41 protein-coding genes (1 of these 41 cut by a window edge) are annotated in these 57,671 nt (G+C 41.6%); 27 read left to right on the top strand and 14 right to left on the bottom strand.

Translation table 11 applies throughout. From position 1 onward, the window contains the following. Nucleotides 1-623: 623 nt before the first annotated feature. Nucleotides 624-1,490 (bottom strand): DNA replication terminus site-binding protein, encoded by an 867-nt coding sequence (locus tag DS891_RS05805; RefSeq protein WP_174169154.1) that lies wholly within the window; start codon nucleotides 1,488-1,490, stop codon nucleotides 624-626. Nucleotides 1,491-3,931: 2,441 nt separating this feature from the next. Between DS891_RS05805 and DS891_RS05810 the strand changes: the two genes are divergently transcribed. Next, a complete protein-coding gene (locus DS891_RS05810; protein WP_010605527.1) occupies nucleotides 3,932-5,287 on the top strand; it encodes a class II 3-deoxy-7-phosphoheptulonate synthase in 1,356 nt (451 codons plus the stop codon). Nucleotides 5,288-5,318: 31 nt separating this feature from the next. Here the strand turns inward: DS891_RS05810 and DS891_RS05815 are convergent, their stop codons facing one another. Further along, nucleotides 5,319-6,128: a pyruvate, water dikinase regulatory protein gene (locus DS891_RS05815; RefSeq protein WP_039495336.1), complete on the bottom strand. Its 810-nt coding sequence runs from the start codon at nucleotides 6,126-6,128 to the stop codon at nucleotides 5,319-5,321. A 143-nt stretch (nucleotides 6,129-6,271) separates the two neighbouring features. On the opposite strand from DS891_RS05815, the gene ppsA reads away from it, so the two are divergent. Then, on the top strand, nucleotides 6,272-8,647 hold the full coding sequence (gene ppsA / locus DS891_RS05820) for a phosphoenolpyruvate synthase (protein WP_174169155.1): 2,376 nt from the start codon (nucleotides 6,272-6,274) through the stop codon (nucleotides 8,645-8,647). A gap of 34 nt (nucleotides 8,648-8,681) precedes the next feature. Here ppsA and DS891_RS05825 read toward each other — a convergent pair whose 3' ends face one another. Then, a complete protein-coding gene (locus tag DS891_RS05825) occupies nucleotides 8,682-8,888 on the bottom strand; it encodes a PGPGW domain-containing protein (RefSeq protein WP_174169156.1) in 207 nt (68 codons plus the stop codon). 139 nt (nucleotides 8,889-9,027) lie between these two features. Between DS891_RS05825 and DS891_RS05830 the strand changes: the two genes are divergently transcribed. After that, nucleotides 9,028-12,066 (top strand): FAD-binding and (Fe-S)-binding domain-containing protein, encoded by a 3,039-nt coding sequence (locus DS891_RS05830; protein WP_174169157.1) that lies wholly within the window; start codon nucleotides 9,028-9,030, stop codon nucleotides 12,064-12,066. A gap of 271 nt (nucleotides 12,067-12,337) precedes the next feature. Here the strand turns inward: DS891_RS05830 and DS891_RS05835 are convergent, their stop codons facing one another. Further along, nucleotides 12,338-13,660, bottom strand: coding sequence for an HD domain-containing phosphohydrolase (locus tag DS891_RS05835; protein WP_174169158.1), 1,323 nt, complete (start codon nucleotides 13,658-13,660; stop codon nucleotides 12,338-12,340). A gap of 405 nt (nucleotides 13,661-14,065) precedes the next feature. Here DS891_RS05835 and DS891_RS05840 point away from each other — a divergent pair, with 405 nt between their 5' ends. The 6 genes from DS891_RS05840 to DS891_RS05865 all read left to right on the top strand — a co-directional run bounded on the left by DS891_RS05840 (nucleotide 14,066) and on the right by DS891_RS05865 (nucleotide 25,197). Next, nucleotides 14,066-17,179, top strand: a complete 3,114-nt coding sequence (locus tag DS891_RS05840) for a glycosyl hydrolase family 18 protein (RefSeq protein WP_174169159.1) — start codon at nucleotides 14,066-14,068, stop codon at nucleotides 17,177-17,179. A gap of 46 nt (nucleotides 17,180-17,225) precedes the next feature. Continuing rightward, nucleotides 17,226-18,653 (top strand): lytic polysaccharide monooxygenase, encoded by a 1,428-nt coding sequence (locus tag DS891_RS05845; RefSeq protein WP_174169160.1) that lies wholly within the window; start codon nucleotides 17,226-17,228, stop codon nucleotides 18,651-18,653. Between the two features lie 52 nt (nucleotides 18,654-18,705). Then, nucleotides 18,706-21,174 carry a glycosyl hydrolase family 18 protein gene (locus DS891_RS05850; protein ID WP_174169161.1) on the top strand — a complete coding sequence of 823 codons (2,469 nt, stop codon included), beginning with the start codon at nucleotides 18,706-18,708 and terminating at the stop codon, nucleotides 21,172-21,174. 166 nt (nucleotides 21,175-21,340) lie between these two features. Next, nucleotides 21,341-22,102, top strand: a complete 762-nt coding sequence (locus DS891_RS05855; RefSeq protein ID WP_130165565.1) for an ABC transporter substrate-binding protein — start codon at nucleotides 21,341-21,343, stop codon at nucleotides 22,100-22,102. Next, nucleotides 22,099-24,033, top strand: coding sequence for an ATP-dependent DNA helicase RecQ (locus DS891_RS05860; RefSeq protein WP_174169162.1), 1,935 nt, complete (start codon nucleotides 22,099-22,101; stop codon nucleotides 24,031-24,033). Before DS891_RS05855 ends, DS891_RS05860 begins: the two co-directional genes overlap by 4 nt. Then, entirely contained in the window at nucleotides 24,034-25,197 is a 1,164-nt protein-coding gene (locus DS891_RS05865) for an anhydro-N-acetylmuramic acid kinase (RefSeq protein ID WP_174169163.1), read from the top strand. 3 nt (nucleotides 25,198-25,200) lie between these two features. Here DS891_RS05865 and DS891_RS05870 read toward each other — a convergent pair whose 3' ends face one another. Beyond that, nucleotides 25,201-25,680: a hypothetical protein gene (locus tag DS891_RS05870; RefSeq protein ID WP_174169164.1), complete on the bottom strand. Its 480-nt coding sequence runs from the start codon at nucleotides 25,678-25,680 to the stop codon at nucleotides 25,201-25,203. Nucleotides 25,681-25,841: 161 nt separating this feature from the next. Then, complete coding sequence (locus DS891_RS05875; protein WP_069019181.1) at nucleotides 25,842-26,981, bottom strand: Na/Pi symporter; 1,140 nt, start codon at nucleotides 26,979-26,981, stop codon at nucleotides 25,842-25,844. 317 nt (nucleotides 26,982-27,298) lie between these two features. Between DS891_RS05875 and DS891_RS05880 the strand changes: the two genes are divergently transcribed. Beyond that, the gene (locus DS891_RS05880; RefSeq protein WP_254605719.1) at nucleotides 27,299-29,221 is read left to right on the top strand and encodes a sensor histidine kinase; all 1,923 of its coding nucleotides are present in this window, start codon (nucleotides 27,299-27,301) and stop codon (nucleotides 29,219-29,221) included. A 23-nt stretch (nucleotides 29,222-29,244) separates the two neighbouring features. Here the strand turns inward: DS891_RS05880 and DS891_RS05885 are convergent, their stop codons facing one another. Then, complete coding sequence (locus DS891_RS05885; protein ID WP_171040270.1) at nucleotides 29,245-29,412, bottom strand: hypothetical protein; 168 nt, start codon at nucleotides 29,410-29,412, stop codon at nucleotides 29,245-29,247. Between the two features lie 55 nt (nucleotides 29,413-29,467). Further along, nucleotides 29,468-31,204 (bottom strand): diguanylate cyclase, encoded by a 1,737-nt coding sequence (locus DS891_RS05890; RefSeq protein WP_174169166.1) that lies wholly within the window; start codon nucleotides 31,202-31,204, stop codon nucleotides 29,468-29,470. A gap of 242 nt (nucleotides 31,205-31,446) precedes the next feature. Between DS891_RS05890 and DS891_RS05895 the strand changes: the two genes are divergently transcribed. Then, nucleotides 31,447-31,941 (top strand): YcgN family cysteine cluster protein, encoded by a 495-nt coding sequence (locus DS891_RS05895; protein WP_102058122.1) that lies wholly within the window; start codon nucleotides 31,447-31,449, stop codon nucleotides 31,939-31,941. A gap of 61 nt (nucleotides 31,942-32,002) precedes the next feature. Here DS891_RS05895 and DS891_RS05900 read toward each other — a convergent pair whose 3' ends face one another. Both DS891_RS05900 and DS891_RS05905 read right to left on the bottom strand, forming a co-directional pair. Further along, nucleotides 32,003-32,956, bottom strand: a complete 954-nt coding sequence (locus DS891_RS05900) for a carbohydrate kinase (protein ID WP_174169167.1) — start codon at nucleotides 32,954-32,956, stop codon at nucleotides 32,003-32,005. 1 nt (nucleotide 32,957) lies between these two features. Continuing rightward, a complete protein-coding gene (locus tag DS891_RS05905) occupies nucleotides 32,958-34,139 on the bottom strand; it encodes an AGE family epimerase/isomerase (RefSeq protein ID WP_174169168.1) in 1,182 nt (393 codons plus the stop codon). Nucleotides 34,140-34,270: 131 nt separating this feature from the next. On the opposite strand from DS891_RS05905, the gene DS891_RS05910 reads away from it, so the two are divergent. The 13 genes from DS891_RS05910 to asd all read left to right on the top strand — a co-directional run bounded on the left by DS891_RS05910 (nucleotide 34,271) and on the right by asd (nucleotide 52,377). Continuing rightward, on the top strand, nucleotides 34,271-35,545 hold the full coding sequence (locus DS891_RS05910) for a sugar MFS transporter (RefSeq protein ID WP_039495314.1): 1,275 nt from the start codon (nucleotides 34,271-34,273) through the stop codon (nucleotides 35,543-35,545). Between the two features lie 145 nt (nucleotides 35,546-35,690). Further along, a complete protein-coding gene (locus tag DS891_RS05915) occupies nucleotides 35,691-38,045 on the top strand; it encodes a GH92 family glycosyl hydrolase (RefSeq protein WP_174169169.1) in 2,355 nt (784 codons plus the stop codon). Then, nucleotides 38,045-38,812 (top strand): basic secretory protein-like protein, encoded by a 768-nt coding sequence (locus tag DS891_RS05920; protein ID WP_102058118.1) that lies wholly within the window; start codon nucleotides 38,045-38,047, stop codon nucleotides 38,810-38,812. The genes DS891_RS05915 and DS891_RS05920 overlap by 1 nt, the downstream gene beginning before the upstream one ends. Nucleotides 38,813-39,009: 197 nt before the next feature. Further along, a complete protein-coding gene (locus DS891_RS05925; RefSeq protein WP_099029536.1) occupies nucleotides 39,010-40,899 on the top strand; it encodes a methyl-accepting chemotaxis protein in 1,890 nt (629 codons plus the stop codon). A 249-nt stretch (nucleotides 40,900-41,148) separates the two neighbouring features. Then, the gene (locus DS891_RS05930) at nucleotides 41,149-41,898 is read left to right on the top strand and encodes a DUF3450 domain-containing protein (RefSeq protein WP_174169170.1); all 750 of its coding nucleotides are present in this window, start codon (nucleotides 41,149-41,151) and stop codon (nucleotides 41,896-41,898) included. A gap of 14 nt (nucleotides 41,899-41,912) precedes the next feature. After that, nucleotides 41,913-43,280, top strand: a complete 1,368-nt coding sequence (locus DS891_RS05935; RefSeq protein WP_174169171.1) for a MotA/TolQ/ExbB proton channel family protein — start codon at nucleotides 41,913-41,915, stop codon at nucleotides 43,278-43,280. A 2-nt stretch (nucleotides 43,281-43,282) separates the two neighbouring features. Beyond that, complete coding sequence (locus DS891_RS05940) at nucleotides 43,283-43,810, top strand: MotA/TolQ/ExbB proton channel family protein (protein ID WP_010378705.1); 528 nt, start codon at nucleotides 43,283-43,285, stop codon at nucleotides 43,808-43,810. A 22-nt stretch (nucleotides 43,811-43,832) separates the two neighbouring features. Beyond that, nucleotides 43,833-44,243, top strand: coding sequence for a biopolymer transporter ExbD (locus tag DS891_RS05945; RefSeq protein ID WP_010378708.1), 411 nt, complete (start codon nucleotides 43,833-43,835; stop codon nucleotides 44,241-44,243). 9 nt (nucleotides 44,244-44,252) lie between these two features. After that, nucleotides 44,253-44,858 (top strand): energy transducer TonB, encoded by a 606-nt coding sequence (locus tag DS891_RS05950; RefSeq protein ID WP_010605501.1) that lies wholly within the window; start codon nucleotides 44,253-44,255, stop codon nucleotides 44,856-44,858. A gap of 21 nt (nucleotides 44,859-44,879) precedes the next feature. Beyond that, on the top strand, nucleotides 44,880-46,190 hold the full coding sequence (locus DS891_RS05955) for a lipopolysaccharide assembly protein LapB (RefSeq protein WP_174169172.1): 1,311 nt from the start codon (nucleotides 44,880-44,882) through the stop codon (nucleotides 46,188-46,190). Nucleotides 46,191-46,381: 191 nt separating this feature from the next. Then, nucleotides 46,382-48,052 (top strand): hypothetical protein, encoded by a 1,671-nt coding sequence (locus tag DS891_RS05960; RefSeq protein WP_174169173.1) that lies wholly within the window; start codon nucleotides 46,382-46,384, stop codon nucleotides 48,050-48,052. Between the two features lie 77 nt (nucleotides 48,053-48,129). Further along, nucleotides 48,130-50,817 carry a TonB-dependent receptor gene (locus DS891_RS05965; RefSeq protein WP_174169174.1) on the top strand — a complete coding sequence of 896 codons (2,688 nt, stop codon included), beginning with the start codon at nucleotides 48,130-48,132 and terminating at the stop codon, nucleotides 50,815-50,817. Between the two features lie 444 nt (nucleotides 50,818-51,261). Further along, nucleotides 51,262-52,377, top strand: a complete 1,116-nt coding sequence (gene asd / locus DS891_RS05970) for an aspartate-semialdehyde dehydrogenase (RefSeq protein ID WP_102058111.1) — start codon at nucleotides 51,262-51,264, stop codon at nucleotides 52,375-52,377. A gap of 33 nt (nucleotides 52,378-52,410) precedes the next feature. Here asd and DS891_RS05975 read toward each other — a convergent pair whose 3' ends face one another. Next, nucleotides 52,411-52,755, bottom strand: a complete 345-nt coding sequence (locus DS891_RS05975; RefSeq protein ID WP_174169175.1) for a hypothetical protein — start codon at nucleotides 52,753-52,755, stop codon at nucleotides 52,411-52,413. Between the two features lie 233 nt (nucleotides 52,756-52,988). Here DS891_RS05975 and DS891_RS05980 point away from each other — a divergent pair, with 233 nt between their 5' ends. The 3 genes from DS891_RS05980 to DS891_RS05990 all read left to right on the top strand — a co-directional run bounded on the left by DS891_RS05980 (nucleotide 52,989) and on the right by DS891_RS05990 (nucleotide 56,085). Beyond that, nucleotides 52,989-54,983, top strand: coding sequence for a methyl-accepting chemotaxis protein (locus DS891_RS05980; RefSeq protein WP_174169176.1), 1,995 nt, complete (start codon nucleotides 52,989-52,991; stop codon nucleotides 54,981-54,983). A 6-nt stretch (nucleotides 54,984-54,989) separates the two neighbouring features. Continuing rightward, entirely contained in the window at nucleotides 54,990-55,439 is a 450-nt protein-coding gene (locus tag DS891_RS05985) for a GNAT family N-acetyltransferase (RefSeq protein WP_174169177.1), read from the top strand. Between the two features lie 391 nt (nucleotides 55,440-55,830). After that, nucleotides 55,831-56,085 carry a hypothetical protein gene (locus tag DS891_RS05990; protein ID WP_174169178.1) on the top strand — a complete coding sequence of 85 codons (255 nt, stop codon included), beginning with the start codon at nucleotides 55,831-55,833 and terminating at the stop codon, nucleotides 56,083-56,085. Between the two features lie 372 nt (nucleotides 56,086-56,457). Here DS891_RS05990 and DS891_RS05995 read toward each other — a convergent pair whose 3' ends face one another. The 3 genes from DS891_RS05995 to DS891_RS06005 form a co-directional block, all read right to left on the bottom strand. Continuing rightward, nucleotides 56,458-56,958, bottom strand: coding sequence for a DUF4240 domain-containing protein (locus DS891_RS05995; RefSeq protein WP_010605492.1), 501 nt, complete (start codon nucleotides 56,956-56,958; stop codon nucleotides 56,458-56,460). A 154-nt stretch (nucleotides 56,959-57,112) separates the two neighbouring features. Continuing rightward, on the bottom strand, nucleotides 57,113-57,610 hold the full coding sequence (gene ilvN, locus DS891_RS06000; RefSeq protein ID WP_010377111.1) for an acetolactate synthase small subunit: 498 nt from the start codon (nucleotides 57,608-57,610) through the stop codon (nucleotides 57,113-57,115). Next, nucleotides 57,610-57,671, bottom strand: partial view of an acetolactate synthase 3 large subunit gene (locus tag DS891_RS06005; RefSeq protein ID WP_010605491.1) — the final stretch only. 1,660 nt of this gene lie beyond the right edge of the window; the window shows 62 of its 1,722 coding nt (coding positions 1,661-1,722); its start codon lies beyond the right edge, outside the window; it ends in the stop codon at nucleotides 57,610-57,612. The genes ilvN and DS891_RS06005 overlap by 1 nt, the downstream gene beginning before the upstream one ends.

Here is a 57,671-nt window from a genome sequence, read left to right on the forward strand (position 1 = left end):
AATACTGACATAAATAAATCTTGAAACTACATCAGCAGATCAAGTTAATTCTCTAATCCTTGGAAGAGGGAAGAAGTATATCAATAATTGAAATTTTCCTATTTAAAACAATTAAATAGAAAAGCATGTTAGCCAACAGAAGTTGATTTTTTGTAATTTATAGATGCGACTCCGTGGTCGATAAGCTATTTCAGAGCTTAACACGTAATGATAAATCAAAATTTAACCTGAAAAAATTTAGTACTTAATCTGTGAAGATAACGATTTCATCATAGTCTTATAATACCAATTAGCCTTGATACTTGTTCAATTTGAAGGAGCAAATCTGATGCTAACTGCGTTAAAAATTTCTTATTTAGAACAACTAAATAGCAAAAATTTTCGCCTGCCTATATGGATGTAACTTGGCGGTAGCTGGATGCGGTAATGGTGTTATCGACAAGATTTTCTTCGCCTCAGAAGAGATCACTTAATTAAGCTAATTGGTATAAGTTTTAAAATGGGTAGAACACATCATACTATAATGAGGACAAGTCAGTTAGCACTTGCATGGACTATACTAATTCAACAAGATTATGTTAAATTGCGTGCTATCGTTAGATTCCGTATGAATTACCTTACTATTACTCAAATCTTTCTAAATAAATTCTATCGACTAGAAAGTTGTACTCTCGCTTTCTTGGATGATCGTCTTTTTGTGTAAAATGACTTAACTCTCCAAGTTTAGTGTCTGGATGCGGGTTAAAGAGTATAAATGGAAGTGCGGCACTTACATGATAGCGATTTTGAGCTGTATATCTCACATTCACCTCAGGTGTTACTCTGGTTGGCCTTCTAATTCTGAGCTTTGCATTTTCTGATAGACTAGAAACTCTATATTTTTCTTGTTCTACTAGCTGTTGCCACTTTTCCTGATCTATCATCCTCGGATTTGAATATAGTGAAGAGCGATTCAACATCTCCATAGCAAGTTCTTTACTCAAAACTCTGGTTGCATGTTTTTTCATCCAGGTAAATCGAACGGAATAGGGAGCTTCGGATTCGCTATGTATTTTTCGATAGGCAGCCAAAGTCATTAAGTTAGGAACTGCACTATGAACAGCTTCGAATCTGGCATCATTGTTAGAAATTTCCAGAATAGCATTTTTAAAATTTTCTTTGGCAAGATTCACTGCATTCACCCTAGAGTTGATAACTTCTTTAGGGTCATTAACTAACAAAAGACCAGGAAACCTTTGCAACAACTTTCCGCTTTCTCGGTCGTTTAAGTAGAGGTCGCGATAAGCATCTAAACATTTAGAGAGTGCTTTTTCACCTTCTATTTTTTTAACTGTTATATTTGTTGGAGCGGTTTCTTCATCTTGTTTTTTGATATCAGGCAGTTCATAAAATGTTGCCTTTTTTATATCGGCTTCTGTCAGTTCATGGCATAGCTGGTTAATTTGTTCATTAAGAATATCGAAAGTTGAACGTATATTAAATTTATTCATTGTATGATGTGTTCTTGTTATCTCTCTCGCATTATATCAAAAATAATGAAATCTCGCTAAGCGATTTTATTATGAGTATCTAATGGAACAAACTAACTATATCACTTGCCGTTTGCTAAATTAAGCTAAGTATCGTTTTAGTCGATCGTTGTTGAGAACTTAGTTATTTGATCAATTAGCTGTGGGTATTTTGTGATGATGCATACTTTTATTGATCTTGCAAGTATGATGTGTTCCCTGAGATATATGTAAATTATATCAGAAACATTCTGTTAGCTCATATTTATCTTCACTTATTAAGCTTTTATTTGGAGCGTCTAGGTTTTAGAGAAATAAAATATCTGCTAGTGAATTTTAAAATAGGAAAGTGATTCTATGTCGTCTTGATGAAATTGCTAATTAGTTTTGTAGAGTTGAAATTGTTTTACCTCACTTTGTATGATGTGTTCCTTTCAGATAGACTAAATTATATCAAATTTTTTTGGATTTCTCCTATAAAATTAGCTTTTTGTCACTTTTGAAGGGAGTTTCTAATGGGCAATACTATCAGGCTAAAAAGCAGTGGCTAGTAACCACTCAGAACAACAACGCTACTTGTCAGTTTTTTGATTAATTTTTAAATTCAACACTGATTTTATATTTATGAAAAAACTGTATGATGTGTTCCTTTATCCTCGCGATAATACTCTTTTTTATAAATTAAAGTCAACTTTTGATACTGACAGAGTCTTCTTCTGGTTCAAGATTTTAGTGTTGAAAAACAATAGTAAGTGTTCACTTATTTTGTTTCGACCGAGCACTTTTCCATAGGCATGAAGGTTTAATAAATTCTAGTTAGGCCGAAAAGGGAAGGTGATAGATGGTTAGTAAGTGTGTACTCACTTTGCAATAAGCATCATTTGGGATCCTTTAAAGGGATTGGCTAAATTATAGAGTAGAACACTGAGTTTAATTTTGCACTTTCAAAGAGAACAATCGTACCACTTCTTTTTCTTGGCTATGAATCTTCGAGTAACATCCGCACTTTTGTAGTCGTACCTGACTAAAACACGAAGACGGTTATAGCACAAGTTTCTTTTGCTACATGCACATGTACAGTTCGAAGTTGCAATGCTAGTACTTCTTTATAATAACTACACCAGCTACTTCAGTGATTGCTTACTGTTATTCACGCTTCGCCGGAATAAATACTAATGTCAGTGTCTTACTCGATTTGTAGCGAAGTTAAAATAACGGAAAAAACGAGTAGATAGAAGACACGTCTCCTGTGCTTTTATTATTTAAATATCATATAGTTTTTACACCTGAATTCATGGTCTGATCGTCAAAGAGCAAAGTAGACAGAGATCTTTTCAAGCGTCTGAACAGCTTGTTTGCGAACGAGTCAAGCTAGATTAGCTAACTGTTCATGGAAAAATATCTCTGAAACTAACTGGCCAGAAACTAGCGAGAGTTTTGGAATTGAAAATAGCTATTAAGCGAGTAACCTTATGCCCAATTATATTATGATACTGTAAGAATAAAAGTCGTTGTGTTAGATATCAAGAAAAGAATGAGGGGCAAGAGTAAACTCAGTAGTACTACGTAATCAATATCACCTTTTTGACAGTAGAGTTTTATTTTTATCTAGTGATAGATTGTTCGGCGTTCTCGCCGTTTCAATAAGATAGCTTAATCAGGAAAATTTATTTTAATAACCCAGATCACTGAAGAGAAATCTCCCCAATTTTTCAGCATTGAGTTCTCATTGGAGGAGTTAGCTGTTGGAAGTACCTATACGTGTTAATACTTCCAAATACTATATAGCACATGTGATTAGTACTCATAGCAATCACTATAGACTCATTTTTTCTTGCTTCCTTCCTACTCATAAAATACGACGAGTCACTACAGCAATTACTAGTCTGAACTTAAATAAACATCAATTTAACATAATAATAGGCTAAAGTCAGTGTGTCGTCTTTGTATATAAATGCTCTGTAAGATGATTTTCTGAAGAGGTAGGGTGGGGTCCCGCTAGCTCACAAATTCCTGAATTGACTTCCATTCGTCAGCGCAACTAATTAAGACACTCAAAGTGAAAAAAAAGACGTCGACAAGATTATATTTGATATCGATTCCAGGGTCTTCAATTCACTCTAAATGCGTGATGATACTCATTATAGCGATTTAAAGATCAGATGATAAAAGTCTGATAGTCGCCTACTTTAAGCTCGCTTGTTTTTTGTTCGTTGGAAAAATGTATAAAAAACCTTCATATCTTAAGAAAGGCGTTACTTCGATTAATTTCTTAAAAAATTTTAGCAAATGTTTCATGTTCTAAACAGTAATTTGTATGATGTGTTCTTTACTAAAAACAAACTAAAGTTTTTCCTTGATGAATAAGGGGGCTTGGGGTACTGTTCAATGGTGGTAACACATATTGGAATGAGGAAAATACAATGGCTAATTGGAGCCCAAATAGCTGGAGAGATAAACCTATCTTGCAGCAACCTGAATACCCAAATTCAGAGAAGTTAAAATCAGTTGAAAAAGAACTAAATTCAGCACCACCACTCGTCTTTGCAGAAGAGACGCGGAGCTTGTATAAAAGCCTAGCTGATGTTTGCGAAGGTAAAGCTTTTATATTGCAAGGTGGTGATTGCGCAGAATCGTTTTCAGATTTTAGTGCCGCTAATATTCGTGATACGTTCAAGACACTTTTGCAAATGGCTGTCGTATTGACATATGGCGGTAAATGCCCGGTAGTTAAAATTGCTCGAATGGCAGGGCAGTATGCTAAGCCACGTTCTTCAGATTTTGAGACTATTGATGGTGTTTCTTTACCTTCATACCGTGGTGATATCGTTAATAGTTTTGAGTTTACGGAAGAAGCGCGTATCCCAGATCCTGATAGATTGATGAAAGCATATCATCAGTCAGCAGCAACACTTAACCTACTTCGCGCGTTTGCGCAGGGAGGTCTTGCTGATCTGCATCAGGTAAATCGCTGGAATATGAGTTTCGTAGCTGCAAATCCGTTAAAAGACAAGTTTCAACAGCTCGCAGAGCGTATTCAAGAAGCGCTTGAGTTTATGGAAGTTTGTGGCATCGATTCAACAGTAGCACCAAGCCTGAAGGAAACTCCGCTTTATACCTCACACGAAGCACTATTGTTAGGTTATGAAGAAGCGTTAACTAGACGAGACCACTTATCAGGGGACTGGTACGATTGTTCGGCTCACTTTGTTTGGATTGGTGAACGTACACGTCAATTAGATCACGCGCATATCGAATTTTTCCGTGGTATTAAAAACCCAATTGGCGTAAAAGTTGGCCCAGGGATGCAAGAAGATGAGTTAATTAAGCTTGTCGATGCGCTTAACCCAGATAACATTCCTGGTCGTCTAACACTTATCACTCGCATGGGTGCAGATGTGTTGCCGGAAAAACTCCCTAAATTAGTTCGCAGAATTCAAGAAGAAGGCCGCAAAGTTATTTGGACTTCGGATCCGATGCACGGAAACACTGAAAAAGCGACGACTGGATATAAGACACGTAGCTTTAACAATATCCTAAGAGAAATCAGTCAGTTCTTCGCAGTGCATAAAGCGGAGGGTAGCTATCCTGGCGGTGTGCACTTAGAAATGACAGGGCAACACGTCACTGAGTGTGTTGGTGGTGCCTATGGTCTATCAGACGAAGACTTATCTCAGCGTTACCGCACCCAGTGTGATCCGCGTCTAAACGCAGACCAAGTTTTAGAGCTAGGATTTTTAGTTGCTGATCTACTAAAAGACGCTCGTAAAACAGTATAAACAACAAACAAAGGGCCGCATTGCGGCCTTTTTAGTATTTATGGCGCTTTAACCCAGTTTCAGAAATAATCTTTGCTGATATTTCCTCAACGGAATAACGTGTACTGTTCAAGTAAGGCGTTCTATTCTTTTTAAATAGCATCTCGACTTCTTTGACTTCAATACGGCATTGTCTGATTGATGCGTACTTGGAGTTTGCCATTCTCTCTTGCCTTATTGCGGCTAGTCTTTCGGGATCTATGGTTAAGCCAAAGAGCTTACCTTTGTATTTATCTAGACATTTGGGTAGTTTTCCACTTTCTAAATCATCCTCTGTCATCGGGTAATTCGCGGCTTTTATCCCATATTGCAATGCTAAATATAAGCTTGTCGGCGTTTTACCGCTGCGGCTGACACCAACCAATATGATGTCTGCCTCGTCATAATCTTTAATATTTGCGCCGTCATCATTTGCAAGTGCGTAGTTAACGGCATCTATTCTAAAATCATAAGAAGATTCGTGAATGCTATGCGTGCGGTGCATTTTTGGCACCGGCTGAACTTTTAGCTCTCTTTTTACTATTTCGCTGGCATAAGATAAAAAGTCGTAACAAACCCCTTGCGACGATAAAATAATATCGGACAATTCTGGATTAACGAATGTAAAAAACACCAATGGTTTTTCACCTGATGTCTCAGCAACCGAGTCTATTAATTTTTTGATTTCATTTGCTTTTTTTACTGTTTCTACAAATGGTATCGTTTGGTGATTAAATTCTACAGGGAACATTGAAAGCGTTGCGTGACCAAACACTTCAGAGGTGATAGCGGTACCATCGGAAATATAAAATGCTGTTCTCATTTTGCTATTATTCATTCAGAAATTGTTGAAAATAAGCCATCGCGGTTTACGAAGACTGCCTTACCGTTGTAGAATGCCCTTGACCAAGTGGAAAGGTCAATTAATCTCTCACATTTAATACAATTTGTTTTGGAGACAGTTCCGTGCAAGACTACGTTCTCTGGTATCAAGAGTTGGGTATGCAAGATGTACCTCGAGTTGGTGGTAAAAACGCTTCTCTAGGTGAAATGATATCTAACCTTGCTAACGCTGGTGTACAAGTACCTGGTGGATTCGCAACAACTGCTGATGCGTTTAATGAATTTCTTGAGCAATCAGGCCTCAATGAAAAAATCCACTCAATCCTAGATACTCTCGATGTTGACGACGTCAACGAATTAGCCAAAGTCGGCACCCAGATTAGACAATGGGTTATCGATACACCATTCCAACCAGAATTAGATAAAGCAATCCGTGAGGCGTATAGCCAGTTACACGGTGACGCAAGCCAAGATGTCTCCTTTGCTGTTCGTTCATCAGCAACAGCAGAAGATATGCCAGACGCCTCCTTCGCTGGCCAACAAGAAACTTTCCTAAATGTTCGTGGCATTGATGCCGTAATGGTCGCTATCAAGCATGTTTTTGCTTCGCTATTCAATGACCGTGCAATTTCTTATCGTGTACACCAAGGCTATGATCACAGAGGCGTGGCGCTTTCTGCTGGTATTCAGCGTATGGTGCGTTCAGACAAAGCGTCGTCTGGTGTTATGTTCTCAATCGATACCGAATCAGGCTTCGAAGACGTTGTCTTCGTTACTTCTAGCTATGGTTTGGGCGAGATGGTAGTTCAGGGCGCAGTAAACCCAGATGAATTTTATGTTCATAAGCAAACGCTTGCAAAAGCAAAGCCTGCTGTACTTAAGAGAAATATTGGCTCAAAAGCAATCCAAATGATCTACTCAAGTGATGAGTCTCACGGAAAGCAAGTTGAGATTGTTGATGTAGACTCAGCACTATCTAACCAATTCTCGATTACAGACGCAGAAGTAGAAGAATTAGCAAAGCAAGCTGTTATTATCGAAAAGCATTACGGTCGTCCAATGGATATCGAATGGGCAAAAGATGGTAACGACGGTAAGCTTTATATCGTTCAAGCCCGTCCAGAAACTGTCCGTTCAAACGAAGATGCGAACGTAATGGAACGCTTCCAGCTAAAATCAAAGTCTGAAGTTATTGTTGAAGGTCGTGCAATCGGTCATAAGATTGGCTCAGGCGTAGTTAAAGTCCTGTCTTCAATTGATCAAATGGACTCGGTAAAGCAAGGCGATGTACTTGTTACTGACATGACGGATCCTGATTGGGAACCTATCATGAAGCGTGCCTCTGCTATCGTAACGAATCGTGGTGGACGTACTTGTCACGCTGCAATCATTGCTCGTGAGCTGGGGATCCCAGCGGTGGTTGGATGTGGTAATGCAACCGATTTGATCACCAATGGCGACACGGTAACAGTTTCATGTGCTGAAGGCGACACAGGTTATATCTACAAAGGTGAACTTGAATTCGATGTTATTTCTTCTCGCATCGATGCAATGCCAGCTATTCCGATGAAGATAATGATGAACGTAGGTAACCCAGATCGCGCGTTTGATTTTGCGAAGTTACCACATGCAGGTATCGGTCTTGCGCGTCTTGAATTTATCATCAACCGTATGATTGGTATTCACCCTAAAGCACTACTTCATTTTGATAAGCAAGATGCAGAGCTACAGGCTGAAATTAAAGAGCTAATCGCAGGATATGAGTCACCAGTAGAGTTCTATATCAGCAAGCTAGTTGAAGGTATTTCTACGCTAGGTGCGGCATTTGCTCCAGAGCGTGTAATCGTTCGTATGTCTGACTTTAAGTCAAATGAGTATGCAAACTTGGTTGGCGGTCAGCAGTATGAGCCCGAAGAAGAAAACCCAATGATTGGTTTCCGCGGCGCATCTCGTTACATTTCTGAAGACTTTAGAGAGTGCTTTGCATTAGAGTGTGAAGCCATTAAACGTGTTCGCAACGAGATGGATTTAACCAACGTTGAAATCATGATCCCATTCGTTCGTACCCTAGAAGAAGCAGCTCAAGTTATTGAAATTCTTGAAGCTCATGGTCTAAAACGTGGCGAGAACGGTCTAAAAGTCATTATGATGTGTGAACTTCCATCAAACTGCCTGCTTGCTGATGAGTTTTTAGAATATTTCGACGGCTTCTCGATTGGTTCAAATGACCTTACCCAGTTAACACTTGGTCTAGACCGCGATTCTGGTCTTATTGCGCATCTGTTTGATGAGCGAAACCCAGCTATCAAGAAACTACTTTCAATGGCAATTCAAACTGCTAAAGCGAAAGGCAAATATGTAGGTATTTGTGGCCAAGGTCCATCGGATCATGAAGATTTTGCAGCTTGGTTAGTTGAAGAGGGGATTGACTCTGTTTCACTTAACCCAGATACAGTACTTGAAACTTGGCTTTATCTAGCTGAAAAGTTTACTAAATAATTTAATAGCCCCAATGTAACACATTGGGGCTATTTCATTTCTGAAATGTCCTATCTAACTTTTCGCAGCCAAGCCTAAACAAACGCTGCACATTTTTTAAGTGCTTCTTAGCGCCTTCATGATTCATCGAGAAACACACCAGAGCCGCCAGTAAAAAGATAACCGATGGACCGGGCACAACAAAGAAGATCAATGCTAGAATACAAAATACAATACCAACAAGGTCGTAAATAATTTTCATGTTATTTCCTCCTATACAATATGAGTATAAGGTATGTGGTGAAATAAACTATTTCCAATTGTAACAAACCATAAAATTCTCAAGTTGATCATTAATCCTTCGTGATACAATTAATTCAAAGCAAGTAAAATATACCGTCATGATCGCAAATATTAGTCAGCAGGATTCTGCAAACGAACTTATCAACCTCTATCAAAGTAAACTAACTGATGCAGGTTTTAGTGGGGACATTGATACGAGTTATGCAACTCGTCTTGTTACGTCAACCGACAATAGTATCTATCAGGAAATCCCTCAAGCAGTATTATTTCCTAGAACAAATCGAGACGTACAACTTGCACTTGAAATCGCTCAACAAGACCCATTTTTGTCTCTCACTTTTGGTCCTAGAGGCGGAGGAACTGGTACGAATGGTCAATCACTTACACCCGGTATTGTGATTGACCTCTCGAGACACATGAGAGAAATTCTTGAGATCAATGAACAAGAAGGCTGGGTTCGAGTTCAGGCGGGTGTGATCAAAGATCAGCTTAATGACTTTCTAAGACCTTACGGCTATTTCTTTTCGCCAGATCTCTCCACCAGTAACCGAGCAACAATAGGTGGTATGGTAAATACTGATGCGTCGGGCCAAGGTTCACTCGTTTATGGCAAAACAAGCGATCATGTTCTTGGGCTTAAAACCTTTTTAGTGGATGGAACAGAGTTAAATACCTCGAAGTTAGCGATCGATAAAGCGGAGCTACTAGCTGAGCAAAACTCAAAGACTTCTCACATTTATGCGAATGTCATCGAGATCTGTCGAAACAATCGAGCACTTATACTTGAAAAATTTCCGAGACTAAATCGCTTTTTAACCGGTTATGACCTCGAAAATGTATTCGACGATTCACTAACTACTTTTGATTTGTCTCGAATTATTACGGGTTCTGAAGGTTCACTTGGTGTTGTAACCGAAGCAAAACTTAATTTAACGCCAATTCAGCCATATAAAACCCTAATCAATATCAAATATGACTCATTTGAATCAGCGCTTAGAAACAGCCCTTTCTTGGTTTCCGCTAATGCTACATCGGTCGAAACTGTAGATAGTAAAGTTCTAGGTCTTGCCAAAGAAGACATCATTTGGCATTCAGTATCGGACTTAATTCAAGATGTCCCAGGTGTTGAGATGCAAGGTCTTAACATGGTTGAGTTTAATGGTGAATCCGAAGATGAAATTTCGTCTAAAGTCGATAGTTTATGTCAACGATTAGATCAGCTTATTGCGAACAAAGAAGCGGGGGTTATTGGTTATCAACTTACTAATGATAAAGCGGATATCCTTAAGATCTATGCGATGCGTAAAAAATCAGTTGGCTTGTTGGGTAACGCAAAGGGTAATAAAAAGCCACTTGCTTTTGCTGAAGATACAGCCGTTCCACCTGAAAACCTTGCTGATTTTATCATTGAATTTAGAGAGTTGCTTGATAGTTACCAATTAGATTATGGCATGTTTGGTCATGTTGACGCCGGTGTTTTACACGTGCGCCCTGCGCTTGATATGTGCGACCCCAAACAGGAAAGACTACTACGTGTGATCTCAGATAAAGTAGTAGCGTTAACTGCAAAATACCGAGGACTAATGTGGGGTGAGCATGGAAAAGGTTACCGAAGTGAATATGGACCAGAGTTTTTCGGTGAGCAACTATTTAATGAACTTCGTAAAATTAAAAGTTTGTTTGATAAAAACAATCGCCTAAATCCTGGAAAAATTTGTACACCACTGGATTCAAGCGATCAATTAGTGTCAGTCGATGCACAGAAAAGAGCTTGGTTTGACCGTACAATACCAACTGAAGTAAAAGTAAACTACGAAGCGCCAATCAATTGTAATGGTAACGGACTTTGCTTCAACTATGATGACAACTCACCAATGTGTCCATCGTACAAGGTAACCAAAGATCGTAGAAACTCTCCAAAAGGACGCGCTGGGTTATTTAAAGAGTGGTTAAGACTCCAAAACAATAAAGGGGTAGATTTGATTGCTGCAGAAAAGCAATTAATCAATCATGAAAATGATACTACTTGGTGGGAGCGCTTTCTCAATACCCGAAAGAAAAACGAATATGACTTTTCCCATGAAGTTAAAGCATCAATGGATGAATGTTTAGCCTGTAAAGCATGCACAACGGCTTGCCCAATAAAAGTGGATGTTCCTACGTTTCGAGCTAAGTTTTTAAACTTTTACTACAGCCGTTACAATCGTCCATTTAAAGACTACTTAGTTGCGAATATTGAGCGAGCACTGCCTACCATGGCTAAGTTTCCAAATTTAGTTAACGCTCTACAAAGTAATCGCATATCCAACTTTTTTGTTGAACGGCTGATTGGGTATATTGACTCCCCATCGCTAAGTAAGGTGCAACTTAGCAAATTAGTTTCAAGCAAACACTTTTATTCAGAACACAGTTTTGAAATGTTAAGCGATGAAGAACAACAAAGCGTGGTATTTGTTGTTCAAGACCCGTTTACTAGTTTCTATGAAGCAGAACTAGTATCGGACTTTGTGCAAGTTATATCAAAGCTTGGGTTTTATCCGCTCGTGTTACCATTCAAACCGAACGGTAAGCCACAACACGTTAAAGGCTTTTTAAAGGAATTTAAATCGACCGCGAAGACTGCCGCAGAGTTTTTAAATACTGTCAGTGAGTATAACAGACCTTTAGTTGGGCTGGATGCCTCTTTGGTGATGTGCTATCGCGATGAATATAATGATATCCTAAAAGAGAGCAGGGGAGACTTTAAGGTACAATTAGCACATGAATGGCTTGCAACAGTCGATATCCCAACGGCTGCGACAATCAGTCCATCAAAATTTACATTGATAAGTCACTGTACAGAAACAACAGCGATGCCTGAATCTAAAAATGTTTGGCAAGGTATTTTTAATAAGTTGAACTCTAATTTAGAAGCGGTTAATACAGGATGTTGTGGCATGGCGGGAACTTATGGCCACGAAGCGCAAAATCAAGAAAACTCAAAAGCGCTCTACGAATCCTCATGGCAGCATCATATTGATAACGCAGCTCAAGATGAAATATTAGTGACTGGCTTCTCTTGTCGGTGTCAGGTTAAACGCTTTAGTGGAGAAAAACCAAAACACCCGCTTCAAGCACTTAATAAACTACTAGATTAGTTTAGTAGTTAGTTGAACGAGCCCAGTTTACTGGGCTTTTTTTATTAATAGTTTTAGTAGAAAGTAAGCTGAGCGAGTTTACAAATTTGTATGATGTGTTCTTATAGGCGTACTGCTCTAATACAAGTCCGTTATTCTCGAGCCAGTATAATTTGACGGCTCAATAACATTGACCCAATTAACGGTTCAAAAGCTATATTTACCATTATCTACACAACACCAGCAAACGAGTATTCGATAGTGCAGTCGCCGATAAGTCGATAAGTTATTATTATCGCTTGACCATAATTCGAAAGGGGATTGGGCGTTGTGTTTCCAGCTGCTTAAGTTTATCTATCGACTTATCAGTAAAGATATGGCCTTTTGGTAGCAATAAAATTCCTTGATTACTGTGAAGCGCTAAACCTAATATCATGCCAGGCTTGAGTTTTTCAGTTGTCAATATATCAACCGAACCGACTTGCTCTTGGCCTAGCTCGTTGTTACTCACTGCTGTCTCTAAAATATCAACGACTTCTGGGGAGTAGAAATTTCCTCTATAGGTTCGGATAAGATCTAGCGCTAAATCGGCTTTCTCTTTATCAGAACCGTTAGCGCTGTATAAGTTGTCATAATAATCTCGGGCGACCGCAAGTATCTGTGAGCCCAAAGGAATTTCTTTGCCTTTAAGACCTTTAGGGATCCCTTGACCATTAAATTTTTCAAACTGATGATAAATCGCCTCGGATACGTCAGATAGGTGCTGCGCTGGCATCAACATAAGCTGTGCAATGGAAGGATGCGTATAATAAATTTTCTTTTGGGCTTCGCTTAGTTTTCTTGGTGGCGATTTATAAATTTCTGGGTCCATAGCAAGTAAACCTACTTCTGCTAAATACCCTGACATCATAGCCGTTTCAGCTAATTCACTAGAGAGTTCTAGCTTCTTAGCTATAATTTTACATAATTTGGCTATACTCTTCGCTTTTTTACCATCGATAAATGGATTTGCATTCAGAAAATTATAAAGTAACTCGACGGTAGCCCGATGTTCTTTACGTTCTTTTTGATTAGCTTGCTCTAGTTGGCTTAACACTTTGCGGATCTGCACAGTGCGTTTTTGTACAAGTCCTTCAAGGTTTTCATTTAACTCAGTGAGTTGCGCATTTTTTTGTACTATCTCTTCATTTAGTCTCTTATTGACGCTTTTTAACCTGTATTTCTCTGAACATTCTCTCACAGTATGTACGAGTATATCGTTATCCCAAGGCTTTTGAATATATGCATGGATCCCACTTTCATTAATGGCTTTAATTGTTGAAGCAAGATCAGAGTATCCTGTGAGTAATATCCGTTGTGTATCTGGGCAAATACGCTTTACTTCATGCAAAAATGTAGCGCCATCCATTTCAGGCATCCGCATATCACTAATAACAACTTCAAAAGAGGAATCTCGGATCAGCGCCAAGGCTTGCTGTGGATCACTACAGAGCTCTGCGTGTATTCCATTTTGACGGAATAAGCGATTTAATGACCGTATCACATTCGTCTCATCATCGAGACAAAGCACTCGTATCGCTTCATTTGAAGTCGTTGATAGCTCGCCAAATTCCAAAGTTCAATCTCCTAAATGAATTAATTTAAACTTAGTTCAAAAAGGAAGCCACGACAAGAAACCGTTAAAATACGCCTTAAGTCTAATATTACCCTTCAACCTTATTAATAACTTTTTAATATATGCTTAAGAAACAATCCGGTAACTGTATAAACTTTAAAGAAGTAGGCTAGTAACTATCGCTTAATATTAAATAATTACAGTTTTATTTATATGTATCCACAAACTAAAACTAAGCATATTAATCAATTGTTTAGTGTTACATTTTGATGAAAAGCAAGCTCCAATTTACGCTTACGTTAACGTCATCAGCTAGAGAAAAATGTTGTTGCCATATTGAATTTATGTGTTAGGTTTATGTTGTTATTGTTAACCAAATACAATAAATGGTTGGAGAACCAAACTATGAAACAACATGTAAAGACCCTTAAATTATCGCAAATGGCTTCGATCCTCGGAGCCATTTTATGCGCTAACTCATATGCTTATAATTGTGATGGCTTACCTGAATGGTCACAAAATTCGGCATATAATGGCGGCGCTCAAGTACAAAAATCGCAACAAGCTTTTGAAGCGAAATGGTGGACTCAGGCTGATCCAGTTACCCATTCGGGTCAGTGGGATGATTGGAAAAAATTGGGGGATTGTGACAGCGTTGTCACCAACACACCACCGACAGTACAGAGCTTACTTCCAGCTGATGGCAGCGCTTTTAACGAAAATGACAGCGTTGCCATTTCTGTGAATGCAACAGATAGTGATGGCCAAGTAGCACAGGTAGAGTTTTTTGTAGATGGCACGTCAGTTGGTATTGATACCACAGCGACAGGTGATAATTTTTCATTTAACTGGTCAGCTACCGCTGGAACACACGCAATTTCAGTAGTTGCAACAGATGACAAGCAAGCTGTGTCCAACACATTAATAACCAATGTCATCGTTAATACGGCAGGAAATCAGTTACCTACAGCAAACCTTTCATTAGGCGGAGGTAATAATCTGGTTATTAATCAGCCTGTAGACATCGTTCTTGATGGTTCAGATCCCGACGGCTCAATAGCAAAACTAACACTGCTTATTAACGACCAAGTCGCATTTGAAAGTGCAACAGCACCAGCTCAGCATACTTGGACACCAACGCAACTGGGCGCCGTAACTTTAAAACTTATTGTTGAAGACAATACCGGTGCCACAGCAGAGAGCGTACTCAGTGCGAATGTCGTTGAAACGCCACCAGTTGTAAACAACTGTGTTCCACATGGCCTATATCAGACCCCTAACACATCGCCTAATTACTGTGATATTTACGACGAGAATGGCCGCGAGAAAATGGGCACTGATCACCCTAGACGTGTCATCGGTTACTTTACTAGTTGGAGAACGGGTAAGAATGGTCAACCGAGCTATCTAGTTGATGATATTCCTTGGGATAAGATCACCCACATCAATTACGCTTTCGCGCACGTTGATGCCAATAACAAGGTGTCAATAGGCAATCCAACAGCTCCTAACAATGCAGCGACGAACATGACTTGGCCGGGGGTTGCTGGTGCAGAGATGGATCCGTCTCTTCCTTATACCGGTCACTTTAACTTGCTGAACAAATTTAAGAAACAGCATCCTGATGTTAAAACCTTGATCTCAGTCGGCGGTTGGGCAGAAACTGGTGGCTACTTTGACGAAACAGGTAAGCGAGTTGCCAGCGGCGGCTTCTATACGATGACGACTAATGCAGATGGCAGCGTGAATCACGCAGGTATTGATGCGTTTGTAGCAAGTTCAGTTGAATTTATCCGTAAATACAACTTTGATGGTGTCGATATCGACTATGAATATCCATCTTCTATGAATGACTCTGGTCACCCAGATGATTTTGCGATATCAAACCCGCGTCGAGCAGCATTGAATGCTTCTTATCAAGTGTTGATGAAAAAGCTAAGAGAAGCATTAGACCAAGCTGGCCAACAAGACAATACACACTATCTATTGACGATCGCATCACCATCTTCTGGTTACCTTCTACGTGGTATGGAGACATTCCAAGTCACCAAGTATCTAGATTACGTCAATATCATGTCTTATGACTTACACGGAGCGTGGAACCAGCACGTTGGTCATAACGCATCGCTATTCGACACTGGCGAAGATTCAGAGCTTAAACAATGGAATGTATATGGCACCAAAGAGTTTGAAGGAATTGGTTACCTCAATACCGATTGGGCGGTCAAATATTTCAGAGGCTCGGTCTCCGCAGGACGCATCAACATTGGTATTCCTTATTATACTCGCGGTTTTAGAGATGTAACAGGCGGTACAAATGGCCTTTGGGGGCAGGCTGCATTACCTAACCAAGCAGATTGTCCTCCGGGAACTGGTAGCGGTGAAAAGAATAAATGTGGTAATGGTGCTGTAGGTATTGATAACTTGTGGCACGACAAGAACGACGTTGGCTTAGAAGTACCGGCAGGTTCGAACCCACTTTGGCATGTTAAAAACCTTCAAAATGGCGTGTTAGGTAGTTACCTAAGTGATTATGGACTAGATCCAGTTAACAACCCTGAGCATCAAATTAATGGCAGCTACACGCGCCATTATGATTCGGTAGCGGTTGCTCCTTGGCTTTGGAATGCCACTAAGAATGTGTTCCTATCCATAGAAGATGAAGAGTCAATGGCCGCCAAAGTCGACTATGTCATCAACCAAGAACTAGGCGGTATCATGTTCTGGGAGCTTGCAGGCGATTTCGATTATGATGTGAGCAAGAATGAATATTTCATGGGTTCATCGCTAACAAGCTTAGCCTACAACAAGTTTAACCAAAGTGGCACACCATACTCGGTTAAACAAGGAAATAAGACTTTTGTAAAACCAGCTTCAGCAGTTGATGTTACGTTTGTTGCCAAAGATTTTCCAGCTGGAGATGCTAACTATCCAATAGCACCAACTTTTGCCTTTACCAATAACTCAGCGATAGATTTGAGTGGCGCGAAAATTTCATTTGATGTTCCTGTTGCGACTTCGGCCATTTTCAAATCTAACTGGAATGCGCAAGAAAAACTTGGCATGGCAGTTGACGTAAATGGCTCAAATGCTGCGGGAAATAATATTGGCGGCTTCGAAAACGAATTCCATCGATTCTCAATCACGCTTGTGAACGAGTGGGGTGGAACGCCTAAGTCTTTTGCTCCTGGTGAAACCATCAATGCCCAAGTCATGTACTACATGCCGATTTCTGGCCCTGTTAACTTTGTGGTTGAGAAAGACGGTAATCGCTATGCATTTACCAGTGAATATAACGACCTACCAATCGCAACACCTGGCACAGGGCCTACAGATCCGGTAACTAGCTGTAAAGGTACACCTATCAGTCAAATTGTGGTTTACCCGGACTTGCCACAGGGCACACATGCAGCTCAAGGTGATTTAATTGTTGAAGGAAACGCGGTATATGAAGCGAAATGGTGGAGCAATAAGCAACCATCAGTCAGTAGCGACTATACCAAGGTTTGCAACTTGTAAATAATAAATGGGGAGCTTTGCTCCCCTTTATAAAAGGCGAATAAGCATGAATAGTTTACACCGTAAATATGCGCTTGGTCTTTTGGGCGCAACCTCAGTTTTGCTTTCAAGCGCAGTTTCAGCTCATGGTTTTATGGACTTTCCCAAAGCAAGACAAGCGATCTGCCAAGCGCAAGGAGGTTATTGGTGGCCGGATGATGGCTCAAATATCCCAAATTTAGCGTGTCGAGCAGCTTTTCTAGACTCAGGCCATTTTCAGTTTGTGCAAGAGCATGAATTTTCGACCAATACCGCTGACTACAATAACTTAGAGGCAGTAAAAGCGAATATCCCCAATGGTACGCTTTGCTCAGCTGGTGACCCAAACAAAAGTGGCATGAGTGTTGTCTCACCACACTGGCAGCGTACAGTTGTAGAGCCAAACGCTCAAAATAAACTTGCCATTAGCTTTAGGGCGACAACACCTCATAATCCCAGTTTTTGGCAGTTTTTCCTGTCAAAGCCAAACTACGATGGCGATACATCTCCTCTGACTTGGAATGATTTAGAGCTTATTAATGAATTTGGCAATATTGATTTCGTTGTGGATCCAGAAGGTAAACGCTTCTATAAAATGGAAATAGATATACCGCAAGGCCGTGAGGGCGATGCAGTTTTATATACCCGTTGGCAGCGGTTTGATGTAGCAGGAGAGGGATTTTACAATTGCTCTGATATCACAATAACCTCAACAGGCACGCCACCAGAATGGGTGAGCAGCGGCTATTTCTTAAAGCAAGGGCAAGATGCTAAAGCCGGTGATAGCGTGTGGTTTAGGACGTTTGACCAATCTGGGAATGAATTAATTAGCCATAACTTGAATGTAACCTCCACTAATGCATCAACATGGCAAGCTGAGTTGGCTCTTTATCTTAATAGCAATTACGGAAATCAGGTCAACATTGGTGTTAAGCAACCGGATGGTTCAATTGCGTTTGATGCAAACGCCTTATTAGCAAACGAAGTCTTTTTGCCACATGCCGCTTACACCAGCAATCTTAGCGTTGTAAAAGGGGGTGACAACACCGCTCCTACGGTGAATCCAATTTCTAACCAAAGCATCGCAGAAAATAGCCAAGCGACAGTGCATGCTCATGCGTTTGACGACCAAAATGACCCACTGACATTCATTTGGAGTATTCCTGCACCGCTTAGCTTTAGTGGCGAAGGTGACACGATTTCCATCTCAACACCAGAAGTGACGGCTGATCAAACCTTTCAGGCTGAACTTAATGTCACCGATGGCAAAGCAAGCACTACCGTAAGTTTCTCAATTACCGTTCAAGATAGCACCAATAACCAATACCCAGCTTGGAATAGTACAACTACCTATGTTGCAGGCGACAGAGTTACGCATCAACAGAAAGTGTATGAAGCCAAGTGGTGGACTCAGGGAGAAGAGCCCGGCGCATCCGATGTTTGGAAAGCAATTTAAAGAAAACCCAAATTAATTGGGTACAACATGTAACTACAATAAGGTTGAAGATATGAAACTTAATAAAATAACCAGTTATATAGGACTTGCCTTACTGAGTGGCGGAGCACTTGCAGCCCCTTCTACACCAACATTAGATTGGCAGCCACAACAGTATTCGTTCGTAGAAGTTAACGTGGATGGACTTGGCTCATACAAGCAACTGGTAAAAGCCAAAGATGTTGTCGATATTAGCATCAAATGGAATGCTTGGAGTGGCTCTGGCGGTGATAACTATAAAGTATATTTTGATGATCTACTCGTAAACCAAGGTACGCTTGCAGCTGGTACTAAAAGCGGAGTAGTACAATTCCCCTACACTAAATCGGGTCGCCATCAGCTTTATTTAGAACTGTGTGAAGGTACCGTATGTGCAAGAAGCGCAGGGAAAGAAATCGTCATTGCCGACACTGACGGTGCACATCTAGCGCCACTTCCTATGAATGTAGATCCGAACAACCGTAATAACGGTACAATACCAGGCCGTGTAACGGGTGCTTATTTCGTTGAATGGGGCATTTATGGCCGTAATTACGACGTAACTAAGATCCCGGCTCATAACCTATCGCACATTTTATATGGCTTTATTCCGATTTGTGGTCCTAACGAGTCGCTAAAATCCATCGAAAATGGTAATAGTTGGAGAGCGCTTCAAACTGCATGTGCTGACTCTCAAGATTACGAAGTCGTCATTCACGACCCTTGGGCTGCAGTGCAAAAATCTATGCCAGGGGTGGATGCAAAGGATCCTATTCGCGGTGTTTATTCTCAATTAATGGCGCTAAAACAACGTTATCCGGACCTTAAAATTCTGCCTTCAGTAGGTGGTTGGACGCTATCTGATCCATTCCATGGCTTTACAAATAAAGCAAACCGCGACACTTTCGTCGCGTCTGTAAAACAATTCCTTAAAACGTGGAAATTTTATGACGGTGTAGATATCGACTGGGAATTCCCAGGTGGTGATGGTCCAAACCCAGATTTAGGCGATCCAATTAACGACGGTCCAGCCTATGTGGCGCTAATGCAAGAGCTGCGTGCAATGCTAGATGAGTTAGAAGCTGAAACCGGCCGTCAATATGAACTCACTTCTGCAATAGGTGCTGGTTATGACAAGATTGAAGATGTAGATTACCAAGCTGCTCAGCAGTATATGGATTATATCTTTGCGATGACCTATGACTTCTATGGCGCTTGGAACAATGAAACGGGTCATCAAACCGGTATCTACTGTGGTTCTCATCTCAGCACTGATGAATGTAACGGTACAGGCGTTGACGACAATGGAGTGCCACGCAAAGGCCCTGCATATACTGGCGACCATGCAATTCAATTGTTACTTCAACAAGGTGTGCAGCCCTCTAAGCTCGTTATGGGCGTTGCAATGTACGGCCGCGGCTGGGAAGGTGTGCTAGATGCAAATGCCACAATCCCAGGTAATCCGATGACGGCGCCGGGCAATGGCCCGTTGACTGGCTCTACCACTGAAGGCGTTTGGGAGCCTGGCATTATGGATTACAAGGCTATTGCAGCGAACGCTGTAGGCCAAGGTGGTTCAGGTGTTAATGGTTATGAAGTAGGCTACGATGAGCAAGCACAAGCAGCATATGTTTGGAACAGAAGTAACGGTAAACTCATCACTTACGATAGCCCACGCAGCGTTATCGCAAAAGGTCAGTATGCAAACACTCATCAACTGGCTGGTTTATTTGGTTGGGAAATTGACGCTGATAATGGCGACATTCTAAATGCAATGTATGATGGCCTTACAGCAGGTGAGATCCCTAATCGTGCACCTTCTATCGGAGTTTCTGGACCAATCAATGTGACCTCAGGTCAGGTTGTGAATGTCGATGCGCAAGCAAGCGATTTAGACAATGATCCATTAACCTATTCATGGGTTGCTGCGCCTGGTTTGGCTTTATCTGCTAATAACACCGCAGCTGTCGCTGTAACCGCTCCTTCAGTCAATCAACAGACAAGCTACGACTTGACTGTAACGGTCAATGATGGCGCGTTATCAACAACCAAAACAATCGTTGTTGTTGTAAACCCAGAAGGTGCAAATGCAGCGCCTGTCGTTACACCGGTTTCAGATATTTCGGTTAATGAAGGGGCCTCGGCTACTGTCAATGTGTCAGCAACTGACCCTGAAGGCGCAGCGCTTAGCTATAGCTGGAGTGCACCAGCCGAGCTGAGCATAGTAGCAAATGGTAGCTCAGCGACTATTACTGCTGCAAATGTCACTGCCGACACAACCGTCCCAGTAACTGTTACCGTATCAGACGGGGTGAACGCTGTTGATACAACATTTAATGTTACGATTAAAGACGGTGGCGCCCAATACCCGACTTGGGATCGCTCTACAGTATATGTCGGTGGCGACCGAGTAATTCATAACGGCAATGTCTTTGAAGCAAAATGGTGGACTCAAGGTGAAGAACCTGGAACCGCTGATGTATGGAAGGCAGTAACTAACTAATCTAACCATCCCCAATTAATGAGCTTGCCAGTCAAGCTCATTTTTTAATCACATAAACATAAAGTTACCCATTATCTGGCTTTTATCACCAATTTCTTCTTTCTTTTTCTGCTTGGTCTTTCATAATGACATAATGAACTTCATAAAAGAGTCATAAGTTCTGGCAGTGCTTATTCGTCTATCCGTTTTATTATTCGTTTTAGTTTTTCCAAAAAGCTACGCGTCCGACTGCGCGGATCAGTCATCCCTAAAAATCGGCATTGGCTCTAGCTGGCCGCCTTTTGTTATGTATGGCACTCGTCCTTACGGCATAGACGTAGATATCACTAGAGCAGTTTTTGAACGAGCAGGGTTTTGTATTGAGTTCATTCAGCTTCCTTCATCGGCTCGTGGGATCACTGAGCTTGAAAAGGGCTTAATTGATGTCCTGCCATCCGCAAGTTTTAGCGTCGATAGAGCAAAAATTGCTTACTTCTCCTCGCCATATCGGCGTGAAAAAATGCGCTTGTTCGCTAACAAGGAAATAGATCTCGATAGCAACTTAATCGAGTTGTTTTCTGCAGGCTATACATTCACGGCCAATCCTGGAGCCTACTACGGTGAGGAAGTGAAACAAATAAAAAAAATCGATTGGTACGACAGGCGGTTGTTTGAAATCGCGAGCTTAGACCGGCGAATAGAGATGGTGGCTAAAAACCGCGTCGATTTTCTGATTGAAGATGAAGACGCAGGCTACTACTATATCAACAAGCTAGGCTACCAAAGCATTCAGCTACACCCTTATGTAGTTAACGATAACGCTATACATTTTATGCTTGGACGTCATGCATTTAAGCGTAGTGACATTGAGCGCGTCAATGAAGCAATCACCAATTTAAATGGCACAATAGCGAATATCTCAGAAAAATATAGAAAAGATTCAGGATGACTCAACAGCAGCAACTCTTTCAAACACTACAAAGTACATTTGGACATACAACACTTCGCCCGGGGCAATCGGAAGTCATTGAATCTATACTTCAAGGCCAAAGTGCAATCGCTATTTTTGCAACTGGTGCAGGCAAGTCGTTGTGTTATCAGTTACCAGCAATATTGAAGCAAGGGATGTGCTTAGTCGTTTCACCACTATTGGCACTAATGCACGAGCAACGAGATTACCTACAAAGTAAAGGCGTTGCGACTGCGTGTCTTGACAGTACTCAAAGCAAAGAGGAAACGTTGCGCATAGAAAATGCGGTGCGAGACAATGCACTTAAAGTCCTCTTTATATCAGTCGAGCGGCTTAATAGCCAAAAAGCACGTACCTTGTTATCACAAAGCAATATCTCTTTTCTTGTCATTGATGAGGCGCATTGTATTTCTGAATGGGGACATAATTTCAGGCCAGATTACCTAAAAGTGGCCAAATATCGCCATGAACTTGGTATCAACCAAGTGCTATTACTCACCGCGACAGCAACAAATAAAGTTGCACGCGATATGGCGGGTAAATTCGATGTATCCGATCAAAATATCATTAGAACGGGCTTTTACAGGAAGAATCTATTCTTAAGTGCGGCGCATATTAGCGAATCTCAAAAAGACGAATATTTACTCGCCTTTTTAAAAAAGGCAAAAGGCGCTGGTATCGTTTATGTCACGCAGCAAAAGCAAGCAGAAGAAGTAGCAAAAATGATAACTGCTTGTGGCTTTCCTGCAGAAGCTTTTCACGCATCATTGCAGAGCGAAAAAAAGGCGCAAATTCAAGCAGATTTTCTAGCGAAAGAAAATCTTATCGTTGTAGCTACCATTGCATTTGGTATGGGTGTAGACAAACCCGATGTTCGCTGGGTACTACATTATGATATGCCAAAATCTATTGAGGGATATAGCCAAGAAGTGGGTAGGGCAGGCAGAGATGGCGAGAATGCACATTGCGTTGCTTTAATTAATAATGAAAAAATTGCCACATTAGAGAACTTCGTTTACGCCAGTGCATTAGAGCGAGAGTCGTTAACGCTGCTTTTTGATGAACTTTTCGGTGATCCAGCTACAGATTATCACCTCAATGAATACGATCTTGCCTATAAAACCAATATTAATCAATTGGTGCTAAAAACACTTATTGTCCAGCTCGAACTGCAAGGATACTTACAAGTAAACTACAGCTATTTTGCGGAGCTAAGCATCGCATTCAGCCAAGACAAAGATAAAATATTAGCCAAGTACTCGCCTGAGCGGCAACTGTTTTTGACTCAGCTATTCTCGTGTTTTGAATTCAAAAAGAAGTGGGGATTACTTTCACATCAAGCATTAAGCGAGCAAAACATCCCACAGGCTAAAGCCCAAGAAGTCGTTGAGTATTTGCAAAACCAACAACTGATTGACGTAAAAGTCGCTAAATATACGTCGGTTTATTCAAAGCCTATCCAACAAGTTAACATTAATGAACTGGTTGAGTCTTTCTACCAGCAATCACAAATTAAAGAGCAAGGCGAACTTGCACGGCTAAGACATTTACTCAAATTTTTCCAGCTAACTTCATGCTATCACAAAGCGCTTGCCAGCTACTTCGGCGATATGCACGCACCAGAACAATGCGGTCACTGCGGGGTCTGCAGCGGTAAGCATTTGATCGTCAATGCACAAGAGAGCCGGGAATTAGATATTGAAACAACACGAAATATTTTAAGAGACGCTTCGCAATTTGCATCGCAACGCGGCGTAAATTTTTCTACTCACCTCAAAACGTTATTTTTACTAGGCTTAAATTGCCCCTATTTTACTATATATAAATTCAGACAACTTGAAGGATTTGGCAGCTTGTCCGGCGTAAAGTATGAACAGGCAAAAGCATTGATCATGGAGCGCGCATTATAAATGAAAACAGATATTATTAAACTCGCCACGATCGCGGAAAAAAAGACCAAATATATACTCGGACTTATGAGCGGTACCTCATTGGATGGATTAGATATTGCGTTATGTAAAATTGAAGGTGCCGGGAAAAGAACACAGCTAACAGTCGAACAATTTACCACGATAGAATACGACTCTTCGCAAAAGCAGCTTCTCAGTGATCATGCGTCTAAATCACAGGTAAGTCTTAAGACGTTATGTCAATTAAATGCGTGGCTCGGCGAGTTGTACGCAAGTCTAATCAATAATGCTTTGAAAGAATGGCAAGTCGCAGCCGACACTGTTGATTTAATAGCGAGTCATGGACAAACACTTTACCATTGTCCAAAACAAGCCTTTGCAGACGTTGAAAAATTAAATAGCACATTGCAGATCGTTGACGGCGATATTATTGCGGCAAAAACGAACATCATCACCATCTCAGACTTTAGACAAAAGCATATCGCCAAAGGATATGAGGGAGCCCCTCTCGTGCAATATGGTGACTATTTGTTATATTCGGACACAAGTATCGATAGGGTTTTGCTCAATATTGGCGGTATTTCAAACCTTACTTATTTACCAAAAAATTGTGCACTAGCGCAGAGTATGAGTAGTGACATCGGTCCAGGAAACACATTAGTAGACCAATATTGTCGCCACGTATTAGGGCTACCATTCGATGAAAATGGTGAGATTGCGTCTAGTGGAAAAATTCAATTGCCTTTTCTCGAAGCATTACTGTCACACCAATTCTTTGATAAGCCACTTCCAAAATCAACTGGACAAGAGTTATTTAATCAAGCCTTCGTGCATCATGCGTTGGATGGAAAAGATTATAATCATGAAGATATCATCACGACACTGACCGAATTCACAGCTATCGCTGTCGCAAATGCGGTGAACGAGCTTGGTGCAACTGAATTAGAGCTATATGTTAGCGGAGGTGGAATTCATAATGTGTTTTTAATGGCGCGAATTGAAAGCCACTTGAATAACCGTGTTTTAATCAAGGATTTCTCACAACTGGGTATCAACCCTGATGCCAAAGAGGCCGCTTTATTTGCGCTACTTGCGAATGAAACCGTATCAGGTGGTAGCGATGTGCTGCCTTTTTCTATGGGTAAGATTTCATTACCAACATAGTCGCTAAAAAACGGATAATACAGCGCTGACCGCCGAGTTAAAAATACGTTTGAAGCCAGTAGTCTGAGTTGTAATCGCTTCAGATACTGGTTCGCTTACGATAATTCGCTCATTCAAAATGATATCAAACTCAGCCGCGTTCTTTAGGTAATCGTGGAGTCCCACTAGGTTCAATTGCATAAAGTAAGGACCTGCATCAAGCGATTGCTTTACTTTAATTTCGACAATCTTAGTGAGATACGACTCCGGATCAACCACCAAAGAGACCTCGCACTTCGCATTTCGCTCGCCGTGCTTTGTTAGTACAACGTTAACTCGGTCATCAATACGCGCATCCATTGGCAACTCTATCACCAAAGAAAGTCCTTGCTCACCTGGTTGCAGACTAAGTTTCTCATAGGGTTGAACAGCACGGTACTGTCCCCTCATAGAACTTGCGATCTGTGCTGCATTAAAACTAAAAATACCAGGTTTGCTACTCATTACTTTCTTTCGTTATTTACAAGACAATGTTAATTATCTCAAAGCTAGATTACAGAATTATGACTTACCAACCAAAGGCTAAAAAAGTCAAAGCTCGGCAATACCGAGCTTTAAATGCATTCTTTGTTCGTTTTATTTATCGTACTGCGAGCATGTTTTATTTATCGTACTGCGAGCATAATGAGTCCCGGAAATACAAAGAACGAACCTAATACGTAAGCCAAAGCTGCTGGTTTATTCTGCGCACCAATCTCAGCTAACTTCTCAGCTAGACGAAGCGGGATTTCTCTCAGCAGTGGTAACCCGTAAATAAGTGCTACCGCAAAAACGTTAAACATAACATGTACAAGTGCAATCGTTAATGCGACTTCTGCAGCAGGACCTGTAATAGATGTTGCAGCTAACAAAGCGGTAATTGTAGTGCCTATATTTGCACCTAAAGTGAACGGATATATCTGACGAGTGGTAAATACACCGCTGCCAGCAAGTGGGATCATCAAGCTTGTTGTTGTCGAAGACGATTGTACCATTACCGTAACTAAAGCGCCTGAGCTTATACCTACAACAGGGCCTCTGCCTATCGCACTATGTAATAACTCTTTCGCTTTACCTACCAACGCCTTTTTGAGTAATTTACCTAAGTAAGTCACAGCGAACAGGATCATCATGATACCGATAACAACCATGGCAATACCTGCTGCTGTAGAATCTAAAAAGCTAACACCATCTTTTACCACGCTAACCGCTGGTTTCACTAGTGGTTTGATAAAGTTGTAACTTTTTAACGATAAGTCAGCATCACCAACAAATACATGGGCAAGTCCTGACGCAAGTTTTTCTAACATGCCAAACATGATTTCCAAAGGCAGGAAAATAGCAACGGCTAATAAATTAAAGAAGTCATGTACGGTGGATGCGGCAAACGCTCTTCTAAACTCTTCTTTACTACGAATGTGGCCGATAGAAACGAGCGTGTTGGTAATAGTCGTACCAATATTTGCGCCCATCACCATAGGAATTGCGATACTAATAGGTAATCCGCCAGCAACGAGGCCAACAATAACAGAAGTCACCGTTGATGAGGACTGCACCAATGCAGTTGCCAAAGCCCCTAAGAGTAGGGCGACGATTGGATTGGTTGCGAATGCGAAGATTTCCTTCGCCCCTTCACTTCCACCTGAGGCCAACTTAAAACCGCCACTCACAGTGCCAACTGCGACTAAGACTAAGTAAACAAGTAATACGATTGACAGCCAGTTAAAAAGTTTAGCTGATGCTGAAGTCTGAGATTGATTAACCATAGTTTCGCTCTTAGAGTAAGTAATGTTCATTCATTACACTTTTATTTCAGCCGCGCATTTAACCACCCAATTGTTACAGTTATATTTCAGTTTTATGTAACTCGACACGTATGCTCATTTTCTCATCGCATTTTTTGAAACAGTGGTAACTAATAGTAGTAATATGCTGTTTTTACTGATTATTAGTTATGTGATTGCATTTACATTTGTTTACTTCTCCAAATTTGATCCACATTTGCTTCACTATTTAAAAGTAGGATTTAGCTATAATTATTGTGCCTTATATCACTATGTTAAGACTTTTCTCGTTAATTTTTATGCTTTTTTCTATGGCGGCTGGTGCAGTTGACTTTACGCCTAGTGCCGAGCATAGAGTAAGTGAACCATTAACAATCCACTTTGGAGAAGTCGATGCTGCGCAATTATCTTCAGTGCTCGGCATAGATGAGCGCGACAGCCAATCTATTGTTGAGGTACTTTCAAGCCAAGTGCCTGAGCTAAAGAATGAGCCTTATCAGTGGGCGTTGATCACCCCAAATATGCTTATATCCGAGGACAGAAATTACATCGCATTTGGCTTTGCCAGATTGCCTTGGCTAAGTGTTGCTTTGATTAACAACGGCGAGGTCTCATTTTTAACGCAGCACACCCTGAATACCGCGTTTAATATTAGGGAAGTAGAAGCACCGCAATTATATCTACCAATATCAAGAGAACACTTAGCAGGGGCAAGTCTTATTGTCCGCTATCAGACTTTTGCGAATGCCCCCGCTGACCTTAGGTTAATAAATGATAATGAGCTAAACAGTAATGTTCTTACCAGTACGGTTACCAATGCTGCACTAAGCGGGATCATAGCAGCCGTGTTTGTTATTGTATTGGTTAACTTCTACTTTAATGCCAATGCGACCAACGCTTACTATTGTCTTTGGACGCTATTGTTTTTGCTTATTGTGTTGGATATGTCAGGGTTCACATTTCAATATTTTTGGCCTTTACAAGGCAAATTTGCCGCCTTATTTTCAGCTTGTTTGATGACTTTTGTACCAGTGTTTCACCTTCTTTTCATCAAACAATTTCTGCAATTAAAGCATCGAAACGAAACCTTACATCTTTTATATAATGGATTTTTAGCGGCTTACCTACTACTTATCCCAGTGGCAATCTATTCAAAATCGGTTCACTACAATCTAGTATTAAGCTTGAGTATCATCCCGCTATTTCTTTATACCAGCTATTGGTCTTTGAAACAGAGTGCTCCTGGTTCTGTTACTTTTTCCCTCAGCCTGCTAAACCATGTCATTTTTGTAAATTTCATTGCTATTGGTGGGACTATGTATGCGGGTTTTATCAACGTTCATCATATATCAAGCGCGATTAAATTTGGCTACTTAATTGAGGTCATGTTATTTACGCTGGCACTTGCGCAACAAAATAAGTCAGCCCAAAATAATCTGCTATCAACGCTACAAACTCAGGTGAATGCACTCTCGAATACAGTACAAACAGAAAAGCAGTTCAACCGTCAAAATCAGCAGGCGTTAGAAAAGAAAGAACAACGTTTATTTACCGATCTCTCTCATGAGCTGCGTACACCACTTACCGTTATGAAGGTACAGGTTGAATCTCTACAATACAATATCGTTGAGAATGTTCAGGAGAGCTACGGCAAGCTCATGGATAAAATTGACGAGCTAAATCACTTTATTAATCAATTGATGCTAGTCACTGACAATGAAAAGTTAGCAACTATGCTTAATCTAAGAGACTTCACGATCTGCAAGCTGGTAAATCAAGTACATACTCAGGCCGCGGGCTTATTTAAGGATAATAAGGAGCAATTAGAGGTTAACTATCAAATATCTGGTACAGAAAAGATAACCATCGACCTAGATGCGATAACTAACTGCGTCCTTGAGATCTTAGGTAATGCGATTAAGCATGGTGGAGATAAGGTCCAAGTAAAGATGAGCTTCTTTAGCGTCGACAGCAATCTAATCATTCGCATTGAAGACTCTGGCACTCCGCTATCCTATGAGGCGCACCAACAGCTATTTGACCCGCTTTACAAATCACAATCAGCAAGAACCAATTCGGGAAAATCCAAGGGTATGGGCCTTGCGATGTGCAAAAAAGTGGTAGAAGCTCACAGTGGACAAATTGAATCCTTTAATAGCCTATTAGGCGGGTTGAACATGGAGATCAAGCTTCCGTTAACTAAAGTGCCTGCTTTTAGTTGATATACAACAGTATGTTTTCGCGCTTACGTTTTAATTTTTCGTCGCGGTATTAACTTAAGCCAAAATGCAATTTCAAGTGCCACACCCAATATCACAAAAATGAACATCCCAGTTTGGCTGCTATAGCTATAAGCTGCTATTGCACCAATGAGGAGCGCCAATAAAATAGCGATTCTGTAAAGTGTCTTCATTTTATATCCTTTTCTATGGTGACTTAGCTAATTCATTTACAGCCGAATACCAAATTTACAGCGCACCTGAGATTGCCACTTGATTACGACCATTACGCTTAGCAAAATAAAGTGCCTGATCTGCCGAGGCGAGCAATTCTTTACCGCTGTATGGTGGCTTAGTCTGAGTATGTAATCCTGCACTTAATGTCATCTCTATACAATAGCTTTCGCTTATCAATGGGCTAGTCTCACATGTCATTCTGATCTTCTCTGCAAGGTCAAAAGCCTGCGAGCTATCGGTTTGTGCAAGTACAATACAAAACTCTTCGCCGCCATACCGTGCGACAAAGTCTCCCGCTCTCGTAGCACAATTGGAAAGTATACGTCCGATGTGAATCAGACAATCGTCTCCCGCTTCGTGACCATAGGTATCGTTAACCTGCTTAAAAAAATCGATATCGATCATAATAACACTAAGAGCGTGTTCAAAACGCTTTGCTCTTAAGCATTCACTATGCAAGGCTTCGTCTAGCGCTCGCCTATTGGCAACACCGGTAAGCGCATCGGTGCGATTCGCAAGCTCCAGTCTATCGTTAGCTTCCTGTAGCGCTTGAGTTCGGATGGCGACAGTCTTCTCTAATTGAGAGTTTACTTTTTGGATTTCATTGAATGCCGTTAATTGCGCTTGAAAGCGCTTGTTTTTCTCGGTATTGAGTTTTTCACCTATTGCTATCGATAAACAGGCCACCTCAATGGCAGTACCTATTAATAGCGCATTTTCGGTAAACCAAGTTTGGCTGATTAAATCTAATTTATTTAGCGCAAGAATGATCCCGCCAATGAGCACTGAGCTCCAAGCAATCGAATAGTATGTCGCTAAGCGGCTTTTCCCAGCCAAACGTAAAATACGACAGAAAACGCCCCAGATACAAGCTGATACGGCATACGMTATGGTAAGTTTTATCATCACTGCATAGTCAAAAAACACAGAAGAAAATAAGAGTACCAACCCTAATCCCAAAATTAAGCGACAACCTAGATAAAGCCACTTGTCCGAAATACCAATCTCGAGCAATGTCATAACAAAGTAAGTGCCGGTTAACACCGAACTGATAAGAAAGAACAAGATTGCTTGATCGTTCCACCAAAGACTATTTGGCCAAAGATATCGAAAGGCAAAACCTGACAAACAAGCAGAAAATAGCGCTAAACAAATAACGTATAAAACATAGTAAAATAATGTGGATTCGCGAATGGTAAAATAGAGGAGCACATTATAAGCTGCCATTATCCCCATCAAACCAAAGTAGATCCCCATCACGATACGAAAAACTTGGTCGTTTATCAAAAAGTCATGGTTTGTCCAAAGTACCACGGGAAGTTGCAGCGTACTGGATGAGCGTACTTTAATGTATAGTGCTACCTTACCATGCGTGCCGTTTGGGAGTGGTATAATAAAATGTTCATGCGCAAAAGGGCGGTCAACGAAAGGTTGTTTATCTCCTAATTGCTGATGAACAAATATATTGCCTTCTTGTAGCATGTAAACATCAAGTTGATCCAGCACCGGATAGGCTATCTCAAGTAAATAAGGCCCTTCTTTTTCGTCAATATTTAACGACGTACGTACCCAGTAACTTAGGTTGGAATAACCTAAGTTCAACACTTTATCATCGGTAGTTTGCCAATGGATACTTGAGTTATTTATGACGTCGACAATTTTAGCATTTGAAGCCACGTACTCTAGTTGCAACGTCTCTTTGCCAGCAGCTGCCACTTGACTACACAGAGACAACAGGAGTACAAACAATAAAAAGACGTACCTTTGCCTCAATCAACCACCCTCGCTACGTTCCATAATCGCAGACAAATAGCGCTCTCGCCAAAGATTATGAAATAAAAATAGTACTTTAATCATAGTCAGCCATAAATAGTTCGCCAATTTTGAATTACGTTCAACTATCCTATAGAATGCGCCGCTTGTTTGATGTGATCGATTCCAACATCACAAATCAAATATGATGCAAAAAAGCGTAATGAAGGGGCAAAGTAATGAGCTTTTGGCAAGAAAAAACACTCGAAGAAATGACTAGAGATGAGTGGGAAGCGATTTGTGATGGCTGTGGCAAATGCTGTTTACACTCTTTTATCGACAGCGATGAGGAAGATGAATCATTTGAAAGCACCGACTTTTTACGCGAAGGTGAAGAGTTACTCTACACTGATGTTGTTTGCCAATATAACGATAAAAATAGCTGTGGTTGTAGCCGCTACAGCGAAAGGCAAGTTCTAGTTCCGTCTTGCGTACAGCTAACCAAAGAAAACCTCAAAGATATCTTTTTTATGCCAAACAGTTGTAGTTATCGACGACTTCATGAGGGCAGGGGACTGGCAAGCTGGCATCCTCTTAGAAATAATGGTTCCAAACAAGCCATGATAGATGCGGGGATCAGTATTTTTGGTAAGGCAACCTCAGAACTGGAAGTAGATTTAGAATCTGATTTTGAAGCGCATATAGTAGAGTGGCCCCACAAAGACTGCGAGTAAAAAACAGGGACTAGGATAAATGCTTTGCGGTAGGGCATGCATCTATCCTAGAAAAAGTATTCTATTCGCCAATATCAGCCTTAGACGGCAAAGCGGCAAATGCACCGTAGCGTTGAACGGCGAACGCACCACATTTCGCAGCATACGCGACTAAGTCTTTTGCCTCATCCAGTGAGATGACAAACTCAGTATCTTGGGTAGGTTTAAACTTTCGAATGATCTCAGCAAGTAACCCCCCGACAAACGCATCTCCCGCAGCCGTGGTATCCACAGCAACAACAATTGGCGCAGCGACTTTAGCACTATCATTTTGTAGATAAATCTCAACGGGGTTTGCGCCGTCGGTTATTAATAACAATTGAGTTTGCTTATCCATAATTGCGGCTATGGTTTGCGCTTCGGTTTTACCCGCATGACTATTCGCGTTCAGGTATTCCAATTCTTCGCGTGAGAGTTTAACGACATTACTTAGTGCGATACAATGCCAAATTCTATCAAGAATATGCGCTGTCGAACTCCATAGGTTCAACCTCAGGTTCATATCAAAACTAACAAGCATGTTGTTTGCTCGTGCACGCTCAAGCGCATAAACCGTGGTTTTATAGATATTCTCTTCAGTAAGACTGTTACTGCATATATGTAATACAGAATGCTCTGTAAACATATCCTCAGAAAAATGTGTTTGCCTGAACAACAAATCCGCCGCTGGTGGCCGATAAAAACTAAAGCTTCTTTCACCTTGTTTATCTAAAGAGACAAATGCCAATGCCGTTTTGGCTTTATCTGTATACTCAAGGTAACGGGTATTTACGCCATTAGCCTGTAGCTCTTCAGCTAAAAACTGGCCGAACATGTCATTGCCTAACATGCCGCAAAAATACGCATCAACGCCTTGCTTTGCCGCAGCTACTGCCACGTTTGCAGGCGCGCCGCCTGCATATTTAGTAAATGATTCTGGTGTTTTGCCATCCGATAAAAAATCAATCAACGCCTCACCAAAACAAACAAGTGCCATGTTATTCGCCTTTTAACTTCATTGAACGCAGGACTTCGTAACACGCGCCCATAGTGTGATAATCGGTCTTGCCCGCCGGGCTTTTTTCATCGCTGTACTTTTCGTTCTTGTTATTCAAAATACGATACCAAGCACCGTATTCATGGTCGACGAAGTTATCCCAAGCATATTGCCAAATTCTGTCGTACCACTGCCAATATTTTTCATCACCGGTTTCAAGTGCTAGTAGCGCAGCCGCAGCGAATGACTCAGCTTGAACCCAAAAGTACTTGTCATCATCACAAATCGACTTATCCGGCGCAAAGCCGTAGCAAATCCCCCCAAATTCACTATCCCAAGCTGCTTTTAATGACTCATCAAACAAGTGCTCGGCTTTTTCCACAAGCCATGACTTTGGCATGTAGCGGTTAATCAATAATAATAATTTTGACCACTCAGTTTGATGACCGGGCTGAAATCCCCAAGGTCTGAATAAGTGTTTGGGATCGTCTTTGTTATACTCAAGGTCGATTTGCCATAGACTATCATAGTGCTCCCAAATCAGCCCTTCTGCCTTAGCCGCTTGACGATTTACCATATTGTCGGCGAGCAAATATGCACGCTGTAAAAACTTTTCATCCTGCGTCGCTTCAAAGCAAGCAATTAGCGCTTCGCAGGTATGCATATTGGCATTTTGACCACGGTACTTATCTGCCTGATTAAAGTCCGCATCGAATTCGTCTTTATAGAGTCCAAAATCAGGCTCAAAGTATTTCTCTTCTAACAGCTGCCATACTCGCTCAATTGCAGACTTGCTGTCCGACAAACCAACCTTCAACGCACAGGCATGAGCCAATAAAACAAAGGCGAGCCCGTAACAATGGTTAGTGCCATCTACAACATTTTCGCCTTCAAGCAACCACGCATAGCCGCCATTTTCCTGCCTATGGACAGTTTCTAAATATTCGATACCATGCTTAACCTTATCTAAGTCAGCTGGCTCTTTAAAATAGTCATAAGCCATAGCATAGTTAAAGACAAAACGGGTACTTGATACTAAGTGACGCGTGTTCGCATCATAAATCTCGCCATTATCCTTGAAGAAGTGATTAAAGCCACCACGCTCATCCACGCAATTTGGTGCGTAAAAGCTGAGCGTCTTTTTAATGTGTGCTTCTAAAAATTGCGTTGTTCTAAAATTCATCTAACTTTTAACCTACTGCTGAACATTTCCGTTACTTTAGCAGATAAAACATGGAACGATCCAACAAAACATTTGTGATTTTCATGTAACAGTGTGTAGAATCAAGGTGAAAACAGATTGGAGTATCACTTGTGAGCGAAATAAATACAAATCAAACCTTCGTCACAAGCGGGAATACCGAGAATAATAATTATCGACTTCCGCTTATTGCAATGACAACGCTTTTTTTCCTTTGGGGATTTATTACCGTTTTAAACGATGTCCTCATCCCACGTCTAAAAGGCGTATTTGACCTTAACTACACCGAAGCAATGCTGATCCAGTTTTGCTTTTTTAGTGCCTACTTTATTATTTCTTTACCTGCTGGGTATTTAGTTAAACGCTTTGGCTATAAAAATGGCGTACTAACGGGCTTAATCGTGGCATCCATTGGCTGCATCATGTTTTATCCCGCCGTTGTTGTTCACGAATATTGGATTTTTCTCTCAGCGCTTTTTGTGCTTGCATCTGGCATCACTGTTTTGCAAGTATCAGCGAATCCTTATGTAGCAGCACTCGGGCATCCTCGCACTGCGTCAAGTCGTTTAAACCTTGCGCAAGCGCTTAATTCACTGGGTACCACTATTGGTCCTATCGTGGGCGGCTTTTTATTGTTTGGTTCAGCCGGTACGCTAACCGTTGAAGCTGCGGCAAGCGCAGAGGGGGTAAAGGTACCTTATCTTATTTTGGCAGCTGCGCTACTAACAATCGCCGTTGTATTCGCGTTTTTAAAGTTACCCGTGATTGCTGAGCATACTGAAGCCGTCGATTGTAAAGCGAAACACCATAACCTAATTGAAGCCCCACACTTAGTAATGGGTGTAGTAGCTATTTTCTGCTATGTCGGTGCAGAAGTTGCGATTGGGAGTTTCCTTGTAAATTACTTTGCAGAACCTGAAATCGCAGGACTTGAAGAGCACGCTGCAGCAAAACTTATCGGATACTACTGGGGTGGTGCTATGGTAGGGCGCTTTATCGGCTCTGCTGCCTTAAAGACCATTGCACCTTCAAAAGCAGTGGCTTTCAACGCTGTCGTTATTATTTTATTACTGGCATTGACCATGAGTACCAGTGGCAACATTGCGATGATTGCCGTACTCGCGATTGGCTTGTTTAACTCCATTATGTTTCCGACAATCTTCTCAATGGCAATTGAAGGCTTGAGCTCACTAACCAGTAAAGGTTCTGGCTGGCTGTGTTTAGCCATTGTCGGTGGTGCTATTGTGCCGCTCATTCAAGGTGTGGTTGCGGATAAATTCCATATTCAGATCAGCTTTATTGTGCCATTGCTTTGTTATGTCTACATCGCATGGTACGGATTAAACGTGGTTAAGCTGTCGCAAAAGTGGCAAGCAAAACTGAATTAAGTTAACGAAAGTTTACAAGGCGAGCATAGCTCGCCTTTTTTATTGCATAATTTTTTCGTCGCAGAGTATTGAATACGTATTCATAAAGGGTATTATAAAATAAAATTGGAACGCTCCAATTCAAAACAAAAACTAGGAGAGAGTAATGCGAGCTAAAACTTGGGCGTTGGCAATCACACAAAGTGTGTTGTTAAGCGCAACAGTTCACGCCACTGAATCAAATACACAGTGGGTCGATACCTTCATTGGTACTGGCGGTGATGGCCACACCTTCCCTGGCGCAGTCGTGCCATTTGGTATGGTGCAATTAAGCCCAGATACAGATAACCCCATGCGCGGTGTTTCCCCTCAATCAGAAATCTATAAGCGCTGCGCAGGTTATCACTATGATGACCATACTATTGTTGGTTTCTCCCACACGCATTTCTCTGGTACTGGTCACTCAGATCTTGGCGACTTGCTGGTCATGCCAATGACAGGCGAAGTAAAACTCGATGCTGGTACCGCTGAAAATCCAGACATAGGGTATCGCTCGCGCTTTTCTCACGACAAAGAATGGTCTGAACCTGGCTATTACGGTGTTGACTTACTCGACTATGGTGTGAAAGCCGAAGTCACCGCAACCACGCGAGTGGGTATGCATAAATACAGCTTCAACAAAGCAAAACAGGGTCATGTATTGCTTGATTTGACCTCAGCAATCTATAACTTTGAGAATAAAGTGATTTGGAGCGACATCCGCAAAATAAACGACACCACATTGGTTGCTTACCGCGCAACTAATGGCTGGGCGCGTAACCGCCAAATGTATTTTGCCATCGAGTTCTCAAAACCTATCGCTGACTATCAGTTTTATAATCTAGACAACAACCGTTATCGTTGTATGAATTGCTTAGGCAAAGACAGCAAACACTCTACGATTGAGAATACCGCAGTAAAAATGACAGCAGGTAAAGCCGTTAAGTTTGTTGCAAGCTTTGATAGTTTAGACGAAACGCCACTGTTGGTGAAAGTCGGACTTTCTGCAGTTAGTCGCAAAAACGCATTAGAGAATCTTAAAACTGAAGTACCAAGTTGGGATTTTGATACCGTTCGCGCTAATGCCAAGTCTCAGTGGGCAAATTATTTAGATAAAGTCGACGTGGAAGGCACCAAAGCGCAAAAACGTCAGTTCTACACTGCGCTCTACCATGCGCTACAAGCGCCTAATATCTACCAAGATGTAAATGGACAGTATCGAGGCGTTGACGGTGAAATTCATGACGGCAAAGGTTTCGAGCACTATACCTTATTCTCGTTGTGGGATACCTATCGTGCATTACATCCATTGCTCACTTATATCGACCCAGACCGCGTATCCGGCATGATCCAATCTATGCTGGTACATTATCAGCAAAGCTATGAAAAAATGTTACCTATTTGGTCGTTCCACGCCCACGAGACATGGACCATGATTGGTTATCATGCGGTTTCAGTCATTGCTGATGCATATCTAAAAGGGCTCAGAGATTACGATATTGATTTAGCAGTAGAAGCAATTGAAAACACGGCTAACAACCCAGTGTACGATGCCATCCCTGAATACAAGAAATTTGGCTATGTACCAATGGACGTACTTCCTGAGTCTATTTCTATCACTCTTGAATATGCTTACGATGATTTTGCCATCGCAAGAATGTATGAAGCGATGGGCAATACCAGTAAAGCGAAAGACTATTACCAACGTGCGATGAGCTATAAAAATGTGTTCAATAAAGAAACCGGTTACATGCAAGGGTTAGATTCAAAAGGAAACTGGGATCCCGAATTTGACCCTTTTGAAGCAAAATACATGGGCCCATACACCGAAGGTAACGCGAAGCAATATAGCTTCTATGTACCGCATGATGTAGCTGGCCTGATTGAATTAATGGGTGGTGATGATGCATTTGAAGCGCGTCTAGATGCACTGTTTGATACCCACCTTTCTGAAGAGATGATCAAAGAGCACGAAGATATTGCAGGCCTGATTGGTAACTATGCCCATGGTAATGAGCCTAGCCATCATATTGCCTATTTATATAACTACGCGGGTAAACCGTGGAGAACCCAAGAGCGTATTCGTCAGATCATGGATACCTTAAGCTCAGACAAACCGGATGGCCTTGCAGGTAATGACGATGTAGGTCAGATGTCTGCTTGGTATATATTTTCAGCGATGGGCTTTTATCCTGTTGCGCCAGGCGACCTAAGCTACGCGATTGGTGCGCCTCAGGTGCCAGAAGTTACCTTGAAACTTGCAAACGGCAAAGCATTTAGAACCGTTGCGAAAGGTTTCAGTGACAAAAACAAATATATCAAGTCCATTAAATTAAATGGTAAACCGCTTAAGCGCAGCTACATCACACATAACGACATCATGAATGGCGGTACATTGGAGTATCAAATGTCTAGCAAGCCGAATAAAGCATGGGGTCAATCCAAGACGCAGAGACCGCCTTCATTGTCGGAGTATAAGTAATGGTTAAAGCAGGAATATTTCTTGCGGCTATGACCACATTTGCAAGTGCGCCGTTCGCACTTGCAAATGACATCGATAATGCCGCAGCGCGATTAAAACCGATCGCGTTTCAGTCAGACTTAGCATGGCGTCAATTTCCTCTACCAGCCGTCTCGCTCAGCAAAACGACTAAAATTAACCATTTCGCATGGCAAGAAATTGATAACAAAGTAATAGAGCAGATAAGTTATAACGTGGCTAGATTACTTTATAAAGATATGACTAGCGCGCCTAAGCTACCAACCCTCCATATCGTCTTTGAAGACCTAAAAGGGGTTGCATATAAAGAGGGCGATTTTAACGGCGCAACAATCCATATCAGCGCAAACTACATGGAAAACTTTTCTACATCGCACAGTGAAACAGAATCAGTCGACGAACTTATCGGTATTCTCTATCATGAAATTGCCCATGCTTATCAGCTAGATGATCATAACTACAAGGAAATAGGGCCAATCATTGAGGGAATAGCAGATGTTGTTAGACTAAAAGCTGGGTATATTCCTGATGATACCCAAAAGCCTGGTGGCAACTATAAAGACGGCTATAAAAATACAGCATTCTTTATCGATTGGTTATCGAAGCAAAGTAACCGAGACCTACTTCAGGAGATCAATGCTCAATTGGACCCACATGACGACATAAAGTGGGACTGGCAATACTTTGAGCAATCAGCAGGTGTTAAATTAGATACTGCTTGGCGACATTATCAAGCGTCGTTACTGTAACGCAAGGTGAGCGAAGTCTCACCTTTATTTAACATTCACTCTAAACCTCTCTCATTTCCTGCCGATAATCAAAGACAAACCTTTGAGTTTTTGATAAAAATAGTTACAAAGGAATCCAATTCCTAAATCTATTAATAATAATCGGCCAACAAGTGTATTGTTTGGCTGAAGAAAAGAACAAGTTCAACAGGATCATGATGTTTAAAGCGCTAAAGTTCACCACCAAAGTAACCGTAGCAGCCTCCCTTGTGTTAGTGATTGTGCTCGGCTTATTTACCGTAAACAACTTTCTTGTTATGCGAGACCAAACTCAAGCTCGACTTACCTTGGTTTTACAAGAGATTTCAAGCTCGGTTTCACAGAATATCGCCAATTGGCTCAATGACAGACTTGAAATCGTGGTCTCGATTGCTGATGGACATAGAGCTGATGACTCCACTGAACAGATAAGAAGACGGTTAAAAACCGCAGACACTGCGGGGGATTTCAAAAACGTTTTTATTGGCACGCCAGATGGAACATTTGTGTTGGACGATCCAAGTATCCAACTTCCTGCTGATTTTGATGCGACTAGCCGCCCTTGGTACAAGCTCGCTGAGCAAAAACAAGATACCGCATTTACCGCACCTTATATTGACGTTACCACCAACGAATTCACTATCTCAGCCGTTGTACCTGTAAAACAAGGAGGCCGTTTCGCAGGTGTGGCAGGGGGGGACATCGACATGTCAACCATCACAGAAATTATCAATGAAATTGACTTCTTAGGGTTTGGTTACGGTTTCTTACTTGATGAAAGCGGTAAAATACTCAGTCATCCAGATACTAAACTGAATGACAAGCCGATGTCAGCGCTGTTTGGTAAACGCCTGTCATTAAATCGGGATTTCACGGAGCTTGAAATTGATGGCACAGAAAAGCTCGTTTCATTTGTAAAAATGAAAGGCATTAAAAATGTCGACTGGTATCTTGGCGTTGTCATTAATAAAGAAATTGCCTATTCGTCCGTATCTTCTTTTAGAAATATGGCAGCTATCTATATGCTACTTGGCGTGATTGCGATTGTGGTGATGCTACAACTATTGCTCAAGTATCTGATGCGCCCGATGTACAATCTCAATGCAGCCATCAAAGACATCGCCCAAGGTGAAGGTGACCTTACTCGTAGATTAGTCGTAGAAAATCAAGATGAATTTGGCGAGTTATCCGATTATTTCAACCAATTTATCGATAAAATTCATGCTTCTATTACGCAGGTAAAAAATACTACAGTAACACTTGAAAACGTCGTGAATAGTTTGGTTGCGCAAACGCAAGATACCTTATCTATGTATACAGATCAGTCAAAGCGCACCGATAGCGTCGCGACAGCGATCAACGAGCTTTCTTCAAGTGCACAAGAGATCTCAAACAATGCAACCCATGCTTCAGAACTTGCCAGTAACGCCAACAAGCTTTCCGTTGAAAGCCAACATTCACTCACTCAAAATATCGAAGAAATCGCTTCACTGACACAAAAAATGTCTCAGGCACAAGACACGCTGGATGGATTGGATAAACTCTCAGGCAGCATAGGGCAAGTGCTTGAAGTGATCAAAGGAGTTAGCGAGCAGACCAATTTACTGGCGTTAAATGCTGCCATTGAAGCGGCTAGGGCAGGTGAGGCCGGACGTGGATTCGCCGTCGTTGCCGATGAAGTAAGGCAATTAGCACAGCGCACGCAAGAGTCAACGCAAGAAATCGAAAGCACTATTGCACAACTACAACAAGGTTCTGCTTCAGCTGTGGCCGTAATGAAAGCGAGTTTAGAAGACTCAGCAAGAAGCGCCGATAGAGCCAATGCTTCAGGTACTAAAATGCAAGAAGTGAGCAATTCGATTGATGCCATAGACGGCGTTAACCATGCAGTTGCCAGCGCCACCCACCAGCAAAACACCGTTATCCAAACATTAGATAGCGACATTCATCATATTAGTGACCTCAGCCTGCAAGGCAGCAATAACCTAACCGCAACCCTTGAAGAGTGTAAGTCATTGAAACTACAGTTCGACGAATTAGAACAAATGGTGCTCAAGTTTAGAGTCTAACGCCATCTCACTAGAGCTTAAAAGCCGCTTAACAAAAGCGGCTTTTTTGTGATCCTTTTATGACACGAAACACCTGCAACATCTCATTAACCAACAAAATTCTCTTAAAAACAATAAGTTAATTGATTAATGTAATTTCAATGACAGCTGTCACATTTGTGTATTAGTTGCGCAACATGGTTGTCATTTTTCGTAATTAGACTGCACCCAGTTTTTTAGCAACTAGCAATAATTTATAAGGTGTATGCGATGAAGTGCGTTAACCACTTGCTTATAGCAGGTATGCTAGCAACGGCCTCTGCCGGAGCAACAGAATTAAATCAAGCGATGGACAAAAGTGCAGCTATCAATGAATCTGCATTAAAGTCTCAAGGGAAAATCGATGGTATTGCAGACGATATGCAGTCTCGTTTGCAAAAGTTCAAGACGTTGAACAAAGAAATCGACGGCCTATCTGTTTACAACGCTCAATTAGAAAAACAAATCAAAAACCAACTTGAAGAAATGGCGGCAATTAACACCTCTATGGACCAAGTTTCGGTGATCGAGCGTCAAATCACACCTCTCATGATGCGCATGATCACAGGCCTGAAACTGTTCGTTGAATTAGACGTGCCTTTCCTTCCTAAAGAGCGTGCTGAGCGTATTACTCAGTTAACTAACTTGATGGACCGTGCTGATATTTCATCAAGCGAAAAGTTCCGCCGCGTACTTGAAGCTTACCAAGTTGAAGTGGACTACGGACGTACTATCGAAGCTTACACCTCATTACTTGACGTGAATGGACAAGAACGTGAAGTAGATTTCCTACGAATTGGTCGTCTTGAGCTGCTTTATGTCACAAAAGATGGCAGCCAAGCTGGTTTTTGGAACAAAGACAGTAACGCTTTTGACGCATTACCAGATACCAACATCAGCCAAATCAATAAAGGCATTCGCATCGCACGTAAGCAGTTAGCACCTGACATGTTAACGCTTCCAGTTCAGGCTGCAGAGTAATAGGTGAGACCACTATGAAATTCGTACAAAAATTCACTACACACGCTATTTTCGCAACAACACTTGCGTTAACCGCATCTGCGCATGCTGAACAAGCATTAGATTTAGATTCACTACTTAAAACCTTAGAACAAGGGCAAACCGCACAAACAGCGCAAAACAAACAACGTGAAGCCGAGTTCAAAGCGCAGCAAAACAACCAAATCCAAATGTTGAATGCGTTAACGGGTGAACGTAACCAAGCGTTGGCTAAATCTGAACGTCTAGAAACTAATTTCGAAGAAAATGAAATTAAACTGGCCAACCTAAGTGACACGCTTAGCAAGCGTATGGGTACATTAAAAGAGCTATTCGGTGTGCTTCAACAAGTAGCTGGCGATAGTTCAAATAAGTTCGCAACGTCAGTTGTATCAGCTGAAATTAAAGGTCGTGATGATTACATGACTGAGCTTGCGAAAAAGATGGGCTCAACATCGCGTCTAGCATCAATCGAAGACATTGAAAAAGTCTGGTTTGAGATGCAACGTGAAATGACGGAACAAGGTAAAGTGTCACGCTTTAATACCGAAGTTATCGTAGCCGGTGGTGCCAAGCAAAACAAAGAAGTGCTTCGCGTCGGTGCGTTTAACTTAATCGCTGATGGTAAATACCTGACTTACAACAATGATACACAAACGCTTTCTGAACTGACTCGTCAGCCAGCGTCTCGTTTCACCTCAACAGCGGGTGAATTACAAAATGCGAAGACCGGTTCTGTCGATTTTGCCCTTGACCCAACAGGCGGCTCAATTCTCGGTCTACTAGTACAAGCGCCAAATACCGAAGAACAAGTACACCAAGGTGGCGCGGTAGGTTATGTGATCCTAGGTGTTGGTTTACTGGCACTACTTATTGCAATTGAGCGTTTTGTATCACTCATGTTGATGGGTTCTAAAATCAACCGTCAGCTTAAAGATAGTGTTGCCCGTGACGACAACCCGCTAGGTCGAGTGATGAAAGTGAAAGAGCAATACCCAGATGTGGCTTACGATACGCTAGAACTTAAGTTAAGCGAAGCAATCCTTCGTGAGATGCCAAAGATCACTCGTAACCTGACTTTAATCAAAATTATTTCAGTCGTAGCACCGCTACTTGGTCTACTTGGTACAGTGACCGGTATGATCAACACCTTCCAAGCAATTACTTTGTTTGGTACGGGAGACCCTAAACTGATGGCTGGTGGTATTTCTCAGGCCCTCGTAACCACCGTACTTGGTCTGGTTGTCGCTATCCCAACCGTATTCCTTTACACACTACTAAACACACGTTCTCGTAACTTGCTCCTTATTCTTCAAGAGCAGAGCGCGGGGATCATTGCTGAGCGTAGCGAGAAAGGAGCGTAATCGTGGTTTTATTGCTTGATGCAATTAACGCTTTACGTGAATTCCTTGATACAGGTGGCCAGGTTCTCCTGGTCATCGGCTTCGTAACCTTCGCCATGTGGCTACTTATTCTCGAGCGCTTCATGTTTGTGTTCGGTAAATACAGAGGCTACAAAAACGAAGTCCTACAAGCTTGGAACTCGCGAAATGAGCGTAACAGTTGGAACGCAGAGCAGATAAGACAAGCAACTATCTCTCGCGTGGGGATCAAACTCAACGCCAACTTACCATATATCAATGTCATGGTGGCACTGTGTCCTTTACTAGGACTCCTAGGCACGGTAACTGGCATGATTGAAGTATTTGATGTAATGGCGATCACCGGATCAGGCAGTGCACGCTCTATGGCATCTGGGGTATCAAAAGCAACTATCCCGACAATGGCAGGCATGGTTGGCGCGCTTTCGGGTGTATTTGCATCGACCTACCTTCAGCGTAAAGCCAAGCGTGAAGTTGAGTTGTTAGAAGATAAAATGCTACTAGACCATTAAGCGGTCGTGTGAGGAAAGAATTATGAGAGCACCACTTGCAAAAGTATTCCAAGAAGAAGAAGCAGAAGAAATCAACATGACGCCAATGCTGGACGTTGTATTTATCATGCTTATCTTCTTTATTGTAACGGCCTCTTTCGTTAAAGAAGCGGGTATTGATGTTAACCGCCCAGAAGCGGCCACTGCAGTTAAAAAGCAAAGAGCCAATATCCTGGTTGCAATTTCAGATACTGGTGAAATTTGGATTAACAAACGCCAAGTAGACATCCGTGCAGTTCAAGCAAATATTGAGCGTCTTAAAGCGGAGAATCCGCAGGGTAGTGTGGTTATTCAGGCTGATAAAAAGGCAACTACTGACACGCTAATTAAAGTAATGGATGCATCACGCGCAGCTGGCGCATTTGATGTTTCGATTGCAGCACAGGAGTCATAGGAACATACCATGCGTTACTTAATTGCTTTAGTAATTGCAGGCATAGTTACCTTTTTCCTTTTCTTGGGTATGCAAGCGCTTATCCAAGGAGGGGAAGGAGCAATGACAGATCCTGTAAAAGGACAAGTACTAGATTTCGTCCGTCTTAAAAAAGAAGAGACGGTGGAGAAAAAAGAGCGTAAGCCACAAAAGCCACCAACACCTAAAGAGCCGCCTCCACCAATGGATGCACCACAAACCCAGAACAACAATCTTGACGCAACAGGCGGCAACTTTGATTTTAGTGCCAATGTGGACGCTGACGTAGATTTGGCGAGTGGTTTAGCACTTGAGTCCAGTGATGGTGAATATCTGCCAATCGTTAAAGTTGCGCCGGTATATCCAAGACGTGCGTTATCACGCGGAATTGAGGGGTATGTGATTGTTGAGTTCATTGTAACTAAACAAGGCACTGTGAGAAACCCTGTTGTAGTTAGCGCCGAACCGGAATCAATCTTTGACCAAGCAGCGCTTGATGCGGCATTGAAATTTAAATACAAACCTCGCGTAGTAAACGGTGAACCGGTTGAAGTTGCGGGTGTTCAAAATAAGATTTCATTTCAAATTAATGGCTAACTGCCATTAAGGATTGCGATTATGAAAATGTTTAAAAAAATTACGTTAGTAAGTGCGTTATTTAGCACAGGTTTAATAGCGCCGAGTCTCATTTCAGTCATACCAAATGTTAATTTGGCAACGGCTTATGCAGACTCAGAAACTAAAACCAAGCGTGTGCCCGCGCTACGCGAAAAAGTGTATAGTCAACTGGCCCGCGCGCAAAAACTTGCAGACGACGGGCAAGTTGCAGAAGGCCTCGCCGCATTAGATTCGGTGAAAGAACGCGTTTCGAGTATGAATAGCTACGAAGTGGCAATGATGTATAACTTCTATGGCTTTATTTATTACAACGAAAACAAGCTCGACAAGGCCATCGAATCTTTCAAAGCAGTTATTGCGGAAGAATCTATTCCTGAGTCCCTGCGTCTTTCTACGACATTTAGCTTGGCTCAATTGGCCATGGCAAACAATGATTTTGAAAGTACATTATCATTCCTTGATCAGTGGAAAGAAGCTAATACCCAGGCCCCAAAAAGCAACTTTTATATTTTAAAAGCGCAAGCACAATATCAACTAAAAAAATATAATGATGCGATAAGCAATATAAATACTGCGATTGATTTAGTTGAATCCGACGGTGAACTACCAAAAGAAAACTGGTTAGTTCTTCAGCGAGCGATATATTACTCATTAAATCAGCCAAAAAAAGTAGCAGATGTTTTAGAGAAAATGGTTACCCTCTATGACAAACCACAATACTGGATCCAGCTTGGCGGCATGTACGGTGAAATAGGTGCCGAGAAAAAACAGCTCGCAACATTTGAAACTGCAAAGCAAAGGGGCTTTATAAAATCGAAATCTGATTATATGCAACTTGCTCAAGTCTATTTAATGAACGCCTTGCCTTTTAAAGCAGCGGAAGCACTCGATAACGGAATAAAAGCAGGTGTCGTTGAAGACAGCGCCAAAAACCTAACTTTTATCGCAGAAGCATTCGTTCAAGCAAGAGAAGATAAAAAGTCACTACCTTTCTTCCTAGCAGCAACTGAAAAAGTTGAACATGGCAATTTAGATCAGAGACTTGCAGAGATCTACTTAAATCTTGAACAATATGATGAAGCCGCAGATCACGCCCGACTTGCTCTCAATAAAGGCGATTTAACGTTTGAGTCTAACGCCTATGTCGCACTTGGAATGGCACAGTTTAACCTGCAAAACTTTGATGCTTCTATATTGGCCTTCGAACAAGCTGAAAAGCACAAAAAATCAGCAAACCTCGCTAAGCAATGGATTAAATATGTGAAGCGGGAAAAAGTTCATGCTGAAACATTAAAACAAGCTTTATTATAATATTTTATAATCGCAACACCAAAGCCGCCTTCGGGCGGTTTTTTTATTTTTAAAAGTTCCAATTTTTATTATGAAGATTTAATTACAATTATTTTGTGTAATCTTCGTGTAATAAAACCCCATTAATTTAGTCACATCATTTAAACACAGTAAAAAAATAATTTTTTAAAAGTCTACTATTGGAGTTAGCAATGGAACTAAAAAACCTCTTCAGAGTCTCTGCAATCGTCGCTGCTATGGCACTTACTGGTTGTGGTGGTGACATCGAAGTTACACCTACTGTAAACGATAACAGCACTAACAATTCAAACAATACAACAAACAATGGCGATTCAGGCGGTGATACAGGTGGCGATACTGGCACAACTAACCCTTGTACAACTCGCGCAGTAGGAAGCACTGAAGTTCAAGGTACGTTCCAAGCACCACACTGTGTATACGGCACTGACTTTGCTTCTAAATCGCTAGAAGTACAAGGTGATGTTACATTCAAAAAGCTTGAGAATGGCGGCGCTCACGTATTCAAAGGTGCACTTTTAATCGGTAAAGATTGTAACACATCAACAGGTTGTACAATCGAGGCGAACGGTCCAACACTAACTGTAGAGCCAGGTGCTGTAATGGCATTCACTTCTGGTGAGTCAGTGGTTCGTATCGCGCGTGGCGCGAAGATCAACGCAGTTGGTACTGCAGCCGAGCCAATTCGTTTCACTTCAGCAGCAGAATTTGACGCATTTAACCTAGCAGGTATCGGTCCACAGTTTGCTGACTGGGGTGGTATCATGGTTAACGGTTTTGGTATCACAAACGAATGTACCGATGCAGAGCGTGATGGCGACCTATGTAATGCAGATTCTGAAGGTGTAACAAGCTACTATGGCGGTAAAAACAACGCAGATAGCAGCGGTCAAATCAAATATGCGCACATTTGGTATGCAGGTTCTGGTCCTCGTGATGGCGGCCCTGGGGACGACTTAAATTCACTAACACTGAATGCTGTGGGTTCTGGTTCAAGCTTCGAATTCCTTCACATTCACCAAGGTTTTGACGATGGTATCGAATTCTTCGGTGGTGCTGCAAACATCAAAAATATCGTAGTAACGGATACTCAAGATGATGCTGTTGACGTTGATGCAGGATGGCAAGGTAAAGGCCAGTTTATCCTTGTTAAGCACGGTACAATTCAAACTAAGCGTGACGTTACTTATGCTGATGACAACGGCGACGCGGTACTAATTCCTGCGGGCACAGAAGGCTTCATGGGTAACAATGGTTTTGAAACCGATGGTGAAAAAGCAGCAGGCCCTGATTACAGCCAAGCACCAGCATCTACGCTTAATTTTGCAAACGTAACTGTGTTAACGACTGATGGTAACTCAATTCGTGATGATGACGAATCACAAGGTATGAAGTTTGACGATGCAATCCGTGGTATGTATTACAACGCATTAGTAGTTAAATCATCAGCTGCGAATGGCACTGAATGTTTAGAATTTAAAGATGATAAGGCTGCTGCAAACGCTGAAGCTGATACGCTTAACTATGTAAGCTCTGTACTTGCTTGTGCTGCAAACTTTAAAAATGGTTCTGACCCATTACCTGCAGGTGAAGGTAAAGAAGACTGGTTTGTTAACGCAGGCTCTAACCAAATTCTAAACGGTGCAGCTGACGTAATTGCAGCAGACGGCTTCTCAACAAATTCAAGCTCTACCGCTATCACTATTGAAGCAAACGACCTAAGCAGCCTAAATGATAACTTCTTCACGACCGTTGATTACATTGGTGCGGTATCTGATAAAGATACGTCTTCTGAATGGTATCAGTGGGTTAAGAAAGCAATTGAGGCTTCAAACGCTGACTAATTATCCGTAATGACCTTAGTTATTACAATTAAGGCGCAGTCATTGCGCCTTTTTTATGATTTTTGGCAGGATTGCATATGGATACTCAAATGAAATTTAAAAAAGTTGCTTTAGCCATCAGTACGGCACTCACAGTCGCAACTTCTCTACCAAGCGTTGCAGAAGAAGAACAGGCAATCGAAGAAGTTGTTGCGGTAGGTACTCGTTTGCAAGGTAGTGCTGCAGCGGTAATTGAAGAACGTAAAAACCAAGCCTTCGTTGCGGATATCTTAGGCGCAGAGCAGCTATCTAGAACAGGTGATAGTGATGCAGCATCAGCGCTACGTCGTGTTACCGGTCTCACGTTAGTTGACGGCAAGTTTATCTATGTTCGTGGCCTAGGTGAGCGTTACTCAAGTGCTCGCCTGAATGGTGCCGCAGTACCGAGCCCGGACTTAACTAGAAACGTTATTCCACTCGATATTTTTCCAGCAAGCATTATTGAAAGTCTAGCGGTACAAAAAGCTTATTCTCCATCAATGCCTGCTGCATTCGGTGGTGGTAACATCGATATCCGTACTAAGTCTGTACCATCGGAGTTCACCGCAGGTATTGAGGTAGGTATTGGCCAAAACTTTAATTCTGATAAAGGCTTTACCTACAGCGGTACCACGGAAGGTATACCTCAAGTACTACAAGATGCAGTTGTAAGATATCGTGGTAACTTTGACATCGGCGAAGTTGTAGACAAAAACGGTTTCAAAGATAAAGACGGGCTAACACGTGCGGATCAAGCAATTGACGTGATCAAAGGTTTTGTGTCATCACTTCCTCGCGATATTCAAGTCAAAGAAGAGTCCCTAGATCCAAACTTTGATGTAAAAGCCAACATTGGCAATAGTTTCCAAGAAGATTGGTTAGGCGGCACGGTAGGCTTTATGCTTGCGGGTTCCTATGACAACGATTGGAATTATAGCGACCGCACAACAGGTGTTATTGACGACACATTAGGTGAAAACTGTACTTCAAAACTAGAAACCGCAGAAGACACAGCCAATTCCTGTTATGTGACACTTAAAGAATCTAAAGTAACGACTGAAACTGAACGCCTAAATGGTGTATTCAATATCGGTTACCGCTTAGATCAGCATAGCATTACTTATTCTAAGATTTATCTCGAAGATAACGAAACCGAATCAGAGTTTTCCGTGTTACAAAGCCCTAACGGCAGTACCGTTAGAACAATTGCGGGAACGGGCGCGGCACAGCGTTCACATCAGTTTGATTACGAAGAACGCACGTTGGATATCGACCAAGTGATTGGTCAACACACGTTCCTCGATTACTGGGGGGTAGGCTTTGACTGGCAGTATACAGAGTCAAAAGCGCAAACCGATATTCCAACAGAAATCGACTTTAAGTTTATTGATAACTATAACGAAGACGGCTCTTATAAAAACTCCATCGTTACCGGTGATGATAACCGTATAACGTACGCCTTTACCGACATGGAAGACAACGTAAAGTCTTACAGCGGCAATGTCACCTTACCGTTAACCTTCGAGGGCATAGAAATTACCCTCAAAGGTGGTTATGACTTTATGGACAGAGCGCGTGTTTACAATACCAGTAACTTCGTTGTAAACAACAAAAGTGGTATATCCATCCCAGTAAACTTTGATGAGTCTGAGATCTATGGATTATCGGGTTATCTTGACGATGAGTTTTTGAACAACAACACTTTCTTGTTGACCTTCAACGAACCTCAGGCTCCAGCGGCGGACGATTATATCGCAGCTCAAAAGATTGATGCGGGCTATGGTGAATTTGATATCTTCTTCGACAATACCTGGCGTATTAGTGGTGGTATTCGTTACGAAGACTTTAAACAAGTGTCACTTGCAACATCGAGTCTGATCTTCGACCGCATAACGATGGAAACGATTTACGATGAAGAGCGTATTTTAGCCGGTACAGTTAACGAAGATAACTTCTTTAACGCACTATCGCTAACGTATCTTTCAGACGGTAACTATCAAGTACGTTTTGGTTATGGTGAAACCACAGTACGCCCTGACTTACGTGAGTTAGTACCGGTTGCCTACTATGATCCACTAACCGATATCCGCACCTTCGGTGTAGCTGGCCTAAAGAGTAGCGACCTGAAAAACTATGACGCGCGCTTTGAGTACTATATGGATAATGGCGACAACTTCTCAGTTGCGGCATTCTATAAAGACATCACGGCACCAATAGAAACCATCTTACGGGTTGGTGATGAAGACTATACAGCAACCTTCGTAAATGGTGAGGAAGGCGAAGTATACGGTATCGAAGCCGAGTGGTTATATGACTTATCGAGTCTTGCGAGTGGCTTCTTTACGTCAGGTAACATCACCTTAAGTGATTCCGAAGTATCGATAGATCCTGCTCGTGCAGGTAACTTAACCAATCCAACAAAGCGTATGACGGGTCACTCAGAGTACGTAGTTAATATGCAATTAAACTATGATTCGGCTGATGGTCAACACAGTGGTTCATTAGTGTATAACGTCTTTGGAGAGCGTATTTTGGCTTCTGGGATTGGTGGTAGAGATGATGCTTATGAGCAACCATTTCATTCGCTTGACCTAGTATATACTTGGTATCCAGACTTTAACTCTAAAGTTAAATTTAAAGTCAAGAACTTGCTAAATGAAGATCAAGAAGTAACTCAATCTGACGTGGTAGTAAGACAAAAAGATGTTGGCACCTCAGTTAGCCTGAGCTACAGCTACGAGTTCTAAGGAACAACTAAGCTTAAACCAAAGCCAAGGCCCGCCTTGGCTTTTTTGATCTTTATCAATCTTTCTAAATTTTTTTATTTGTTATTCGTTATTTCATAGACTAAGTTCTGTAACTTTGTGTATAGTTGGTCTATATATAAAAATATATCTAAATACTTCAGTAAGTTACTAGCTTGTTAATATACTTGTCATATTTAACTAGTAACATTATTTAAGAGCTTTAAAAACAAAACCATAGCTCGTTTCGTACCGAGTTCTTGTTGACGCAAATGCGTTAAATTAGGACAACCTTTACATGTTGTATCCAAACCCCGCCATGCGGGGTTTTTTATTTTTTAAAATCCTGATTTCTAGCTAGTCCACTGCGTATTCTTTTGCTATGGTAGCCATCTAGACATACGACTCACGCAATGATCCGTATAATCAAGAATTAAGGCACATAACATGAAAAAAGTAGGACTCGTCGGCTGGCGTGGAATGGTTGGCTCCGTGCTGATGGAGCGTATGCAACAAGAAAATGACTTTGAGGTCATTGATGCACACTTCTTTACTACCTCGCAAGCGGGCCAACTTGGCCCCGTTGTGAAAGGCGGTGGAGAGCCAAAGCCGCTAAAAGATGCAAGCGAAATTCTATCGCTTAGCGAAATGGATATTATCATCTCTTGCCAAGGCGGAGATTACACCAAATCTGTATATCCTTCATTGCGTGAACAGGGCTGGGAAGGCTATTGGATAGATGCAGCTTCAGCACTGAGAATGGAAAAAGACAGTATTATTGTGCTTGATCCGGTCAACAAAGATGTCATCCAACAAGGTCTTGAGCAAGGTGTAAAAACCTTTGTTGGTGGTAACTGCACGGTTTCTCTTATGCTACTAGCGCTTGGTGGTTTATTCGAGCAAGACTTAATAGAGTGGGTGAGCCCAATGACCTATCAAGCGGCATCAGGTGCAGGCGCAAGAAATATGCGTGAACTCATCACTCAAATGGGTGAGATCCACAGCTCGGTTAAAGCACAACTCAACGACCCAAGTTCAGCCATCTTAGAAATCGATAAGCTAGTGGCAGAAAAAATCAAAGATGAATCTTTACCACAAGATCAATTTGGTGTGCCGTTAGCCGGCAGCTTAATTCCATGGATTGACGTTCCAATGCCGTCTGGGCAAAGTAAAGAAGAGTGGAAAGCACAAGTAGAAGCAAACAAAATCCTTGGCTCGTCAAAGCAGCCCATTCCTATTGACGGATTGTGTGTACGAATTGGCGCGATGCGCTGTCATTCACAAGCGCTCACCATCAAGTTACGTGAAAATCGAAGTGTCGAAGAAATAGAAGCGATTCTCGCTGCACATAATGAATGGGTTCGCGTCATTCCAAATGAGCGTGATATTACCGCAAAAGAGCTAACTCCGGTTAATGTTACCGGCACACTGAATATTCCGATAGGCAGGATAAGAAAGCTCACTATGGGTGAAAAATATATCAGTGCATTTACTGTTGGTGATCAACTTTTATGGGGGGCGGCAGAACCACTTCGTAGAATGTTAAGGATCATTACAGGTTAGTTTCTAAAGGCGCCGTCGGCGCCTTTTGTTTTTTTAATCGATGACTTTAGTAAGACCGATTAAGGCGTTTTCACTCTCACCATCGTGGCATCGAGTATCAGCACTATCTCTATTTTCAATGACTAAGCGATATACAGTGCGGTATTTTTCACCTTCACGGATAGCATCCAGTACAGGCCCTAACAGATAGTGCTGTTCTGGATAAATGATAACAGGCTCAAGGTCAACTCCGGACTCACGCTCAAACCTAACTTCGTAGCTATTATTACCATTTGAATAAAGGTCGTACACGATACCTTTACACGTAAATACAACCGCATATGACTTCAAAGAGATAAGCGCAAGGCTCACTAACATTAGTTTGATAAATCCTTTCATACATTCCTCTATTTAATTTTGACGCCAATACCATTATTAGCAACAAGAAGGTAGCAACACTGCATTACCATTTGTTTTCAGAAAAATTACTTTAAGTAACATTTATCATATCCTTACAGCCTCGAAACGCTAATTCAATTACGATGTTTGTTACAAAATATCTCACCTTAATTTTGTTGGGCTATAGTTACCTTGATTAAACAATAATCTACGCTCGCGCTACGGAGAGACGAATGGGTATTTTGAAAAAATTTTCGATTATGCAGCTCACGATGATAAGTTCTTTCTCACTGCTTGCATTTTTACTATTTTTAGTTGGCAAAAACGTTTTGAATAACTGGAGACAGTACAATGCGGCCGATCAAAATATCAACTATGTCGTTTTGCTCGACGCCATTGAGAAAGTAGCGCATCATCATGCGGTAGAGCGCGGCTTAACGGCTGGGTTCCTTGGTAATCCAAGTAGTGATAACAAACGAAAGGTCGACGCGCAACGTGAAATTGCCGACCAAACAATATCAACGCTTAAGAGTATTCACTCTTCACTGTTTCTTAAAGATAAAAATGTGCAAAAATGGTTACCTTATATTTTTGAAGTGGAAGCCAATAAGAACCGCGTAAGAGGTGAGGTCGACAGGAAAAATGGCAGTAATGCTTTTGCTTACTACAGCAAACTTAATCAAGTTTCATTAAACACAGCAGCAAAAATTCAAGCCTACGTATCAGATAGAACCTTGTCTTCTGAACTTTCTATTGCTTTCCTTATTGCCCAAAGCAAAGAGCGCCTTGGACAGATCCGTGGCAAAGTGAATGGTGTGCTTGCGAAAAAAGCAATGTCAGACACCCTCAAAGACGATATCAAGTACTATCGCCAACAGCTAGAGATGTCATTACATCAATTAGAAACCGCACTCGAAGGTACGGGCCAAAGCAACGTACAAACTATTTTATCTTCAAGCGAGGCAAAAGCATTCAATCAAATTCTTGATACTCTTGAAAGCCAAGGGCAAGTTGACTTTAGTCGCTTACCTTCAAGTGCCGAGTGGTTTTCTGCGGCGACAAGTCTAATAGGTAAGTTCAAGACCAAACTCGATTCAGTGTGGGAAATGACAATTAAAGATAGCCAAAAGCACAAATCAGATATCGCATTTGAAAGTATCTTAATGTTTGTGCTTTTTGTCGTCGTTCTCAGCTTTATCGCGCTCGTCAACTTTCATCTGATTCGCTCGTTACGCTCGGAGCTTTCACAATTAACGAGTATATTAAAACGCGTAGCTGAAGAGGGCGACTTAACTTTAGATATGCGCTTAAACACGCGCGATGAGCTTGGGCAAATCTCCGAGTCAATTTACAATACGATTTATGCGTTTAAAGACCTAATGGTTGGCTTAGCTAAGTCCGTTCAGGTAGGTACGAAACTAGGCGAAAAAATGCATTTAGCAGCCTCTAACGTCAATGAGGATGCACAAAAAACCCAAGGCATGGCATCTTCCATTGCGGTTGCAATAGAAGAAATGGCCGCAACCAGCCAAGAAATTGCAAAACTCGCGCAAGATACGCTGGATGCCAGCGACCAACTTAACATCGAATCACAGCAGTTACTTGCAGACAACCAAAAAAACTTAGACACCATGAAAACCCTCTCGAAGAGTATGAACGCCGTCGACGAGATGGCCGCGAGTATGGAAAAGCAGGTATCTGAAATAAACACTATCTTGGATTCAATTCGCAGTGTTGCCGAACAAACTAACCTGCTAGCACTCAATGCCGCAATTGAAGCAGCCCGTGCAGGCGAGCATGGCCGCGGCTTTGCTGTTGTAGCCGACGAAGTGCGAGGACTTGCAAACAACAGTAAACAATCTTCAGAGCAAATTTCCACGCTGTTACTTAGCCTGTCAGAGATAAGCCAAAGCGTTGTGAAATCAATCAGAGAAAACACACTGCTCACACAAAATACCATGAACGAAGTAGAAGAAACGCGTAAAGTATCGCTCAGAGTAAACGAACACAGTTCGAATGTTGAAAAACTCACGACTTCGGTTGCCACAGCAGCTTGCGAACAGTCTGAAGTGGCCGCCGATATATCACAAAATACCGCTGCTGTACTTGACGCTGCAAACCATGAATTAGATACATCGAAAGCGTTAAATGAATTGTTTAAAGATATGAAACTAAATAGCGATACGCTACAACGCACAATGGATATATTTAAAATTGATAAGAGCTAGCACCCTATGAATATTCGAGAGTTCAGCGAGAACGATTATCCAAGAGTTTTGGAGATCTATTCAAAATCTAAGCTGGATGAGCTTCGTTTTGAGAAAAAGACATTTAAGCTCTTACCTCTAGAAGATGATGAAAAGAGACTATCTGCACTAAAGGAATCAAAGATATACGTTTTTGATGATGGGAATGTTCTTGGTTTTGGAGCAATATTTGGGTCAGAGATTAGAGCACTATTTGTTTGCCCTAGTGCTAGAGGAAACGGAATCGGAAGAAAAATACTTGAATTCCTTTTGTCACAAATATGCGGCAAGGCGAACCTTTTTGTCGCCAAGACAAATGAGCCTGCTAAGGAGTTATACAAGGCATACGGATTCGAAGTGTCTGATGAATTTCTCACTGAATATAATGGCGAGTCAGTGTATGCGAATGAAATGGTTCGTATAAAAGGGCAGTACTAGCAAGACGAAGTAATATGAACTTCAGATAGCTAGAACGTGTACTTTGGCGTTTTTATCTGCCAAAGAATACCTGAGCCTATAGCTGTAATTTCATTCAGCCGTTAACGGGAATTGGTGACGCCTACCACCATTTGCATCAATGCTGGGGGACTTTTGAAAGTGCGAATTATTGGTGTAAATATTTGATCTGTTTTTTGCGTGATTACCAAGGGATACTGACGGTATAAGTATCAGCTAATTTTTACCAGCGCATAAATGAGCTTACGATCAGTATTACTTATTAGGTTTAGAATTCACCTGCCAGACAGTTATAAGAGGACGGTGACGGTTTCAGCATTACAAGGTATATTAGTACTAATAACCTATGATACTCCAATAGAGAGCGGAAAATATGAAAACTTTAATCTACGTCGTAGGGTTAGCATTATTCTCATTTTTCACTGACTTTTCTTCTTCATCAGGGTTTGAAGGGATCTTTAGTCCCATTTTATCAGGCCTATTGCTAATCTTGTTGGTTGGTAAAGTTACTTCTTCCTTTGGAGGCTCTGGCAACTATACGGGCAAAACGAATGGTGATGGCGGAGGCTTTTTCGGCAATTCAGGAGGGGATGGTGGCTGCAATGGTGGAGATGGCGGAAGTTGTTAATGCCAGCAATCATATATGGCTATCAGCCAAAGAATTCATGTATAAGCTTTTTATTAATCGAAATACGGGCATAAAATCGCAACTTCAACTTAGGTGTTTTTCACTCAAAAAAATTAAGAAATGGACAGAGAGGCAGAAAAGAATCAATGTTTAAGTTCACTTTTCTTTTTATTCCCGAAATGGGTAATAAGCATAGTATTCCACTGCTTAAGGCTTAACAAGAGGTTGTGTTTTTAGCAAAGTCATTTTGGTTGGTTAGCGGGAAGGATTGGTAGGCATCTGGAGCGGCGACATCTTGCGATGGTAATAGTGAGTCTCAGCGTCTAACTCTAGAACAACTAAAACCCATCACATAAAACAATAAACTAAACCTTATCCAAGCCAATATTGACCAAAAAGTTGAGGTAGTTCAGCCTTTAACTGTTTTGGTTTATTTTTAAACTTTTTGCCTTGCGGCGGAAAGTTCACGACACTGTGATACGGGAGTTCGTCTTGATTTTTTTCTTCAAAAAGCAACCCTGCAACTAAATCTAATTCGTCAATAAATGGGTAGGGCAAGTCGTCTTTATTCGGAATAGCAAACTTATTAGCTAATTCGTCTGGTTCCGCTGTAAGTACACTTACCGCTTCAGGGCCGCGACTGATGATCCAATTACAAAAATCTAAGAAGTCATATTCGCTATTACAGCCTGCAATCACGTAGGCCACTTTCCAGTTATCCCAATGCCACAGTGCTCTTAGTTCTTTGGTATATAATGCATCGAACTGAGCAATTTCTTCTGAACTTAGCGGTGATAAACGCGTTTTTAAATAGTCATTATCGTTTGAATGATCGGGGGCGGTGACAAGCTGCCAGAAGCGTTCGAGTTCCATGTGCATAATCTAACTTGATAAAAACGAGATTATAGCCAGTAACCTAATGAGAGTAAATCGAAGCCGCCATGCAAATAACTGAAGCGGGTTGTACGTAATACTACGTGCTTACCCGCGCAAAAAGATAACAGTGACAGCTAAAAGGTAGGTGGTTTTATCCTTTCAGTGCTTTGTCACCTCGGCCAATACCTACCGCGCCAGAACGCACAAGTTCAATTATGTCGCTTTCGTGACGTAATAGATCCAAGAAAGACTCAAGACGGTCGGCTGAGCTTACCATCTGTAATATATAACTTTGCTTGCCCATATCTATAATGCTGGCTTGGAACACCTCAGCAACACGATTGATAGCAGCTCGTGTTACTTCATCTCTGGCATAGACTTTTACCAGTAGCAGCTCTCTTTCAATGTGCTGCATATCAGTTAGATCAATAACCTTAAGCACATCCACCAACTTATTAACTTGCTTGGTGATTTGTTCAACAATGCGGTCATCGCCTTGGGTCGTGATGGTAATACGAGATAGCGTTTTGTCTGCGGTTGTACCCACTGTTAAGCTGTCAATGTTGTACGCACGTTGAGAAAATAAACCCACAATACGAGAAAGAGAGCCAGGTTCATTCTCTAATAAAATCGATAGTATTCTTCTCATTATGCTTTTACTCCTTTTTTCAACCACATCTCGTCTATCGCACCTTGCTTAATTTGCATTG

Source organism: Pseudoalteromonas sp. JC28 (assembly GCF_013319255.1).
In the GTDB taxonomy this organism is placed as follows: domain Bacteria; phylum Pseudomonadota; class Gammaproteobacteria; order Enterobacterales; family Alteromonadaceae; genus Pseudoalteromonas.

Coding starts and splice junctions, on each gene's coding strand:
- DS891_RS05805 (WP_174169154.1), bottom strand. CDS start 1,490: ATGAATAAATTTAATATACGTTCAACTTTCGATATTCTTAATGAACAA.
- DS891_RS05810 (WP_010605527.1), top strand. CDS start 3,932: ATGGCTAATTGGAGCCCAAATAGCTGGAGAGATAAACCTATCTTGCAG.
- DS891_RS05815 (WP_039495336.1), bottom strand. CDS start 6,128: ATGAGAACAGCATTTTATATTTCCGATGGTACCGCTATCACCTCTGAA.
- DS891_RS05825 (WP_174169156.1), bottom strand. CDS start 8,888: ATGAAAATTATTTACGACCTTGTTGGTATTGTATTTTGTATTCTAGCA.
- DS891_RS05830 (WP_174169157.1), top strand. CDS start 9,028: ATGATCGCAAATATTAGTCAGCAGGATTCTGCAAACGAACTTATCAAC.
- DS891_RS05840 (WP_174169159.1), top strand. CDS start 14,066: ATGAAACAACATGTAAAGACCCTTAAATTATCGCAAATGGCTTCGATC.
- DS891_RS05845 (WP_174169160.1), top strand. CDS start 17,226: ATGAATAGTTTACACCGTAAATATGCGCTTGGTCTTTTGGGCGCAACC.
- DS891_RS05850 (WP_174169161.1), top strand. CDS start 18,706: ATGAAACTTAATAAAATAACCAGTTATATAGGACTTGCCTTACTGAGT.
- DS891_RS05860 (WP_174169162.1), top strand. CDS start 22,099: ATGACTCAACAGCAGCAACTCTTTCAAACACTACAAAGTACATTTGGA.
- DS891_RS05865 (WP_174169163.1), top strand. CDS start 24,034: ATGAAAACAGATATTATTAAACTCGCCACGATCGCGGAAAAAAAGACC.
- DS891_RS05870 (WP_174169164.1), bottom strand. CDS start 25,680: ATGAGTAGCAAACCTGGTATTTTTAGTTTTAATGCAGCACAGATCGCA.
- DS891_RS05875 (WP_069019181.1), bottom strand. CDS start 26,981: ATGGTTAATCAATCTCAGACTTCAGCATCAGCTAAACTTTTTAACTGG.
- DS891_RS05880 (WP_254605719.1), top strand. CDS start 27,299: ATGCTTTTTTCTATGGCGGCTGGTGCAGTTGACTTTACGCCTAGTGCC.
- DS891_RS05885 (WP_171040270.1), bottom strand. CDS start 29,412: ATGAAGACACTTTACAGAATCGCTATTTTATTGGCGCTCCTCATTGGT.
- DS891_RS05895 (WP_102058122.1), top strand. CDS start 31,447: ATGAGCTTTTGGCAAGAAAAAACACTCGAAGAAATGACTAGAGATGAG.
- DS891_RS05900 (WP_174169167.1), bottom strand. CDS start 32,956: ATGGCACTTGTTTGTTTTGGTGAGGCGTTGATTGATTTTTTATCGGAT.
- DS891_RS05905 (WP_174169168.1), bottom strand. CDS start 34,139: ATGAATTTTAGAACAACGCAATTTTTAGAAGCACACATTAAAAAGACG.
- DS891_RS05915 (WP_174169169.1), top strand. CDS start 35,691: ATGCGAGCTAAAACTTGGGCGTTGGCAATCACACAAAGTGTGTTGTTA.
- DS891_RS05920 (WP_102058118.1), top strand. CDS start 38,045: ATGGTTAAAGCAGGAATATTTCTTGCGGCTATGACCACATTTGCAAGT.
- DS891_RS05925 (WP_099029536.1), top strand. CDS start 39,010: ATGTTTAAAGCGCTAAAGTTCACCACCAAAGTAACCGTAGCAGCCTCC.
- DS891_RS05930 (WP_174169170.1), top strand. CDS start 41,149: ATGAAGTGCGTTAACCACTTGCTTATAGCAGGTATGCTAGCAACGGCC.
- DS891_RS05935 (WP_174169171.1), top strand. CDS start 41,913: ATGAAATTCGTACAAAAATTCACTACACACGCTATTTTCGCAACAACA.
- DS891_RS05945 (WP_010378708.1), top strand. CDS start 43,833: ATGAGAGCACCACTTGCAAAAGTATTCCAAGAAGAAGAAGCAGAAGAA.
- DS891_RS05950 (WP_010605501.1), top strand. CDS start 44,253: ATGCGTTACTTAATTGCTTTAGTAATTGCAGGCATAGTTACCTTTTTC.
- DS891_RS05955 (WP_174169172.1), top strand. CDS start 44,880: ATGAAAATGTTTAAAAAAATTACGTTAGTAAGTGCGTTATTTAGCACA.
- DS891_RS05960 (WP_174169173.1), top strand. CDS start 46,382: ATGGAACTAAAAAACCTCTTCAGAGTCTCTGCAATCGTCGCTGCTATG.
- DS891_RS05965 (WP_174169174.1), top strand. CDS start 48,130: ATGGATACTCAAATGAAATTTAAAAAAGTTGCTTTAGCCATCAGTACG.
- asd (WP_102058111.1), top strand. CDS start 51,262: ATGAAAAAAGTAGGACTCGTCGGCTGGCGTGGAATGGTTGGCTCCGTG.
- DS891_RS05975 (WP_174169175.1), bottom strand. CDS start 52,755: ATGAAAGGATTTATCAAACTAATGTTAGTGAGCCTTGCGCTTATCTCT.
- DS891_RS05980 (WP_174169176.1), top strand. CDS start 52,989: ATGGGTATTTTGAAAAAATTTTCGATTATGCAGCTCACGATGATAAGT.
- DS891_RS05985 (WP_174169177.1), top strand. CDS start 54,990: ATGAATATTCGAGAGTTCAGCGAGAACGATTATCCAAGAGTTTTGGAG.
- DS891_RS05990 (WP_174169178.1), top strand. CDS start 55,831: ATGAAAACTTTAATCTACGTCGTAGGGTTAGCATTATTCTCATTTTTC.
- DS891_RS05995 (WP_010605492.1), bottom strand. CDS start 56,958: ATGGAACTCGAACGCTTCTGGCAGCTTGTCACCGCCCCCGATCATTCA.
- ilvN (WP_010377111.1), bottom strand. CDS start 57,610: ATGAGAAGAATACTATCGATTTTATTAGAGAATGAACCTGGCTCTCTT.